Consider the following 56,249-nt stretch of genomic DNA (forward strand, 5'->3'; position numbering starts at 1 on the left):
TCTCGGACCAGGAGGACGTGCACGAGGTCTACCGCCGCTGGCGCACCCTGGCCGAGAAGTATGAGCCGCACCGGCTGCTGGTGGGCGAGGTCAACCTGGAACCGGCCCGCGCCGCCCGCTACACCCGCGCCGACGAGATGCAGCAGGCCTTCGCGTTCGCGTTCGTGAAGCTCGGCTGGGACGCATACGCGTGGGCAACCGTTGGGACCGAGCTCGAGGCCGCCCGGCAGTTGCACGGTGCCGCCCCGACGTGGGCGCTGGAAACCACGACATTGTCCGCTCCACCCGGTTCGGCGGCGGCGAGCTCGGCAGCGTCCGGGCCCGCGCGGCCCTCGTGGCTCTGCTCGGGTTGCCCGGCGCGGCGTACCTCTACCAGGGCCAGGAGCTCGGGCTGCCCGAGGTCGACGTCCCGGTGGAGGCACGGGCGGATCCGATGTGGGCCCGCGGCGGCGTCTGCCGCGACGGCGCCCGCGTGCCGCTGCCCTGGACCGCGGATGCGGCGATGAGCCATGGCTTCTCGCTCGCTGAACCCGCCGCGGATCCGTGGCTCCCGATCCCGGCTGGCTGGGGAACCCATGCCATCGAGCAACAGGAACAGGTTCCGGGCTCCTCCCTGAACATCACCAAGACGGCGCTGGAGCTGCGCCGGCAGTTGTGGAAAAACGAAGTCTTCACCGCGGACGACGGCGGCAGCTGGCGTGTCGAGGCCGGAAACCTCCTCATCTGCGAACGCAACGCGCACTTCCTCGTCGCCGTCGCGATGGGAACCGAACCGGTCAAACTCCCGGCCGGCACCGTGCTGCTCAGCGCCGCGCCCCTGGCGGAGGACGGCTGGCTGCAACCGAACAACGCTGCCTGGGTGCTGAAGGACTAAAGGTCCGGCGGCCTGAATCTGGGTTAGGACGGTCAGGTTCTGAGGAAGTCGATTAGGGCGCACAGTGTTACTGGAGTGGTGGCCAATTCGTATTCTCAGAGACGTAGCAGGCGCTGGGAACGTGAAAGCATAAGCCGGTGCACACGAACCAGTACGGACCAGAGAGCGCACCTCCTGTCTTGCTCCTGCACGGTGGTGGCGTCGCCGGTTGGATGTGGCAATCCCTGAGCCGTAGCCTGGAAGACCGGCACCGTGTGATCGTCCCCGACCTCCCGGGGCACGGAGAGAGCTCCAGCGAGGAGTACATCTCGCATTCCGCGACCGTAAATGCCCTGGCCGACTTGGTGTTGCAACGGGTTGGTTCGCCAGTAGCAGTGATCGGCTTCTCGCTCGGGGCCCAGCTATCCATCGGTCTGGCGGCTCAACATACGCCTCTGGTGAGCCGAGTTATGGTCGTCAGTGCCCAAGCGAAGCCGATGGCGTACGGTGGCCTCACCCTGGGCATTCTCGGTTTGAGCGCGCCACTTGCCCGGAGGAGATGGTTTGCCCGCCTGCAGGCCCGGCAGCTGTTCATACCCCCAGAGCTGATGGAGCAGTACATCGACACCAGTGCAGGCATAACGAAGGCGACCTTGACGGCCGCCGTCGGGGAGAACCTGCGCTTCGCATTGCCTGAGAATTGGTCCCGCTTCCCTGGGGAAGCCCTCGTGATGGTGGGTCAGCGTGAACGGAGGCTGATGCGTGACTCTGCCGCTGCGATCCATGCCGCCCTACCTGGAAGCGACTTGGAGGTTGTGGATGGGTGTGGCCACGGAATCCCCCTTCAACGCCCGGAGTGGTTCAACGCCACGGTATCGGCTTGGCTCTCTCAGGAGTAATGAGGAGGACCGACCGGACCGTCAGCAGCTGCCCGGAAGTTTGAAGAAGCCTGCAACGTCGGCTGCGCCCAGGAGATCGTGACGGAAGGCGATGGCGTCCACGGGCCGTGTCTCGACGAACAGGACCGCCACCGTCCGGGAGTGGACCACGGTGTACCGGGTCGGTCCGTCCAGCCAGGAGTGGATCCCTGTGTACTCATCGACCAACAATCCGTCGCCGAGCAGGCCCTGCTCCTCGAGCAGGTGATAGACAACATTCCAGGCGAGATCCATCAGTTCATGGATCGCCGCCTCCACTGTTGGAGCGGTCATGAGTCCATGGTCCTCCTGGGCACCGACAGCTTTGCGGAGACAGAGCGGCGTGTCTTCGAGGACACGTCTGCACCGCCAGCTCCGGATCGAACCCACGGCGCGGCGTCCTGGGGCAACGGGTTCGTTCCATAACCAAGGTGCGTCCGACCGGCGGTCGACGACGTTAGCAGCCGGCGTACAGTTCAGGCAGGTCCCCGGTGAAGGCTTCCCGTGGATCGACTCCTGCCGCCTCCAGGATGGCGCGGGCCAGAGCCCGGGCATCATCCGTCCGGTAGCTGACCGAGGCCGTCACGCCGTCGGCCTGATTGATCTGGACGCTCGGCTGATCGTCAAAACCACCGGTCGGAATTGCACGCCAGATGTCGAGGTGGTCTTCGGGGATTTCGGTGTCGTGGTGGCGGTGGACGAAGTAGTCTGCGGCGGCCATGGTGGTCCTCATCTCGAATCGGGCAAGAGAAGAGTGTAAGCACGCGAGGACAGTTCAGAAAAGTGCCCGGAAGCGAGTACCGGCCACTCGTATGCCGTGCACGGTCTTCGTCCTAATGTGGAGCGTACCGGCGGCATCCCCGGTGCTGGGGGTTTCGGATTGAAACGTGGTTTGGATACCGGGGCCGGCGGCGAGGGCGCTCACCTGTTTGTGCGCCCACTCCAGCCGTCGCCGGCCCCCTTTACGCCTGCCGGGCTACGCCTCCAGATGGAACTCCACCCGGTACTTCATGAACCGGATGTTCCGGGCGATGGACAGTGCACGGCGGATCCGCAGATCATCTTCCTGCGCGATGATGACGCCTTCAACGGACTGCCCAGGTTCGAGCAATGCTTCCTGGACGTAGCCCATGTAGCGCTGGATCTGGCCGACGACGGCGTCACTGGCGCGACCGCGCTTGAGTTCAATCACGAGCAGCCGGGTCCGGTCCTTGCTGATCGCGAGGATGTCCATGGGCCCGGTGTCGGTGAGGTACTGCTGGCCTTTGAGTTGGCCGTCCTCTTCGTAGATGTCATAGTCCTGGCCGAGCGTTGTGCTGCGCCAGTTGTGGACCAGGAAGTCTTCGAGCTGCTTCTCCATCTGGAACGCGAGCTGGTCCTCGACCTGGGAGGAGATCGCCTGGGCTATAGGCTGGGCGGCATCGGTGAGCTGAGTGAGCGCCGCCAGCTCTACGGTGTGGGCGGCCAGCTGGAACACCGTCATGATCGACCTGGCAGATGATGCCAAGGCGGGGCTCATGTCGTCCTTGCTGAACGAGCCCTTCCAGTCGACCCGGCGCCGGTGTGGCAGATCCGTGCCCGGGTGGTATTCGTACCCGCCGGTCACGACGCCGTACTGGTAGGTGCGGTCAGGTTTGGGTGCCAGCACGAGGTTGCCTTCGACGATCCCTTCGCAGGCCCACCACAGATTGCCGGCGGCGAGACCGGCCGCGACCTTGCCCTTGTCCGGTTCCTGCCCCAGGAACACCTGGACCACGGCGGAGCGGAAAGAGTCCGGCCCTTCGCCCAGATGCGGGGTGAGGTCATAGTCGCCGACAAAGTCGACTCCCATGTATCCGGCCTCGATCATGTCTTCGGCGAACAGGCCACCTCTGCCCTGCCGGACCATCCATGCTGTCGTCATTGTTCTCCATGTCCTGATGCCCCCTGGACGGGGCCGCGTGCGGTTCCACCTGAACTTATCGCATGCGGCGGCCTCTGGCCTGAGGCTTCCCCTCGTCTGTAAGCAGCGGTTGGAGCAGTTGCCCACAGCGGAGCGGAGTTTTCAGGGGACCAAGGCCCAGGAGCAGGCTCACCGTCGCTCCGCTGGCCGAAGACGGCTGGCTGCAGCCGAACAACGCGGTCTGGGTGCTGCGCGACTGAGGCCATTCTGTTCGTGACCGCCCACGTTTCCACGGGGAACACCCGTTGCGCTATCACTTGTAGCTGCTAAACAGCTGGTCTCAGCTATCAGAACGACCGTAGGTGATAGCGCATCGGGGCATCCGGCCTACGCGCGCTGGGAGATGTTGATGATGTTGCCCTCGCTGTCCAGGAACCAGGCTGCCTTCCCCCAGTCAGCGGTGGCAATGCCGTTCTCCGTCTTCAGGCCGGGAAAATCGTAATCTTCAAAGACGACGCCGCGGCCTCGCAGTTCCTCCATCTCGCGTTCGAGATTGTCCGTTTCCCAGCCCATCTGGGTGTTCTTGGCTGACCCGGCATTGTCTGTCTGGTAAACGAGGAAGCGCGTTCCTTGGCCGCAGCTGTACATGACGCTGCCTTCCTCCATGGATTCGGAGGGTTCCATTCCCAGCTTGTCCCGGTAGTACTCCTTCGCCCTGTTGATGTCCTTCGCGGGGAGGACAGCGATGATGTTTGAATCCTTGAGCATGATGATTCCCTTCAGTGCGTCGATGACCGCAGTGATGGCGATGCTCCCCCCGGTTTCGGTCCCCGGAATCCTTGTCCGGAGCCCGTGACCGCCCCTTGCGCCGAGCCGGGGCAGCCACTTGGGACTCTTCAACGCCGCGCCACCTATCACCAGCGTGAGGGGTTCCCGAAGTTATGTGGACATTATGGACCGATTTGGGTCTGCTGAAACAGGGTGCACGGCATCCGGTTGAAAGGTCATATGCCGGCCCCCAACGAGGTCCTCGCGCTCAGCCCGGAGTGGCGTCTCGCTGATGCCGGCACTTGCACTTGCTAACCTGTGGCCGGTTCCCGCGAACAGTGTGGCTGCTCCTTGGAGATGCGGGAGCACGCTGCCCGTCGAATTGATCATCAGTGAAAGGGCATCGACGTTAGCCTGTTCCGTGATGTCCATCGCGGTTTCGAAGCAGTGCCGCCCATAAGATGAGGCAAAGACTTTGGGGCCCGCCCTGGACGATTTTTGGGTGTGGAGTGCACCGAGAGAACCTTGGAAATGAGATTCCTGAAATGTCCGGTCAGGAACCGGCATACGGCAAAGAAAGCTGGCCGCGGGTAAAACGGGCGAAGCCGGCGTGAACGTCACGGACAATGACGGATCCGGTGCCGAGGAGCTGTGCCTTCTCTCGAAGTTGCGCCACGAGGTCCTCGCTTGGGCGGCCGAAGATTTCGATCGACTTCATCTTGATAAGCGGCGCAACTGGCGGGAACTTAGGCCCCGCCACTTTCATGTGGAACTCCAACGAGGCCAGATCAGGATGGAAATGGAGGACACTCATGGTGGAGCCGTCCTCTGAGAAACAGACGCTGTAGGAGATGATCCGAGGCTCATTCTGTTCAACGAACGCGGCGAGTTCTGCCATGGCTGTCTTGAGTTCCTCAAGTTTGCCGGAGYGGACCTCCGAAGTATCAAGGTAAGCGACGAAATCATCCATGTCAGCTCTCCCGTTGAAGGCCCTGGCTGAACGCCTGGACCTGGTTCACTACGCACAATTGTCCTCCCGATCCTCTATGGAAGCGCGGCGGATTTATGGCTCCAGGATCACGGCCAGCAGTATGCCCTGAGAATTCGCCACCGGGCCCATGGCCGCGATGACCTCACCGGGCTTGGAGCCCGAGGGCAACTGCATCACCCGACGGGTCCCCGCACCTTGCCGCCCCTTAACCCCGGCGGTAGCCTGAAAAGCAGATGACGGGCCGCGCCGCCCACCACCGGTTCCGCGAGTGCCGGGCCGGGCAGCGCCCACCGGCTCAGACCCGCCACCGGGAACGTGGAGGCGCGATGTCTACACTCGCACACGGCCGGGAGGCCTATGCCGAACGGCGCTGGCCGGACGCCGTAGGGCAGTACACCGCTGCCGACCACGACGCCGAACTGCCGGCCAGCGATCTGGAACAGCTGGCCACCTCCGTCATCCTCACCGGCCGGGGCTCCGAGGGAGTGGACATCCTGGCCCGGGCGCACCTGAAGTACCTCGCCGAAGGCGACTACGACGCCGCCGCCCGCTGCGCCGCCTGGTCCGGGTTGAACCTCATGCTGCTGGGCGAGGCGGCCCGCAGCGCCGGCTGGCTCGCCCGTGCCCACCGGATCGTCGAGGACCTGCCCGAGCCCTGCCCCTTCGAGGGCATGCTGTTCGTCCCTGCCGGGCTGGGCGCCCTCTACCGAGGCGACGGCGCCGCCGCCGCGGAGGCCTTCACCCGGGCCGCTGACCTCGGACGGGAACGTGGCGACGCTGACGCGGCGGCCCTCGGTTTGCTGGGTCTCGGGCAGGCAAGGATCATGCTGGGCCGGCTCGAGGACGGCCTGGCCCTGCTCGACGAAGCCATGGTCGCCGTCACCGTGGGGGAGATCTCGCCGGTCCCGGCCGGGATCATCTACTGCGCAGTGATCGGAACCTGCCTTCTGGCCTTCGACCTGCGCCGTGCCCACGAGTGGACACGGGCGCTGGACCGGTGGTGCGACGCGCAGCAGAACCTGGTGGCCTTCAGCGGCCAATGCCAGATGCACCGGGCCGAGCTGTACCGGCTGCACGGCGCCTGGACCGAGGCGATCGACGCGGCCCAGATGGCGCAGGACCTCGCCTTCCGCGGCGACCTGCTGGCCACCTACGGCGGCTTCTACGAACAGGGCGAAATCCAACGGCTCCGGGGCGACTTCGACGCCGCCGAGGCCTCCTACCTGCACGCTCAGGAGACCGGTTTCCCCCCGCAGCCCGGGCTGGCGCTCCTGCGTCTGGCCCAGGGCAAGCCGGACCAGGCCCAGTCCCTGCTCCGGCAGGCTATGGACGGCGCCGACCCCACGTACCGGCGCCAGATGCTCGCCGCCCGGGTGGAAATCGAACTGGCAGCACGCGACGCACGGGCAGCACGGGCTGCCGCGGAGGAACTGGCTTCGCTCTGCGCCTCGATCGACATGCCCCTGCTGCACGCCCTCGCCGAGCAGTCCGAGGCCTCTGTCCTGTTCCACGAAGGCGACCTTCAGGCTGCCCTGGTCCCGCTTCGCCGCGCGTGGTCCCGCTGGCTCAGCCTCGACGCACCGTTCGAAGCGGCCCGCTGCCGCGCCCTCCTGGCCAGGCTGTGCGCCGCGCTCGGCGATGAGGAATCCGCCCGGCTGGAACTTGAGGCGGCCCGGGCAGTATTTTCCGAGCTGCGCGCCGCGCCGGCGCTCTCGGAGCTTGAGCAATCGGTGCCCGTCGCGCCGGACGCCCGGACAGCCCCGGCGCCAACCACCGGGAACGACGTTCATCACGCCGCCGCCGCCGGGCCGCTCACCGCACGCGAAACCGAAGTGGTCCAGCTCGTCTCCACCGGTCTGAGCAACCGAAACATTGCTTCCGAGCTGTTCATCAGCGAAAAAACGGTGGCCCGGCACCTGAGCAATATCTTCACCAAGTTGGGCCTGACCTCCCGAGCCGCGGTCACGGCCTACGCCTACCAGCACGGACTCGCCCTGACCTCCCGCCCTGCATAAAACTACCCATTCCCCGCCCGCCGGATTTCTCCCCGGGAAATGGGTGATTCGCCCGATTCGCCGCGATGCGGCGAAAAATAGCGTTAATGGCATGAACGTTTCAGTGCTCGCAGGAATGGTTTCCACCGGCCTCTTCGCGGTGAGCTACTTGCCCATGCTGCTCAAGGCACTACGCACGAGGGATCTTGACTCCTACAGCCTCGGCTACCTCGCGCTGAGCAACGTCGCCAACGCAGTGCACTCCGTGTACGTCTTCAGCCTCCCTCCGGGGCCGATCTGGCTATTGCACTCCTTCTACGTCGTCGCCTCCGCGCTGCTGCTCATCTGGTACCTGAGCTTCCGGTCCGGACCCGCCGGCCACCCGGCGCCACAGCAGTCACAACGTTCATAACCACCCCACTGCACATGCAACACCAAGAAGGGACCACCATGAACACCACCCCAGCAACTGACACCCGCGGCGCCGTCGGCACTGGCATAGTCGGCATTGGCGCCGTCGACACCGTCATCATCGGTGCCGGACAGTCCGGCCTGGCGCTGGGCTACTACCTGGCGCAGCAGCACCGGAACTTTGTCATTCTCGACGCCGGCACACGGGTTGGCGACGCGTGGCGGAGCCGCTGGGACTCGCTGCGCCTGTTCACCCCCGCCAAGTACAACGGTCTGCCCGGCCGGCCCTTCCCCGGCGACCGCCTCGCCTTCCCCACCAAGGACGAGCAGGCGGACTATCTGGAGGACTACGCCGCCCGGTTCCACCTGCCGGTCCGGCCCAACACGGCCGTCACCCGGCTGAGCCACGACGGGCAGCGGTTCCACGTCATGGCCGGCGCGCAGCGCTGGACGGCGGCGAACGTCGTCCTCGCCACCGGCGCCTGCCAGCTGCCCAAGACGCCGGGCTTTGCGGCTGAACTGCCGTCCGACGTCGTGCAGATCCACTCCCACAGCTACAAGAACCCGGCCCAGCTCAAGCCCGGTCCCGTCCTGGTAGTGGGGGTGGGCAACTCCGGAGCGGAGATCGCCCTGGAGACCAGCCGCACCCATGAAACCTGGCTGGCCGGCAAGCCGAGTGCCGAGATCCCGTTCCGGCACGGCCGGACCGCGGCCCGCTTCTTCATCCCGGTGGTCCGCTTCGCCGGGATGCACGTGCTGAACACCAACACACCGGTCGGGCGCAAGGTGCTGCCCAAGATGGCTGCCATGGCTACACCGCTGATCCGCACCAAGCTCGCGGACCTCAGCGCCGCCGGCGTCCACCTGGTGCCGCGGGTCACCGGAGTCCAGGACGGCGAAGTAATACTCGACGACGGCCAGAGCCTTCCAGTGGCGAACGTCATCTGGTGCACCGGCTTCACCGAGGCCTACCCATGGCTGGACATCCCGGCCCTGCCCGCGAACTGGCGGGAGCAGCAGCACCGCGGGATCGTGGATGCCCTGCCGGGCCTGTACCTCCTGGGGAAAGACCTCATCTTCGCCGCAGCATCTGAAACCCTCCCCGGCGTGTGCCGGGACGCCAAATACCTGGCGAAGCGGCTGGCCGCCACCCGGGCTCCGCAGCACGCAGCGGAGGTACCGAGCGGGCTGGCGGCATAACGCAGTTGTCGGGAAGTCGTTGTCGAATTCAAGGTCGGGGACAATCTCGCCGTTGTCAGGTGGTGAGCGGCGGCCCGATGATCTCGATGTTGTGGCGTGCAGCGATCGCGGTTAGTGCCTCGCCGTCGATGGGTGCAGGTTCCGGCAGTTCCCTGCGGCCTGCCGGCGCTCCTGCCTCGGCGGCGAAAGTTTCAAAGCCGGCCGGCACGGTGATCACGAGGCTGCGGAAGGCCTCTTCCGGCCCGGCAAGAAATGTGTGGGTGGAACCTTGGGGAAGAAAGACGAAATCGCCCTTTTGCACGGTGAAGCGCTGCCCGTCGCTCTCGAACAGAGCCGTGCCCGAAATAACGTAGAAGGATTCATCCTCAACCAGATGCCGGTGCATCGGTGGCGCGTAGCCAGCCGGATGCAGAATCTCCGTAATGGTCAGCCGCTGCTTCGTCTCCGGGCCGCCTGCCTTGACCAAGACCAATGCATTCGTGAACCACAGGGCGGTCCCCTCGTCGGCTGCAAGTTTGTACGCCCTGCCCTGTACGCCGGTGGCCGGCGCGTTCGTATCATCGGACCTGTCCATGACGCTCCTCAGCTTGAAAGTGCCTGCAATGCTACTCAGGATCCGGATCCGATCAATGCCGTGCAGCTTACTGGCGTCCGCACCTACGCCAGGACGGAACGGCATAACAGCGCCGGGACCCAGCCTTACGATGGGTCCCGATCTCTCGGCAGGGCTGCCAGCCCTGCCCTCCGCGGTCGGCGGGCGTTCACGCTGTTCTTAGCGTTGTTTGCCGGTTTCGGTGCCCGTGACGTTGAACGAGGCGTCCAATTTCACTGTCGCTGATGTCCCGTCGGCCTTCCGGATATGGGCCTCGTAGGCAGCCCCCTCCGCATYGGTTTCGACACGGACGACGGTCGCCCCGGGGTTGGCGTCCGTCACTGCCGCTTCCACACGTGCGGCAGTGTCACCTGTTAGCAGCTGCTCGGTGATGCCGTTGGATTGATGGCTGCCCTTGTGCTGGGAAGCGGACGGTGTGGTGGAGGTCGCCGCGCCGTCCGGAGCGGCCATTGCGAGATACATGCCGCCGCCGGCGAGAACGGCCGTTAATGCTGCGCCCGCTGCGACGTTTCGAACTGTTTTCATCGCGTGCTCCTGATTTCTGCGATCAGGCCCATCGGTGTTTGACTGACCGCTTTCTCGTCCTGGGCATCGTGTCCCCGCAACGCCCAGCGCGGGTGAATCCGAGTAGGGACATTGTGGATTCTACGCATGTGTGAGGGTGACGACTAGGAGCATTTAGGACCATGGCTTTCCCGGCGCACAAGACCTTTTCCGGGTCCTTGACTACCCGGAAGCGACGCAGTTCCACGACCTGCCGGGCAGAGGTCGGTTTCACTGGCACCCTGTGAGGACGCCCGCCGTCACAGGTCACCCGATCACTCCTCGACGAACTCCAGCAGGTCACCCGGCTGGCACTTCAGGACCCGGCACATTGCTTCCAGGGTGCTGAAGCGGACAGCCTTTGCCCGGCCGTTTTTCAGCACCGCCACGTTCGCCGGGGTGAGTCCCACGCGTTCGGCGAACTCCCCCACGCTCATCTTTTGTTTGGCCAGTTCGACGTCGATGCGCACCACGATGGGCATCAGATCACCGCTTCCATGTCGGTGCGGAGGTCCGTGGCCTGCCGGAGCAGCGCGCGCAGCACTACCACCACAAGGCCCAGCGCGGCGCCGGCCACCAGCAGCAGGAACAGCAGGAGCGGCAGGCCAGGGTCATCCGCGTTAAGGACCACGGAGGCGGACAGTGCCGCCAGCATGGTCCATCCGGCGGCGATGGCCCAGACGATCGCGTCCACCCACCGCAGTGCCTCGTTACTGGAGATGCTGCCGACCTTGACCATGGTCAGCAACTTCCAGGTGCTCACGATCATCACCTGGACGCAAGCAACTTCCAGGATCGAGAAGATGGTGAGCGGCCATTGCAGGGAAGCGCGCTCTGGATTCTCCTGCGCCATGTGGGCGAACTGCCCGGGGAGGGACATGACTTGGAACAGGACCAACAGGAGGAACGCCACAACCAGGACGATCCGAAGGGCGATGACTGCCAAGCGAGTAAATTGCATGCATCGAGTTTCGGTCATTAACTATCGAAAGTCAATCGACAAATATTTGTTCTGCGTACGCTCCCGACGTGACAGCCCGCTGCCAGCCCAATCCGCTTCCGCCACCGTCCGCAGGATGCCAGAGTTGAACAATGAACGAGTCATCGGGGAATGAGGCAATCGGGAATGAGCAAACTGGCGGGCTGGTCCTGAACCTGGAGTGCACGCTCGCCGCTCCCCCGGAAGAAGTCTTCAGGATGCTGACGGAACCGGCCGAACTGGTGAAGTGGTGGGGCCCGCGCGGCTTCACCATTCCCGAGGCGGAACTCAACCTCGCCGAAGGCGGCCGCTACCGATTCGCCATGAAGCCGCCCGACGGCGAGCCCTTCCACCTCTCAGGCGAGTTCCTGGAAATCGACCCGCCTTGGCATCTGGTGTACACATTCCGCTGGGAGGAACCGACGCCAGACGACCGGGAAACCGTCGTCGATCTCTCGCTCGGGAGTACCGGCAAAGGCACGCGCCTGGTGCTCTCGCAGGGACCGTTCCTGACGGACGAACGCCTTGAACTGCACCGCGGCGGCTGGACTGAGTCGTTTGAGAAGCTGCGCTTGGTTACTGACGCCCTCGCCTAGAAAATGAGGGCCGGATGGCGCACCTGGCTCGCACGCAGGCCGCCACACAGTCCGCCACGTGGTCAGTGGCCGGGTGGCGGCGGCGGGACCTGATCGCCCTTGCCGATGTTCTGCATGCCGACCGGCTCGCCCGCCCTGGTGTTGGTCCTCTTGTTGATCAGCCAGGTGATGAACCACAGCACGACGCCGATCGCCATCAGTCCCCCGGCGATCTGGTACTGGATAACGGGCCGGCCCACCCATGGTCCGGCGAGGAAGGCGCACAGCAGGGCCGCGACGATCGGCATCGGCCCCGGCGAGGTGAAGAACACCTCGCGGTTGGGGTCCCTCTTGCCGCGGAGGACAACGCAGGCCACGTTCACCAGGGTGAACACGCACAGCAGCAGGAACGCCGTAGTGCCGGAGAGGTTCGCCACGACATTGCTCTCCGGGTCGCTGGTGACGTACCAGATCAGCCCCAGCGCAAGGACGGTGGAAAACAGGATCCCGGCCCATGGCGTCCGGCGTCCGGGGAGCACCCGTCCCAGCGGCCGCGGCAGGACGTCCTGGCGGGCCATGCCGTAGATCAGACGGCTGGCCATCAGCATGTTGATCAAGGCGGTGTTGGCCACGGCGAAGACCGCGAGGAACGGGAACACCTTGTCGATGGGGAAGTCCGGTGACCCCTTGTGCACCACCTCAAGGAGCGCGGCGCCTTCGGCCTCCCTGATCCCTTCGAGTTCAGTGGGCGTGAGCACGCTGACCACGGAAACGGCCACGAGCATGTAGAGGATCACGGCGATGCCGAGACCGGTCAGCATGGTCCGCGGGAAGATCCGCTCGGGGTTCTGCGTTTCCTCGACCATGTTCACGGAGTCCTCAAAGCCGACCATCGCAAAGAACGCGATGGACGTGGCCGCCGTGACTGCCAGGAACAGGCCCTTGTCCTGGTGGTCGGTGAAGACGGTGATCTCTGCGGGATTCCCTGTTCCCTGGGCCATCACGTAGAAGCCGACCCCGATCACGATGCACAGGGCGATCACCTCGACCAGGGTGAGCACAACGTTGAACTTCACGCTCTCGCCCACGCCGCGCAGGTTGATAGCCGCCAGCAGCAGCATAAAGCCCAACGCAACCGCGGTGATCACCTCCCTACCGGGCATGTCCATCCAGCCGTTGATCGCCAGGCCTCCAAAGAAGTTCTGGGCAAGGACGTTCGCAGACGTGGAGGCGCTGGTGATGCCGGAGCAGACGACGGCGAACGCGACCAGGAAGGTGACGAAGTGGATCCCGAACGCCTTGTGAGTGTAGAGCGCCGCGCCGGCTGCCTGGGGGTATTGGGTGACCAGCTCCAGGTAGGAGAATGCGGTCAGGGTCGCGACGACGAAAGCGAGCAGGAACGGCAGCCAGACGATGCCGCCCACCGTGCCGGCCATGGTTCCGGTGACGGCGTAGACGCCGGCGCCGAGGATGTCACCGACGATGAACAGGAGCAGGAGCTTGGGTCCAAGGACCCGTTTAAGCGTGGGTTCGTCACCCTCGGGAGTGGCATCGAAGACTTTGTCGGACGTGGTGCTCATGGTTGACCTCCACCGCGGATACACGGCCCTGAGAGCCGCGGCCGGCCCCCCGGCCTCGATGTGACGTACTTCACTGTGATCTTCTCGGATCTGTTTGGCAACACCAAGGTGCGGGCCCACCCGTGCATCTCTCGCATCATTGTGTGTTCACCCGCGGTCCAGCTCCCCGCACACCACAGTCCATCTCACCTCCCTACGGTGGTCGGGTCGCCGGCACAACGCCGGTAACCGTCACCCAGGAGGAAACCATCACCATGCGCACACCCCTGATTGCAGCGGCCGCCGCCGCGCTCATCGCCTCGTTGGCGAGCCCCGCCGTCGCCGCTTCCAACCCCGAAGCCGGCCCGCCGTCGTCGAACTCTGCCGAAACCGTTGCCGCAGAGGCAACAGCCGGTATCAAGACCAACGAGAGCGACGGCTCCTTTGACCTGCAGTCCCACCGCGGGGGCCGCGGCGAGTGGACCGAGGAATCCCTGGCCGCATTCGCCAACTCGCTGAAGCTCGGCGTGACCACGCTGGAACTGGACACCCACCTGACTTCCGACGGCAAGGTCATCGTCTGGCATGACGACACCATCCAGGCGGACAAGTGCCGCGACACCGCGCCGGCGGCTCCCGGCGACGCGGCTTTCCCGTATGTCGGCGACCGGGTAGCCGAACTGTCGCTCGCCCAGATCAAGACCCTGGACTGCGGGTTCACCCAGCTAAAGGGGTACCCGGAGCAGGACGTCATCGAGGGCAACCGGATCGCAGAGCTCAAAGACGTCTTCCAGCTGGTCCACGACGTCGACGCCAAGAAGGTCCGCTTCAACATCGAGACCAAGGTGGAGGACGGCCGGTCCGGCGGCGAGGGCATGGTGGCCCTGACCAAGGCCGTGGTCACGGAGATCTACACCGCCGGCATGGCCGAGCGCAGCACCGTGCAGTCGTTCGACTGGTCCTCGCTGAACCTGACCAAGAAGATCGCCCCGCAGCTGCCGCTCGTCGCGTTGTCCAGCGGCGACGCCTGGCTCGAGGTCGGCCAGCCCGGCGCCAGCCCCAACCTCGGCGGCATCGACATCGACACCTACGGCGGTTCGCTCGCCAAGGCAACGGCAGCCCAGGGGTACGACGTCGTCTCCCCCACCTTCCGCTCCGTCACCCCCGAGATGATCGCCGAAGCCCACGAGCTGGGCCTGCCCGTCATCCCCTGGACCGTCAACACCACGGCGGACATGACACGGCTGATGGACCTCGGCGTGGACGGCATCATCACCGACTACCCCACCCGCCTGCGCACCGTCGTGGAAGAGCGCGGCCTGAAGCTCCCGAAGGCATACTCGACCGCGAGCTAAACGACGACGGCTGGCTGCCGCCGAACAACGCCGGGGGCGCTGCGCGATTAATTCTCCGCAGACCAACTCCGCGGACGGAGGGCTGTCCTCGTTTCCATGAAACGTGGGCAGCCCTGTTTTCTGTGCCCGCCGGCGGTCTTTCCGGCCGCGAGCGCGCGTCGGCCCTGCGTGCGTAGGCCCTGTTCAGGCAACGGCCACGGCGCCAATCTGCCGCATGAGGCTCAGGTTGTCCGTGGTGCCCCAGTGCTCGGCCACCTTGCCTTCCTCGACACGGATGATGTCCGTGCAATCGAATTCGACGCTCTTGCCCGTTGCCGGGATGCCGGCCAGTTCGCCACGATGCGTTCCTGTGAGAATCACATGGCACGCCTCCAGGTTTCCGGCAGCCACCTTGGGCTCGATCTCCTTAACCTTGATGTCCGGGAAAGCCGTCCGCATTGTGTTCACGAAGTACTTGACGCCGTCCTTGCCGGGCGGCTGCCCGGGGAGGCCCTCTTCGTGATCCACATAGCTGTCCGCAGCCAGCTCATCAATGAGGGCGAGGTTTCCGCTCTCAATGACGTCCTTGTAAAACCGCTCAATCAATCCAACACCTTCAGACATTTCCGACTCCTTGTAGGCGAGAGACCGAATCCAGATCCCCCCAGACCATTCCCCAGGAGGCTCTCCTTTTCTGGCGCCTCGGCAGGCAGAAACTGCCCGCGCGGAGCGTCGAGAATTGCTGTGGAGATTCCAGTAGAGATTGGGCGAAACGCCTCGTTAAGGCAGAAGATATTCCGGGGTTTCGAGGGTGTCAAGATGCCCTGAGTACCGCCGGTCCCGGCCCAGCCGCGACACGACAAACACCATGACGGCTAGGGGCCCTTCCGCGCGGAAGGGCCCCTAGCTGCCGCTTAGTTCGGTGCTGCCTACTCCGGTACGGCGCCGATCTGCTGCATGAGGGTCATGGTGTCCGTGGCTCCCCAGTGCTCGACGACTTTGCCGCCTTCAATGCGGATGATGTCAACGCCGCTGAATTCGACGCTGCGACCGCTGGGCGCGACGCCCATCAGGTCTCCCTGATGTGTTCCGGTCAGGACCACGTATTGCGCCTCCAGATTGCCATCGACCAGCACAGGCTCGGTGGTCTTGGCCCTGAGATCCGGGAAGGCCGCCCGCATCGTATTGACGAAGAACGCGACCCCGTCCTTGGCGGGCGATTGTCCTGGCATGGGATCGTGATCGACAAAGTCATCACTCACCAGTTCATCGATGAGGGACAGGTTTCCGTCCCCAATCACCTCTGTATAAAACCGTTTGATCAATCCAGTCCCGTCAGCCATTTCCGACTCCTTAAAAGTGGATGAGACCGCAGCCCAAGTTTCCCACTCCGGCCAGGGCACATCAACGGCTCGCGCATCCGCGGCCAGCTCCGCCGCCGGCTGCCCGCAGGACCTCAGGCCCGCCGCTCCCGCCACGCCAGCGACACCATGAACACCACCGCTCCCAGCCCCAGCATCACGAATACCATCAGACCCCAGTTCGCCTGGGTCACCCCGCTGCCGTAGAAGATGCCGATCAGCACGGTGGCCGTGATGGCGCCCAAGTAGCGGCAGGTCTGGAAGATCCCGGCGGCCACCCCGCGCTCCTCCGGCCGGGTGGACACGTACATGCCCTGGCTTGAGGAAATGGCGACCACGCAATACGGCACACCCAGCAATGCGGTCAGCGCCAGCACCAGCGGAACGGCGAGGGACACCGTCAGCAGCCACATCGCCGCCGACGCGACGAGGAGGAGCACGACGCCGGCGATCAGCACCCGCCGCACGCCGAACCTGTCGATCGCGCGGACCGCGAACGGCGTCCCGACCACGGAAATCGCGGCGAGCGGCAGCATGAGGATGCCCACGACGCCGGGATCGTATCCGCCGGCGGTCTGCAGCAGCTGGGGCAGGCCGAAGAAGGCGAAGTAGTAGACGCCGTTGAACAGCGCGAAGCCCAGGTAGACCAGCAGCAGCGGCCGGTTGCGGCCCAGCAGCCGCAGGTCCAGGAAGGGCGGGCTGAACCGCAGCTCCCGCCACGCGAACAGCGCCGCGAGGACCAGCCCTCCGCCAAGCAGCCACCACCGGTAGGCGGGCAGGACATTCAGCAGCGCCATCATCACCAGCACCAGGGCCCCGATGAAGGCCCCGATGCCGGGCAGGTCCGAGTCCCGCACCAGTTCCGACACCCGGCCGCGCTCCCGGGCACTGTCCGCCGGGGCAAAGCGCCGGACAACGAGGATTGCCAGCAGCGAGAGCGGGACGTTGACCAGGAACAGCGCCTGCCATCCCACCAGGGAGACCAGCAAGCCGCCCACCACGGGCCCGACGGCAGCCGCCGAGGTATTCGCCATCTGGATCCGGCCCAGCGGCCGCGTGGACTTCACGTTCGCCTCCCGGGCCAGCGCCGCGACCATGACGACGGCGCTAGGGTAGGCGGTCGCGGTGCCGAGGGCCATAAAAGCCCGCGCCACGCACAGCAGCGCGAAGTTCGGGGCAAAGGGAGCGAGCGCGCAGGTCACGGCCACCAGTGCCATGCCCAGCAGGAACAGCCGCCGCGGGCCGAAGCGGTCCGCCAGCCGGCCCATGAGCGGCTGGCCAGCCGCGGAGGTGAGGTAGAACGCGGTGATCACCCAGGTGACCGTGGCGACGTCGAGCCCGAAGTCCTCGCGCAGCACCACGAGGGCGACGGCGATCATCGAGGAATTCAGCGGGTTCAGCGACGTGCCGAGACTGAGTCCGGCGACGGCGAGGCCCGTCCGGGGAGAGTTGCTCACGGCAACAGTCTGTCCTACGGCGTACCACAGCCGCCAACTGCACGACGCTGGTGGCGGGACGGCGATGGGCGCCGTGACGTCTCTCTAAGATCGTCAGGCCGGCGGTTGCGGGCCATCGAAGCTACGCGAAATAGAGAAGCCAATTACCTGCTCCAAGTACTGCCTCCACGGCCATATGAGTACTCGGCGCAGGTGTGCCCACGTAGTTCCTCGGATTGCCTTACCTGAATTTGGGTACTGCCTACTCGTGTTGGGGAGTGATCCCGTTCATAGGCTCGCAGTTGTCAGGTTATTGGAGTTATCGCGGGGAATAACGGGTCCCGCGGTGCATTGGGGATGATCGGTCTCATTTCTCGATGACGTTCAGCTTCGTTGTCATAAGGGTTTCACTTCACGCGGCACAAGAAATAGTTCAACCGCGTCCAGGGAAACTCCTGCCGATATCAATGAAGCTCACCAATTCGAACCGTTAGCGGTAAGGAACTAACATGCGAGTTATCGTCACTGGGGGTGCCGGTTTCCTAGGGTCCCATTTGTGTGAAGCGCTGCTGAAATCTGGAACCACGGTTGTTTGCGTCGATGATCTTTCAACCGGAAGACTCAGTAACGTTGACCAGTTCCAGGACAATCCCCTGTTCACCTTTATCAATGCGGACGTCAGCACGGGAATAGAGATTGACGGTCCCGTGGACGCCATCGCCCACCTGGCCAGCCCGGCCTCACCGCCCGATTACCACCGGCTACCGCTGGAGACACTCGCAGTGGGAAGCCGTGGAACGGAACATGCCTTGCGGCTGGCCCTGAAAAAGGACGCGCGCTTTGTGCTGGCGTCAACTTCCGAAGTGTACGGCGATCCGGCCGTGCACCCGCAAACGGAAGATTACTGGGGGAACGTCAATTCCATCGGCCCGCGCAGCGTATACGACGAAGCAAAACGCTTCGCTGAGGCCATCTCCATGGCATATGCGCGCAGCTGCGGCGTAAACGTTGGCATTGTTCGGATCTTCAACACCTTCGGACCGCGCATGCGCCCCGGCGACGGCCGGGTGGTGTCCAGCTTCATCACACAGGCGCTCAACGGTGCACCATTGACTATCTACGGAGACGGCACCCAAACGCGCAGTTTCTGCTATGTGGATGATCTGGTCCGCGGAATCGTGGCCATGCTCCAGAGCGACGAACCCGGACCCATTAATCTTGGAAATCCCGCGGAGCACACTGTTCTGGAACTGGCGGAAATAATCCTGGAGATTACCGGATCCAAGTCCTTCATCGAATTCCACAGGCTGCCCATTGACGATCCCACCCGCCGTCAGCCGGACATCAGCCGCGCGGGAACCCGGCTTGGCTGGACGCCGCAGGTGCCCACAAGCGTCGGCTTGCGCCGCACGGTCTCTTTCTTCCAATCGCAGCCGCTCGAGGTGCGTGCCGCCGCCGAGACAGTGGCCGGCGCCCAGTTTGAAGGCGCCCGATCCACATCCGTCATCCATTCCGAGGCGCTGGCCAAAACAGCCTGAGCTAACCGTTCGCGGGCCTCTCAATTCTCTTCACTAGCTGAGTACCCCCTGCCTGAAGGAGCTTCACTATGCGCATTACCGTCATTGGAACGGGATACCTGGGTGCGGTACACGCCGCCGGAATGGCTTCGTTCGGTCACGATGTGATGGGCGTGGACGTTGACGCCGCCAAGATCGACCAACTCTCCCGCGGCCTCACGCCCTTCTTTGAACCGGGTCTGCAGGACTTGCTGCGGGAGAACATCGCCGCGGGAAGACTGAAGTTTTCGACGTCCCTGGAGGAGGCCGCCGGCTTTGGCGACGTTCACTTCATCTGCGTCGGAACCCCGCAGTCCCTCAACTCCACAGCCGCGGACATGAGGTTCGTCGACGCCGTCGTGCAGGGGCTTGCTCCCCATCTGAAAAAGCCGTGTCTGCTCGTCGGAAAGTCCACGGTGCCGGTGGGAACGGCCGCCAGATTGTCCGAGATGGCCGCTCGGTTGGCGCCCTCAGGGACTCACGTAAACGTTGCCTGGAACCCGGAGTTCCTCCGGGAGGGGTTCGCCGTCGAAGACACCTTGCACCCGGATCGGCTGGTCATCGGTGTGACCTCCGCCGACGACGAATCAATCCTTCGCGACGTGTACGCACCGGTGCTGGCGGCGGGGACGCCCTTCATCAGCACGGATCTGGCCACTGCTGAACTGGTCAAGGTCTCGGCCAACGCCTTCCTCGCAACCAAGATCTCCTTCATCAACGCCATTGCAGACATCTGTGAGGCCGCCGGCGCTGACATCATGCCCCTGGCGGCGGCCTTGGGTCACGATTCCCGGATCGGCAGCCGGTTCCTCGCCCCGGGAGTCGGCTTCGGCGGCGGTTGCCTGCCCAAGGACATCCGTGCCTTCATGGCCCGCGCAGAGGAGTTGGGCGTGGGCGAGAGCCTCGATTTCCTCAAGAGCGTAGATCGGATCAACGTCAGCCGTCCGGCGAGCGCCGTCGATCTGGCCCGGGACATGCTCGGCGGATCGCTCATGAACAGGCGCGTCGCGGTACTGGGTGCCGCCTTCAAACCCAACAGCGACGACGTCCGTGATTCCCAGGCGCTGAAGGTCGCCAAAGCCCTGCAAGCCCAAGGGGCCCACGTCCGCGTTCACGACCCGGAAGCGGTGGACAACGCCCGTGCCGTCTATCCGACGCTGAACTACACCCACGAAGCTGACAAAGCCTTCGAAGGAGCCGAACTCACGGTCCACCTCACTGAGTGGTCCCAGTATCGGCAGCTGGACCCAGCCCGCCTCTTGGGCCTGGTCACCTCACCCCGCATCCTCGACGCCAGAAACACCCTGGACATCGACCATTGGCGTTCGGCCGGATGGACAGTCCGGGCCATGGGCCGGCCGTCCCGCTGACGCGCACCGGACGCCCCCACGACAATCCCCACTTCACCGAACAAGGAGAATCATCATGCGAATACTCGTAACAGGCGGAGCCGGTTTCATCGGCTCGCACGTTGTGGAACTGCTCGTCTCGCAGGGACACGAAGTGGTCGTGTTCGACAAACTCGTCAAGCAAGTGCACGGAGACAAGGGGCCGCAGTTCGTTCCGGCGAACGTCCGGTTCATTCAGGCGGATATGTCTGACCGCCCGCGCCTCATCGAGGCGCTTCAAGGCGTGGATCAGATCGTGCACCTGGCGGCGGAAGTCGGCGTCGGGCAGTCCATGTACGAAATTTCGCGCTACGTGCAGGCAAATACCGGCGGTACAGCTGTCCTGCTGGACGTCCTGGCCAACGAACCCCATCAGGTTTCGAAAATTGTTGTCGCTTCCTCGATGTCTATCTACGGCGAGGGATCGTACATGTGCAGCGAACATGGTCTGCAGGCCCCGCGGTTGCGGACCGAAGAGCAGTTGCGCGCCCACGACTGGGAGCTCAGGTGCACCGGCTGCAACCGTGAACTGACGCCCGTCCCGACCGCCGAAACCAAGCCCCTGTTTCCAACGTCGGTCTACGCAATTTCCAAAATGGACCAGGAGTTGCTGTGCCTGGCGGTCGGCCCGGCGTACGGCATCGATGTCACGGCCGTACGGTATTTCAACGCCTACGGCCCCAGGCAGGCACTCTCGAACCCCTACACCGGCGTAGCCGCCATCTTCAGTGGCCGCCTCCTCAACGGGCAACGGCCGCTGGTAAATGAAGACGGCCTGCAGCTGAGGGATTTCATCCATGTGGCCGACGTCGCCCGGGCAACCGTCGCGGCGTTGACCGCCCCACGTGCCAGCGGCAAGGCCATCAATATCGGTATCGGTGATCCGATCAGCATCCTGGAAGTGGCTGAGCTTCTGGCCGAGGCTCTGGGAGTCGACATAAAACCCGAGCTGACCGGACAGTTCCGTTCCGGCGACATCCGGCACTGCTGGGCCGATCCGTCGGCGGCCAGGGAACTGCTGGATTTTGAGCCCCTGTACCGTTTCCGCACCCAGGGCGTGAAGGAACTCGTCGACTGGGTGCGGGACCAGACGGCGGTCGACAAGCAGGATGAAGCAGTCGCTGAACTGCGACGTCGCGGATTGAGCGTCTGATGCACGGGGTGATGCTCACGATTTTCGCCGTCGTGCAGGTTCTCTTCCTGTTCAGCCTGCTGGTCACGCTCTGGTTCCTTGCCCAGAAGGTCAACCTGATTCCGCCGCGCCGCAAGGCTGGCGGGACGGGATCAAAACCGCCCATCATCATGTTCTACCCCGTGCTGAACGAGCTCGAAGAGACGATGCGGACCACCTTCTCCGGGATGTCCCGCGCGCCGTATCCGCGGAATCTGTTGAGAGTGGTTGCCATTCCCAATCACGACGACGCCGCCACCATTGCGTCGCTGCGGCGGCTCCAAAAGGAATTCCCTTTCCTGGAGATCCAGGCTGTCCCGCCGACCAGCGACCACAGTTGGCGGGCGGTCTTCTCCTCCTGGGACAACAACCCGAAGGCCTACTGGTGGCATGCCGGCAAGCGGACCGGGGACACCGCCCTACCGCCCAAGAAAACCAGGCAGCTGATTTGGGCCATGTACAACGTTGCCGGAAACCACCCGGACGCACTGCTGTCCTATATCGACGCCGACAGCATCGTTCCCGCTGACTACTTCGAGACCGCGGCGCAGGGAATCAAAGCCTACGACGTCATCCAGTTTACGAACATCACCGGCAACCTGACGAGTTCCTGGGCTTCAGCGTTCTTCGCCATGGACCACATCGCCTGGGATTCAACGCTGTACAAGCACATGACAGCCGATGGACACCATCCCTACTACGTGCTCGGCAAGGGGCTGTTCTTCCGGGTTGCAGATCTGCTGGAAGTGGGTGGCTTCCATCCGTGGCTGACCATCGAGGACCCCGAGATTGGGATGCGGATGTGGACGAACGGCTACCGCCTGGGCGTTGTCGAATCCCCGCTGGTCGAAGAAGTCCCGGCCACGTTCCGGCAAGGCATCACTCAGAGGAAACGGTGGATGGCCGGGTTCTTCCAGTCCCTCGGAGGACCGCTGGTCCAGATGGGCATGCCCCTCAGCAAGCGGATCCGGGCCCGGCTGAACTTCGTCCCCTGCCTTTCGCTGGCGCTGAACCCCATTGGCTTGGTGATCGGAGTTTGGGCAATCGTCGGCGCGTTCACGTCGGCAAATCCCTTCATCGACGGGCCACTGATGGTTCTGTCCCTGACGAACATTGTTTTGGCGGTCTTGGTAATCAGCTACGGACAATTCCGCGCCTGGAAGATGACTAGGCCCGTCCTGCCGGAGAAGCGGGACCGCCTGCGATACCTGCTGCGGGTGAACCCCCTGTTCCTGATGGTGTTCTGGCTGTGGTGGTCCATTCCCCTCGCAATCGGGTTCTCCATGTTCCTCCGCGACACCGGATTGGTTTGGGAGCGCACCGAGAAGACTGACGCCAACCGCGGACTACTCCGAGGTGGCGGCAGCAGCCCTCAGGAGTCCGCGGCCCTGAACGCTGTCGGGTCGGTACCGTCGATGAGCTCCGCCGGGGTGAGGGGGCCGGCGAAGTAGCTGAGCCCCCAGCTCCGCAAGTCGGTATTCCCGGGCGGCACCGATTGGGTGCCGCCCAGGACCACGTTGTCCTCATAGGTGGACACCGCGTCAGTGCTGGAGGGAGTGTTCAACGGGCAGATAACGTTGCCCACGAACCGGACGGAGCCGTCCACCGTTCCATTCATCTCGGCACCTCCTGAAATGGCAGGGCTCCTGGTGCGCATGTTTCCGACGGCCGTGTTCCTCACGACCTCCGTGTTGACGGTTCCGAACGCGTGCACAGCCCTCCCGCCGCAGCCAGTGATGATGTTGTTTTCGACGAGAATCGGTTTTCGGTATCCATAGGTTTTTTCGATCAGATCCAGGGAAATACCGTTGCCGTCGGTGACATAGTCAAAGCCACCACGCCGGAATTCGACCAGGCATTCAACGTCAAAAATGTAGTTTCCGACCACGCGATAGCCGTATCCGCCAGGCAGCAGCTCCCCTTGGGTGAGGTCCTGGGCGGCGTAGATGCTGATCCCGGACGTGTTCTCCGGACTGTGCCGTGACGTTCCGTGAATCTTGTTGTAGCTGATATCGACCAGATCGTGGGAGCCGCCGGCGTCGAAGCAATTGATTCCGCCCCCGGGAAAGTCGTGAACGTGGTTGTTCCACAGGACAACATGGTGGCTTCCCCCGTGAACGGAGATCCCGGAACAGTTGGTATTCGCGTTGTTTTGGTCACCAGCGACCTCGAAGCCATAAAGCCCAACGTAGGAAGAGCCGGTGATGTTGAGGAAGTTGTCCGTAGGCGGAGGGACGGAGATGACAGCGCGCGCCTGATCATCGCGGGCCATGATGCCTAGCCAGGCGTCTGGCGAGCCATGGAACCCAGATACTTCCGTGTAACCATATACGCCGGAGCCAACCAGGATCAGGTCACCAGGGCTGGCATGGTGCACGGCGGTGTTGATCTCCCGGAACGGGGCCCGCTCCGTTCCGGAGTTGCCGTCAGATCCCTGCCCCGACACATGGAGAGTACGTGTGCCGCAGCGGACGAGCTCGAGGAATTTCTCCGCCGTGGCCATCCCAGGTCCGTGCGCGGCACCGACTCGTCCGGCCAACGAGTGCAGACGCGATTGCCGCGACAGCCCATCCAACTGGTTCTTCACCACGATGCCTCCGACGGAAGCCGCGACGGCCCCACCCGCTACGGAAAAGAACGTCCGTCGCGTCACCATGCAGCCTGCCGGGCGGATAGGACAGGGCCCTTGGATGATCGGTACCACGTCATGATCGCCCCATTTCCCAGGAATGCACCGGCCACGGCAGCGCCAACTTTGGATTCTTCGAAGTATAGCTTTCGGCTCACGCCGGGTTCACGCTGTCACTCGCCGGCGGTCGCCGGCGTCAGAGCACCTTGGACAGGAATGCCTTGGTCCGGTCGTGCTGCGGATCGCTCAGGATCTGGCGGGGAGCTCCGGCCTCCACCACCACTCCTTCATCCATGAACACCAAGGTGTCCGCCACTTCGCGGGCGAACCCCATCTCGTGCGTCACCACGATCATGGTCATGCCGCTCTTGGCCAGTTCCTTCATGACGTCCAGCACTTCCCCCACCAGCTCCGGATCCAATGCACTTGTCGGCTCGTCGAAGAGCATCAGCTTCGGGTCCATGGCCAAGGCACGGGCAATGGCCACCCGCTGCTGCTGGCCGCCCGAAAGGTGGGCCGGATAGGCATCACCCTTATCTCCCAGCCCCACACGCTCTAGGAGTTCCTTGGCCCGGGCAGTGGCTTTGGTCTTAGAAAGACCTTTCACCCGCATGGGAGCAAGGGTGATGTTCTCCACCGCGGTCAGGTGCGGAAACAGGTTGAATCGTTGGAAGACCATCCCGATTTCCTGGCGTTGGAAAGCCGCTTCCTTGAGCTTGAGTTCGTAGAGCTTTTCGCCTTTTTGACGGTAGCCGACGAGCTGTCCGTCGACCGAAAGCCGGCCGCCATCAACGCGTTCCAGGTGGTTGATACACCGCAGGAACGTCGACTTACCCGAACCGCTGGGCCCCACAATGCAAAGAACCTCCCCGGGGTCGACCTCCAGGCTGATCCCGCGCAAGACCCTGTTGGTGCCGAAATTCTTGGAAACCTTCTCCGCAAGCACCATTGGCACGTCCGTCATCCTTTTCCTCCAAAGTCTGTGCCGAGCGGTGCACCCGGGGCGCCGGGCCCCGCAGTGGGTGGTGCCTCCGGTGCCGCCGGTTCCTTGCCCGTCTTGACCCGCCCGGTTCCCCGGGAGAACCGCTTTTCAATGAAGTGCTGTCCCACCATCAGGACGGAGGTGAAGAGCAGGTACCAAAGGGAAGCCACAATCAGCAGCGGCACAGGAGTGAACGTCACCGCGGAAATACCGCGGGACACGCCGTAAAGGTCAACGCTCAACGGAATCGCGGCCACCAGGGAGGTGGTCTTGAGCATCGAAATCACTTCGTTGCCGGTAGGCGGAATGATGATCTTCATGGCCTGCGGCACCACGACGTACCGCATGGTCTGCCCCCAGGACATGGCCAGCGCCGTCGACGCTTCCTCCTGGCCCTCGTCCACTGACAGCAGGCCTGCACGCACGATTTCAGACATGTAGGCGGCTTCATTCAGGGCCAGCCCGATCACGGCGGTGATAAACAGGTTTGTGAAGATCTCGTTCGGGACGGTGACCCACGGCGTCGTGAATGGAATACCCAGCGTAAACACCGGATAGATCAGGGACACGATGCCCCAGAACACGAGCTGCACATAAACTGGAGTTCCCCGGAAAATCCAGATGTACAGCCAGGCGATGCTCTTCAGCACCGGGTTCGGCGAGAGGCGCATGATGGCCAGCAGCAGGCCGATGACGATAGCGCCGATCATCGAGTAGATGGTCAGCCACAACGTCACCCACGCAGCCTGGCTGATCCGGCGGTCGAAGATGTACTTGCCGACGTCGGGCCAACCGTAGTCTGCACGTTGCGCGGCGTCCAACACAAAGACCGCCAGCCCAAGCAGCAGCACCACGGCAATCAGAATCCGCCACGGGTGCCGCAGCGGGATCGCCACGATCGCTTCCGGCGGCGCGTTGTCCGCGTCCCGTCCCCTGCCGGCCCGCGGCGTCCTGCCCGGTTCCGCCTCAATCATCCGGTCGGATTCCGGCTCGCTCATGTGCTATCACCCTTTGGCTGCCACGTTGAGGTCCGCCGTCTTGACTCCGCCGGCTTCCACGCCCCACTTGGACAGGATCTTGTTGTAGGTACCATCGTCGATCAGCGCCTGGAGGGCCTTCTGGAGGACCGGCGTAAATTCACTGCCCTTGGCCACGGGGATCCCGTACGGCGCCACTTCGAAGGCGTCGCCGGCGGTCTGCAGCTTGTCGTTAGTCTTGGAGATGGCATAGAGAGTCACGGGCGAATCGGCGCTCATGGCGTCGACCTGTCCGACCACAAGGGCGTTGGTCGCCTGGTCCTGCGCGTCGTACTTGAAGATGGTGATGGCCGGTTTGCCGGCGTCGGTGCAGGCCTTCGATTTTGCGGGCACTTCGTGAGTGTCCTCATAGGTGGTTGCCTGGACAGCGACTTTGAGCCCGCACGCGTTATTGGGGTCCACGGTCTTGCCCTTCGGCGAAGCCCACTGGATGCCGGCGGAGTAGTAGTTCACGAAATCCACCTGCTTTTCGCGTTCCAGGGTGTCCGTGAAGGAGGACATGCCCATGTCATCCTTTCCGGCCTTCACCGCCGGAAGAATGTTGTCGAAGGTGCCGATATCGAAATTGACCTTCAAGCCCATAACCTGACCCAAGGCGTTGGTAAGGTCCACTGACCAGCCTGCCGGCGCACCGTTATCGTCCTTGAACTCGTTGGGCGGGTAGTTGTTAGCCATGCCGACATTGAGCACGCCGGCACTCTTGATTTTCTCCGGAAGCGACGCCGCAATCGAGTCATTCTTTTTCACGTCGATGGCGTCGGCGGTTCCGGACGCCCCGCCAGTGGCGGCCGGTTCGCTGTTGTTGACGCAGCCGGAAAGCGAGAGCGCCGTGGCTATGGTGAGGACGGGGAGTAGGTATCGGGTGCGCATGGTTTCCTTAGCTGTTCAGGGATCCTCTAGGCTCCCGCAACGCTGCGGGAGGGCACTGCATGGCTGCTTGTTCAGAACTCATCAAATCGTGTTGCCCGACGCTGTATTTTCAAGGATTTCTCCAGAGCGACGGATGTCCCGCAGAATTTCCCCGCCTCGTGCTTTCAACTCGGAAATGCTGGAAACGCCTACCAACGTCATCGTACGCCGCAGTTCGTCCCCGAAGATCTCAATGATGCGCCCGACGCCCGGCGATCCGGCCGCCACCAACCCGTACAGGTAGGCCCTGCCGATCGAGCAGGCGTCGGCACCCAACGCCAACGCTTTGAGGATGTCGCTGCCCCGGCGGATGCCGGAGTCCACGTAGATCTCGATCGAGTCGCCCACCCGCTGCCGCGATTCCTGGAGGACATCCATGGGGCTCAGCATGTGGTCGAGTTGGCGTCCGCCATGGTTGCTCAGCTGGACGGCGTCCAAGCCAATACGGGAGGCCTTTGCCACGTCGGCAGGGTTGACGCAGCCCTTGAGCACGATCTTGCCGTGCCAAGCCTGACGCAAGGCTTCCAGTTCCTTCCATCCGCTCGTCGCATCCGAGTGGCCAAGAATGTGCTGCCACATGGACGGGGTGACCACGGAGGTGGCTGCGGCACTGCGCGGATCCAGATTGGGAAAACTGATTCCGTCCGACTTCAGGAAATTGATCCACCACGAGGGACGGCGGGCGATGTCCGCGATGGTTGAAAGCGTTAGAGCGGGGGGCGCGGTGAAGCCGTTGTGGAGGTCCCTCTCCCTCGAACCCAGAGCTCGTGTATCGACTCCGATAATCAGGGTGGTGAATCCGGCGGCCTCGCAACGGGCAAGTTTGTCCTTCAGCGCCTGGGCGTCGGAGGTGAGCCCAAAGTTGAACCAGCGGTCAAGGGTCGGGTGGTGCTCTGCGATCGTTTCCATGGCCACGGTGCTCAGTCCGGCCAGCCCGTAGGGGATGCGGGCCCGGTCGGCGGCAGCCGCGACGGCGAGCTCGCCCTCAGGGTGGAACAGCCGGGTGGCCCCGGTGGGGGTCAACGTGAGCGGCAGCGCGCTTTCTTTTCCGAGCAGGGTGGTCGTCGTGTCGGGTCCGGACACCGGGCCCCAGCTGGGCATGAGGGCCCACGCGTCGAAGACGGCTCGATTGCGGCGGAGCGTCACTTCGTCTTCAGATCCGCCGTCGAGGTAGTCGAAAATCCCTGCCGGCAGGACCTTGCGCGCCGATTGCCGGTATTCCTCGACATTGAAAGCGTTGGCCAGCACCCGGCGTCGGCGGGATATCACCGGGGCTTTGACCTGGATGAGCTGCTTGGCTTCGCTGATTTTCAATGACGGCCTTCCGTTTTGCTGTCCTACGTTATGGTTCAGCGTAGGAAATGAAACTCCGCACCACTATGGAGTTATCGACAAATTGAGGGGGCCGTCATTAGTAGCGAATGCCAAACAGATGCGGTGTCCCCGTGACGACGCCGGCGGTGGAAAGGCACGCGCTGCCTACGCTGGCCGACGTCGCCCGCTCGGCGGGTTCGGAAATTGTCAGCCTCGTGGAAATGCCGTCCGATGACCGGCAAATCGTTGCCGGCTCTGTTCTCTATGACTCGACGGCCCGGCCTACCAAGTTTCCGGGTGCGGTTGCCCTGGCCATCGGGTTGTCCCTTACCGGGAAACGTCTCGGCGCGAAAGTTCGGGAGCTAAGCGACGCCGGCTACGTGGCGATCGTTTACAAATCCAACGGCACCTCGGACGAAGTGTTGCGGGCAGCGGCCCGGGACAACGGGATGGCACTTTTCCGGGCCTCCGACTCGGTGCCGTGGAACCAGCTCGCGGAGATCATGGATGCCGCCGTCATCCCACACCGGCAATCTGGACGGACCCTGGTGGACATCCGCCCCGGGGACCTGTTCGACCTCGCCAACACGGTGGCGGCCCAAGCCGGCGGTGCCATCGCGATCGCCGATCCCGAGCAGACGATCCTGGCGTATTCGACCCTCCCCGACCAGCCCATTGACGAGACGCGCAGGAGTTCCATCCTGAGTCTGCAGGTACCGCATTCCGTGGAAACGGATAACGACTACCGTCGGGTCCATGCCGCCACAGACGCCCTGGACGTGGTGACGCAGGATCCCCTGCTCCGGCGCACGGCCATCGCGATCCGGGCCGGCGGCTCCGTTCTGGGCTCGCTCTGGCTCCTTGAACTGGCGAACCACCACAACGAGGACGCCGACCGGATCCTGCGGGAGGCCGCCAACGTGGCCGCGCTCCACATCCTGCACAAACGGACCACCTACGTCTCGAACCTCACGCGCCAGATAGACCTGGTCCAGCCGCTGCTGTTCGATCCGAAACGCGCCGAGCTGGCGGCCATCAGGCTCGGGATCTCGGCGCCGTCGATCCGTGTTGCGGCCCTGGGCGTCTGGCCGTCCGATGCCATCGCGGCCGAAACGCTGCAGTCCCGCCTCCGGCTCTTCGATACCATCCGGACCGCCTGCGCCATCCGGCTGCCCTCGGCTATCTGCGGGCTCTCGGACAACATCGTTTACATCGTCCTGCCGCAAACCACCGAATCTTCGCGACAATTCCAACGCAACGCGATACTGAAAATCGTGCAGAATGCGCGCCGGCTTCTCTCGCGCCCGGTCCTGGCGGCGCTGGGCGGCTCAGCGACGATCGACCGTTTGGAGGAGTCCAGGGTCAACGCGGAACTGGTCCTGTCCGAGCTTGTACGCAACGTCGCGGAAGGGCGCATAGCCGCCGATTCCGATGACATCGTGGCCGACGACGACTCCCTCGGCTCGCGTCTGCAGCTGCGCCAGGTCGTCTCGTCGCTGACGGCCGCCGGCCAGCTGCCCGGGGCGCATGCCCTCAGTATCGCGGCGTACGACGAACAGCATAAGAAATCGTTCGAGGAAACCATCTACGCCTACCTGAGCTGCGGCGGAAACGCGATCGACGCCGCCAAGTCGCTGGACGTGCACGTCAACACGGTCCGCTACCGCTTGTCCCGGGTGGAGCCGCTCTTCGGCATAGACCTCGACGACGCCGAAACGCGCCTGCTCGTGTGGCTGCAGTTATGGGCAAGACACAACTAGTGGCTGGCTCACACGGTTCAGGCTAGATCTGCCCCGGAAACCGCGGATCCCCATCTTGCCGGGGCCTCAAAGTCTGCCTTCCGTGACGTCCGCCCGCCGGCAGCTCACGCCCGGCCGCTCACGCCTTCCGGGCGATCACATCGAATATATGCCAGTGCTTGGGCCCGCGGAACGATTGACCGTCGTCGTCGAACACCTCAAACTTCAGGATCTTCAGTCCGGCAAAGAGCCCCCGGGCGTCGGCCTCGGTGTGGAAGTTCCACTCGGGATTGACGGCCCAGGAGTCCCGGTCCCCAAACAGGTTCACAGCAATGACGCCGTCTGGCAGAAGCGCCCCCAGCAGCATCCGCCAGACATGGCCGAAGTTCGCCGGGTGGACGAACGGCAGCGAATAGCTGGCCAGGACGAGCCCCGCCTCCGGGAGCCGCGGAAGGTCCTCGAACGGGCTGAGCTCAATCTCCAATTGTTCGGCGAGCGCGGCGGGAACGGTCGCGAGCAGCCGGTCCCGGGTGTCCGGCAGCGAATCGACGGCGAGGACCCGCCAGCCGCCGTCGAGCAGCGCCAAGGTTTCTTTGCCCGCGCCGCAGCCCAGATCAATGGCCCGGCGGCCGTTGCCCGGACCGGCGAAGGCCATCGCGTCAAGGCACAACTGGCGCACGGAACGCGTCGACTGGGCGGCGTTGTAGTCCGTCCACACCTTGCTGTCCGCGGGGCTGTCCAACACGGTCACTCGCCTGGGGAGGCTCTGTCACTCGCCGGCGGACGCCGGCGCGGACGGCGCAGTCGGGTGCCGCCCCCATGCCAACTCACGGAGCCGGACCAGGTCCAGGGAGGGCTGGGCCGGCGGAACGCCTGGACGGTTCCGCGGAACCAGTACCCGCAGCGCGCGGGGTTCGATGCTGCATCGCACCGGCGTGCTCATCAGCAGGGCCTCCCCGTCCACACCGACGGGGATCTCGGGCACGTCGGCGTCGACCACCACCTCCGCCGCCGCGACTTGGATCAGGCCGCGCTTCGTGGCACGGCGCAGCAGGCCCACCGCTTCGCGAGTGCTGGCGGCGGAGAGCGCCACCGCGCCGAGAACGCCGCGGTCCAGCCGGGTTCGGCGGCCCAGGCCGGCGAGGTCGTTGCTGCCGTACGGACCGTTGCTCACCAGCACCGCCTGCGGGCCGTCCACGGTTGCGCCGTCCATCTGGGCTCGAAGTCGCGCACCCTTAGCGCCCCTGATCAGGTCCGGAAGCATCTCCAGCACGGTACCGGCCTTGTCGTCGCGGTACTCCGGGCTCTGCACCACCTCGGCGTACACGCCGAAAGATGAGTTGTTGACGAAGGTGCGGCCGTTGATCTTGCCGAGGTCAACGTGAAGCTCCACGCCGTCCCGGAGGGCGTCCAGGCAGCCCGTCGGGTCCTCCCGGTCCAGCCCGAGGTCCAGGGCGAAATGGTTGCGGGTGCCTGCGCTGATCACCAGGAACGGAAGGTTGTGCTCGGCCGCAATGCCGGCCACCAGCGCCTGGGTCCCGTCCCCACCGGCGACGCCGAGCAGATCGGCCCCGCGCTCCACCGCCTGCCGGGCCAGCGCATCGACATCCACCTGTCCCGGACCTTCAAGAAGTGCCACCTCCGCACCGAGTTCCTCGGCCTTGCGCTGGAGATCGAACTTCACGACCTTGCCCCCGCCTGAACGCGGATTCATCACCAGGAAGGCATGCCGCCAGGTGGGAGCGGGGTACTCAGCCATGGCCTTGCCTTCGCCCCTTTCCCGGAGGGCGGCGCGGGCACAGACCACCGCAACAGCCGCCAGTCCAACCGAGAGCACCATCTCCCACAGCAGGCCCGCCCGGATGTGTAGGACCACGAGCACCAGCGGGGCCAGTACCGCGAGCGCCAACGCACACCAGCGCAGGAAACCGCGGCTGATGAGGAACCAGTAGATCGCAGCCACAGTCACCAACACGGCGCCGGCATCGATCATGACCAGCGCAATGGTGCCTGCCAAACCCGCAGCCACCAACGGGACAGCCACCGCGAGGAGGACCGCGACGTAAGCCGCCCTCGCCCACCAGCGCCGGGTTTCCGGGACCTCCTCGATGGACGGTATGACGGTCATGTCGCGCCCCCGATCTGCGTTACCACGACGGCGGTCATCGTCCCGGCCCCTGCCGTGCGCTCCCTTTCATGCAAGGGCGCAGATGTCTGATCTCTCTGGCATCCCTGGAATTCACTTTCGGCCTCTCCTTCGTCTCGAATGGCTGCAGGCCACCCGGATTGGGCGGGCGGTTCAGGTCCTGATCTTGGYCACCGTCATCAAGATCGCAGAGTCTTCCTCGGCTTCCAGGCTGTGCAGCCCCTCCGGCACAATCAGCAGATCGCCGGTTTTGCCCTGCCAGGATTCGTTGCCGGCCCGCAGGCGCACACAGCCGCGGAGCACAAACACCGTCGCCTCCCCGGGGTTCTGGTGCTCGCTCAGCTGCGTCCCGGCCCTGAACGCCATGACGGTCTGGCGCAGAACTTTCTCGTGCCCGCCGAACACGGTGTCGGCGGCCCGTCCGCTCCCTGCAGCGAGGGCAGCCGCGACCTGCTGCCTGGCCAGGGCATCGATCGATATTTTCTGCATGGGCACACCGTACTCGCCTCACGCCGCGCTGCCGAGGGTCCTTCGCCCCGGGCTCGGATTACCGTTCCCGGGTCAGGGGAGCTCGGGCCGGCGGAGTGCAGCTGCAGCCCAGCACATCTGGAGCCCTAGTACGCCACGTCGAATCCGCCGAACTCTCCCGTCGCCGCCGAGAGCGATTCTTCGACGTCCTCCACCCGGCCGGGCGCCTCGGGCGAGCGCAGCCAGCGACGCAGCTCCAGCACCACGGACTGCGGCCCCTCGGCCACAATGCCCACGGAGCCGTCGTAGTTGTTCCGGACCGTGCCGCTGAGCCCAAGCTCCTCGGCCTTCCGGACCGTCCAGTACCGGAACCCGACGGCCTGCACCACACCGGACACCCGCGCGTTCAGCCGCACGGGCTCGCCGGAATCGGCCGGAAACTGCACAGGGTGTTTGTCAGTCATGCTCCCAATGTAGCGCCCGCCACCGCCCCTGGTTTGGGTCATGCGGGGTTTGGTCCCGCAGGCTAAGTCTCTTCGCCCAGACACCAAGGGACCTTTGCCCCTTTCCGGGCGGCCGACGTTCGCGAAAGGCTGTTCCAGCACTGCAACAGCTTGTCGAAGACCCGGCAACAGCACACCGAAGTGCCTTACCCTCCCGGCAGCCACCGCTGCCCGAAAGGACAAGACAATGGCTGGACAATTCGAAATCTTCACGGACGGGGAATCCAACGTCCGGTTCCGTCTCATAGCCGCCGACGGGACCGTGTTGGCCGTTTCCACAGCATTCRACGACAAACGCCAGGCGGCGAACGCGATCATGGCCGTGCGCGAGTGCGCCGGCACCGGGCTGATCCGGGAGGTCCGCAGCACCCCGTGGGCCGGGCAGCGCGGCACCAGGAACACGTCGCCGGCACCGACAGCCCGCCGCCACCGGCACCTGCCCGCCGTCTAGCGACGCTGGCAGCGCGCCGTGCTCGCACCGCAGCCGGCCGCCAAGAAGTGTCCGGCCGCACCTAATTCGCCGGTTCCGTGCCCGTCCCCTCGGCGGCGGGACGGAGCGAGGTGATCATCTTCCGGACGTCCTGGTACTCCGCCGTGGTGGCGTAGAGCTTCGCCTTCTCCAGATACGGCAGCCCGGGGTTCCCCGGGGTCGTGTTCTTCGCCGGGTCGTAGGCCTGGCCGAACAGCGCACCGCTGGGCGGCCAGAGGAAAAGCTGGAACATCGGACACGCCAGGGGTCCGGTCTCCTCCGGCATCATGGTGATGCCGTACGACGCGTAGGTGGGCGGCGAAGCTTCCGGTGCCGCGGCATCACCGCGGCCCTCGAAGACGTAACGCGGCCCATTCTGGTCCGCCGCGCCGGGTTCGGCGAGGGCCTGCATCGGCTCCGAATCGATGAGCAGGTACGGCTGCTGCTCGCTGCATTCGGCGCCCGTGACCACATTCGTGCGCAGCGCGGCCATCTGCTTCCCGGCGGCGTTCACCACGTCTACGAACTCTCCGCCCAGCGGCGCCTCCCCTGCCGGGTCCCGGATCACCCATGTGGCCGGGTAGTCGAAACTCAGCGTCCCATCCGACGTCGTGAACGTCTTCCACCCGGACGACGACGGCGGACCCACCGCCGCCGGTGAGGTTGCCGGCGTCGTGGTCCCCGGAGCCGTTCCCGGTGTTGTTTCTGGCGGCGTGGTTCCCTGCGTTCCCTGCGGGGAATTTCCCGACCCCGCGTTTCCCGACTCCGTGTTTCCCGACTGAGCGTCTCCCGCAGGCGGGCCGCCGGACGTTGCATCCGGCGCCGGCGCAGCGCCGGATGTCGCGGGCGGCACCACCGGCGAGCCGCAGCCGGCCAGCAGCAGGGCTGCGAGGACCAGCGCCGGGCGAAACGGAGCCGGAAACACTGTGCGTCGCCGCTGCCTCACCATCAGTCCGGGCCGGCCCTACTGCCCCGCCGGGCGCAGCGAGGTGATCATCTTCCTGATGTCCTTGTATTCGGAGGTCTCCAGGTACGCCTCCGGGGTGTCGACAAAAGGCTCGTTGCCCGGGCTGGTGTCGAAGGGGTTGTAGACGCCTCCGAACGACGCTCCGCTGGGCGGCCAGGTGAAGAAATGGAAGATCGGACAGGCATCTGGCCCGGACGGCTTCGGTGCCGAGCTGATGCCGTAGGCCATGACATTGGCCTTCATGGGGTCCTTCTCTGCCGGATACAGGCGCAACTCAAAGATGAAGTGCGGCTCAACCCCTTGCTGGACCAAAGCCGGAACGGGCACCAGATCGAGCACGGAGTAGGGGATCCGCTGCGTGCATTCCGAGCCCGTGACCACGTTGGTCCGCAGCGTGGCCAGCGACTTGCCGTCCGCGGTGAGGACCTCCAGGAACACCCCGCCGGGCGCGGCCTCGGCGCCGCGGTCCTTGACAGTCCACTCGGCCGGGTGGTCGAACTCCAGCTGCCCGTCGGATGTCTTGACGGTTTTCCAGTCCTCTGCCGTCGGCGCGGGCGTGGCCGGCGTCGACGGCGCCTCCGTCGGCGGAACATCAGTTGCGCCGGGCGCGGACGTCAGCGGGGGCACAGAGGGCATCGACGGCGACGTCGGGCCCGGGCCCGCGGGGCCGCCGCAGGCGCCGAGCAGTGCCGCAACCAAGAAACCGGCCGATGCTGCCGTGCCGAACGCCGAGAGTCGACGCATGTCACCCTCCCCCTGGGATTCAAGTGGTTCGACCATTGTGGAGCGTCTGGACGCCAAAGCAAGGGCCAAAAGTCCCGAGTTGGCGGCCGGAGGGTGCCATAACCCGCCGCTGCATGCCATGCCCGCCACCTTCTGTAGCGGCGTTCTGTAGCGGCGTGACCGGACCCACGTTGACATCCCTCCGATTTCAATTGCCCGTGGAAGCTTGCTAGAGCTTAACTAATGCAAGAGTTCCTGACACAAGCAATGCCGTTCCTGGCCATGGCCCTCGCCGTGGTTGCCGGGCTCGTCCTGTCCTGGCTGGTTCGCAAGATTGTGCTCCGGCTCAACCGCAGCAAGCCCGAACTGCGCGAGACGTCCCGCGTGGCCCGGCTGCCGTTGCGCTTGTCGCTGTGCCTGATCGCCGTCAGGATCGCGCTGGCGACAAGCACCGGGGACCTCGAATGGCGCCACGGCCTGGACCATCTGCTGCTGATTGCGCTCATCGCGTCCCTGGCCTGGCTGGCCGTCGCCATGCTGCTCATCATCGAGGCGATGGTCCTGACCCGGTACCGGGTGGATGTCGCGGACAACCGCCGCGCCCGGCGGCTGCGCACCCAGGTGATCCTGGCCCGGCGGATCGGCGTCGCACTGATCGTGGTGGTGGCCCTGGGCAGCATGATGCTGACGTTCCCCGCGATCCAGGCACTCGGCGCAGGGCTCCTTGCCTCCGCGGGCGTGATCTCGATTGTGGCCGGCCTCGCCGCGCAGACCTCGCTGGTAAACGTCTTCGCCGGCATCCAGCTCGCCTTCACGGACGCGATCCGGGTGGACGATGTGGTGGTGGTCCAGAAGGAATGGGGCCGGATCGAGGAGATAACCCTGACCTACGTGGTGGTCCACATCTGGGACGACCGCCGGCTGATCCTGCCCTCGACGTATTTCACCACCACCCCGTTCGAGAACTGGACCCGGCGGCAGTCCGAGGTCATGGGCACCGTGGAGTTCGACCTCGACTGGCGCGCTCCTGTCGAGGCGATGCGCGGCGAGCTGAAGAAGGTCCTGGCCGAGACCCCGTTGTGGGACAAGCGGGTGGGGATCCTGCAGATCACGGACGCCACCGCCGGCTTTGTCCGGGTGCGCATTTTGGTCAGCGCCGCGGACAGCGCCTCCCTGTTCGACCTCCGCTGCCTGATCCGTGAGGAACTGGTGCTGTTCCTGCAGCAGGACCACCCGACGGCGCTCCCCCACGTGCGCCTGGAATCGCTGCCGTCGGCGGTGGGATCCGCCGCGTTCGACGCCGGGACGGAATCCAGGCGACCGGGCAAGGATGCTGCCACTGGCGAGCACCCCCGGCACGCAGACCCCCAGGACTCCCAGCTGTTCACCGGGTCCATCGAGGCGATCCAGCGCTCCAAAGCCTTCTCCGGTCCCGGCGAGGACGTCTTCGAGGACCGCGATAACGCCATCGCCTCGCAGAACTAGCCAAGTCCGGACAACCCGGCCGGACGGCTTCGGCCGGACAGCAGGACCGGGCAGGTCTTCCCACCCCTCTCCAACTGGTCAATAATCAGACGTTGGCGGGTCAGCAACGCGCTGTCCCGATAGCCTGCAGGACCAGCTGAGGAGTCCCCCATGACGGTCGAACAAGCCCCCGCGGAAACACCCAAGGCGACTGCCCGCGACTGGTTCCAACGCGCCGTCGTCTATCAGATATATCCGCGCAGCTTTGCCGATTCGAACGGCGATGGCATCGGCGACCTCCGCGGCATCATCAGCAAGCTGGACTACCTGCAGCGGCTGGGGGTCGACGTCGTGTGGCTCTCCCCGATCTACACCTCGCCGCAGGACGACAACGGCTATGACATCAGCGACTACCGCAATGTCGATCCGCTCTTCGGCACTCTCGAGGAGCTCCGGGAACTGACCGACGGGCTGCACGCGCGCGGCATGAAGCTGGTGATGGACCTGGTGGTCAACCACACATCGGATGAACACCCCTGGTTCGTGGAGTCCCGGTCCTCGAAGGAGAACCCGAAGCGCGACTGGTACTGGTGGCGGCCACCCCGGGAGGTGGACGCCCGGGCCTCCCAACGACGCGCGGCCGCCGCCGCGGAGCCGAACAACTGGGGCTCGGCGTTCTCCGGGCCCGCGTGGGAGTTCGATCAGGCCACCGGGGAGTACTACCTGCACATTTTCTCGAAGAAGCAGCCGGACCTGAATTGGGAGAATCCCGAGGTCCGCGCGGCGGTTTACGAGATGATGAACTGGTGGCTGGACCGGGGCGTGGACGGCTTCCGGATGGATGTCATCAACTTCATCTCCAAGGACATTTCGCTCCCGGACGGGCCCGTCGCGGACGGCAAGCTCTTTGGCGACGGCAGCCCGTTCTACATCGACGGCCCGCGCATGCACGAGTTCCTGCAGGAGATGCACCGGGAAGTCTTCGCCAGCCGAACGGGCGGGCTGCTCACCGTCGGCGAAATGCCCGGCGTGACCGTGGAGGACGCCGTCCTGTACACCGACCCCGCCCGGGCCGAGGTGGACATGGTGTTCCAGTTCGAGCACGTGGCGCTGGACCAGGAAGAGGGCGACAAATGGCGGCCCAAGAAGCTCCTGCTCACCGAGCTGAAGCAGACCCTGGGACGCTGGCAGGAAGGCCTGGCCGAGACCGGCTGGAACAGCCTGTACTGGGGCAACCACGACCAGGCCCGCGCCGTGTCCCGCTTCGGCGAAGACGGGAAGTACCGCGAGCACTCAGCCAAGATGCTGGCCGGCATCCTGCACCTGCACCGGGGCACGCCCTACGTCTACCAGGGCGAGGAACTGGGCATGACCAACATGACGTTCGGCGCGATCAGCGATTACCGCGACATCGAGGTCCTCAACCACCACCGCGAAGCCACCACCCATCTGGGCCACACCGACGCCGAGGTCCTCGCCGCGCTCGCGCCGCTGAACCGGGACAACGCGCGGACCCCGGTCCAGTGGGACGCCTCCCGGCACGCCGGGTTTACCACCGGCGCTCCCTGGATCGCGGTGAACCCGAATGCCAACCACATCAACGCCGCCGCCCAGGTGGATGATCCGGACTCGGTCTACAGCTTCTACCGCAAGGTGATAGCGCTGCGGCATGCGGAGCCGGTGGTCTCGCACGGGGACTTCACCATGCTCCTGCCCGATGACCCGCACGTCTACGCCTTCACCCGGGCCCTGGCTGGTTCCGGTTCAGGCGGTTCCCCCGGCAGCCCCGCAGACGGCACGCAGATTCTGGTTCTGGGCAACTTCTCCGGCGAAGAGCGCGACGCCGAGCTCGGGGACCAGACCTGGCATGACGCGGAGCTGGTCTTGGGCAACTACCCGTCCGACGCCGGCGCTGCCGCGCGCGACGGCGGTTCAGCCGCGAGTGCCGTGCACGGCAGCTCTGCCACGGGCGGGATGCGCCTGAGGCCCTGGGAACTGCTGGTCTTGCGCCGGCGCAGCGGCGCCTGATTGCCGTATCCGGAACGCCAGCTAAGAAAGGAAGCCAGACATGACTATTCCCCCGACACCCGAACCCGATCCGTTTCCGCCGGAACCGGGCCCCACGACGCCGCCGCCGGAACCCGGGGACCCGTTCCCGCCGGAACCTGGCCCGGTCACGCCACCACCGGTTCCGGGGCCTGAGCCGGTTCCCGGGCCCGCGCCCACACCGTCACCGGCACCGGGTCCGTTCCCGACGCCCAATCCCCTCCCGATTCCGGATCCCGGCCCGGTGCCGCCGCGGCCGGACCCGACCCGGTTCTAAGCAGCCGTCAACCAGCGGTAACCCGTGGCCGGCACGCTGGTAGCGGATTCGCAGGCCCGCAAGCTCGACGGTGGCCATGAGGCAATGCTAGGTCCGTCCGGGGCCCCTGGCCTGGCTCAGGATGCGCGATTCCGCCCGCGACGCGCAAATGACCCTGCGTCACCCGAATTCGGGTGTCGCAGGGTCATTTGCGCGTCGGCAGGATGATTGCGCGTCGGCAGGATGATTGGCGGTCGGTGCCTATCGCAGGACGATGTCCCGGGTGCGGTGATCGTACTGAATGACCAGGAGGCCGCCGCCGTGGTGGACTTCGTGGTTGGGACCGTCGAAGACGCCAAACGCACCGTAGTTCTCGTCCCAGGAGCGGTTCAGGGCGATCTTGAAGGTGTAGAAGCCGGCCGGAATGTCCGCGGCGATCTTCCAGAGCTGATCCACCTGGTCCAGTTCCATCTGGGCTTCGTCATACTGCGGCGCCCAGTTGGCGGGTGCGCCGATCAGGACGTTGAAGTCACCGGCAACCGCGACGGCGTCCGGCTGGTCGATGGTTTCGACGCTGACGGCCGGGGCTGCCGCTGCCGCGGTTTCTGCCGTAGCTTCTGCTGACTGTGCGGCCTTCGCAGCGGGCTTGCGCTTCCGCACCGCCTTGGCCACCGGCGCCACAACTTCCTCGACGATCTTGGCGGCCTTGCCGGCAACCTTGCCGGCTTTCGACGGCGCTTCCTCGGCCTTGGCGGCCGGCGTTGCTGCTGTCTTTGCTGCCTTCGCCGGCTTCGCCGGCTTCGCCACGGGAGCAGACGGCAGCGGGGTGCCCGCCGGAACCGGAGTGCCGGCGTCGAGCGCTGAAGCGAAGGCGGCAGGCTCGGCGAAAGCGACCGTGGCGCGCTGGCCGTCGTCGGTGATGGACCAGCCGGAGCGGCCCTTGACCAGCCAGCCGGCCTTGACCAGCTTGGCCGTGGCGGTGGTCAGCGTCTTGTGGCCGCGGGGAATGCCGCCGCTGAGAAGTTCGGACTCCTGGTCGTTGAGGGGTACCCGTGCGATTGCCTCGCCCAGTACGGCTCCGGCGTTCGGCTTCGCGCCAGTCCACGCCTCCTCTGACAGGACATCCAGCACGGCCTTGAGCCGAAGGTTGGTGTTTTCCGCGGTGTTCGCGCCCATGGGTCTCCTTTAGAAGCAATTGATCCACCTGCATTTTGCCAAGGAAATGATGGTTTTTGCGAGCGGATCCGGTTAACTCTGTGTGTCGTGACCCACTATGACAGGGCCGAGCGGAGCGCGCGAGTTACCAACTCACCGCTACCCGCGAGTAGCCTGGCGCCGGAGTACTCTTGGCCGCCATGCCCGTTTCGGCAGTGCTGGATTCGGCAGATCTGGATTCGGGGCGCCCGCGAGCGGACAATGAGCCGTATTCGTCCCTGTTCCTCAGGAGCCGTCATGCCTCGTTTCAAGGTCTGGCTGCAGCGCCACCGCCTCCCGGCGTTCTTTGTCCTGGCCTTCGCGATTTCGTGGTGCTCCTGGCCGCTCTATGCGGCAGGCCTAATGCCGCAGTTCGAGTTCCTGCCGGTCGGTCCACTCGTGGCGGCACTGATCATCATTGGGCTCGCCGAGGGCAGAGCTGGCTTCCGGGTGTGGGCCCGGCGGCTGATCAGGTGGCGGGTGGGCTGGGCCTGGTACGCCGTGGCGCTCCTCCTCCCGGCAATGCTGGCGCTGCTCACCGGATTCGCGAACATGGCCCTCGGCGCCGCGGCTCCCGGGCTGGCAGAGGTGACGTGGTCGGGGCTCCTGGCTGTTTTTGCCGTACGCCTGGTCAATCCGATGGACGGCCCCCTAGGAGAGGAACCGGGGTTCCGCGGCTATGCCGTGCCCCTGCTCCAGGCCAGGTGGACTCCGCTGCGGTCCGCGGCACTCCTCGGCGTTGTGGTGTCTCTCTGGCACCTTCCGCTGGTCCTGTTCGGGCAGCTCAGCCTGATCGGGCTGCCCACCACCTTCGCCATCACTTTCCTCTACGTGTGGCTGTTCAACCGCACCGGCGGCAGCGTGCTGCTCACATTCCTCTTCCACAACAGCCAGGGCACCTTCACCGTGGGTTCCTTCGGTTTCTCCGGTGCCGAGGCTGACCGGGCGGAACTGATCTACTTCGCCGTGGTGGTCCTTGCAGTCCTCACCACCGTTCTCCTGGACCGGGGTGCCTGGCGCGCGGCGCCTGCCTCCGCCATCGACTCAGTGCTGCTCCGTTCCGGATCAGATCCAATCCACCGCTAAGGAGGGACCATGTCCTCACCCCTGCCGTCCCATGCCGGGCCCATTGCCCTGGCAGCCGGCCTGGCCTTCGCCGCCGAGGACGTCTGGCGCCTGCTCGCGGCCGACCACAGCCTCGAGCGAATAGAAATGATGCGCCAGACTCCGTTCCAGCTGTCCAACGCGTTCTACTTTGTGGTCTTCATCGGGCTGATGCTCGCCTTGGTGTCCGTCTACATGAGGTACGCGGACAGCGCCGGTGCCCTCGGCGCCGTCGGATTCTGCGGAGCCCTCATCGGCACCATGGATATGGCGGGCAACATGTGGTTCGACGGGTTTGCCGGTCCGTGGATTGCCGAAACTGCGCCCGGCGCCATCCTCGCCGGCGGGTCCGGCATGCTGGTCATCGGCGCACTCTCCAGTTACGTGCTGTTTGCGCTCGGCTGGATTATCTTCGGCCTAGTGGGCTGGCGGACGCACATGTTCCCGGCGTGGGCCGGCGCGGCGTTCGTCGTCGCCGGGGCCCTGGGATTCAACGTGGGCCTGCCACCGTACGGGATTCCCATCGGACTGGCGATGGCCGCGCTGGGCTGGTGGATCACCCGCAGCGCCCGCGTGCCGACCGAGCAGCGCCAGGACGCCCGCTCCTAGGCACCCGTTACTACGTCAGGACCGTGGTGCCCAGATGGTTCTCAGTCCTCGGCGCTCCACTGAGCCCCGGTCTTGGCCATGTAGGCAGCTACCGCTGCTTCGGTGGTGGGATAGAAATGCTCCGGCTCGATTTCGCGGGTCAGTCCGTAGCGTTCGATCTTGTCCCGGGTCCGGTGCTTGAGCTCGGCGAACACCAGGGAGATACCCTGAGCGTTCAGCTCGACATCCAGATCGAGCAAGACGTCTGCGGCGGTGGTATCCACGTCCGTGATCGGTTCGGCCGCGATGATGATCCACTGCAGTTTGGGTTCTGTCCGTGCCAAGTGCCGGATGTTGTCGCGGAACGGCCTGACGTTGGCGAAGAACAACGGAGCGTCCCACCGGTAGATCACCAGGCCGGGCAGGTGCTTCGCGTCCGGGTGGACGTTGACGTCATGAAACCCCTCATAGCCGGGCACCCGCCCGATCACGGTCTCGTATGGCCACCACGCCCGCCGGAAGATGTTCAGGATGGACAGCCCCACCGCAATGCCGATGCCGGGCAGAACGCCCAGCAACGCCACTCCGAGGAAGGCGGCCAGGGACAGGTAGAACTCGGTTCGTCTCTGGTGCAAGAGACGCAACGTTCCAGGAATATCGGCGAGGGAAACAGCCGCCGTCATCACCACGGCCGCCAGAGCCGGCTGTGGCAGGTTCCGGAACAGCCCCGGCAGCAGCACGAGCATGAGCAGGATCAGCACGGCACCCGTCACCCCCGTGAGCTGGGTCTTCGAGCCAGAACGTTCGGCGACGGCGGTCCGGGAGCCGCTGGTGCTGACCGGGAAGCCTTGGAAGAGACCAGCGGCCAGGTTGGCGGCACCGATCCCGATCATCTCGTGGTTGCCACGGATTTCCTGGCCGGAGCGCGCGGCGAACGATGTCGCCGTCGAGATGGTGTCCGTCAAGGACACCAACGCAATACCCAGGGCCCCGGCGAACATCAGTCCGAGGTCCGCGAAGTCCACCTGCGGGATGGTGAACGGCGGGAAGCCCTGCGGGAGTTCCCCGACCAGCGAGACGCCCTTGGCTGCGAGGTCGAACACCGCCGCCGCCGCGATGGCGAGGACCACCATGACCAGCACCGCAGGGACCTTGGGCAGCCACCGTTGCAGAGCCAGTATCAGCACGATTCCACTAATACCGACTGCCGCGGCGGCGATCACCGTCTCGCCGTTGGCCACGCCCTGGACGAAGCCGACGAGGTCACCTAGGAAACTTTCACTGTCCACCTTGAAGCCGAAGAGCTTGGGCAACTGGCCCACCAGGATGGTGATGGCGAGGCCGTTCATGTAGCCGATCATGGTCGGTTTGGAGATGAGGTCGGCAATGAAGCCGAGCTTGGCCACGGACGCGAGGACCATGATGGCGCCGACCATGAGGGCCAGCATTGACGCGAGCGCGATCGCCTTCTGCGGGTCGCCGTCGGACGCGACGAGCGGTAGGACCGTCGCGGCGATCATGGGCCCGAGCGCAGAATCCGGTCCCAACACGAGAATGCGGGACGGACCGAACACCGCATAGGCGAGCAGGCAGAGGATGCTCGTGTACAGCCCGGTGATCGGGGGCAACCCTGCCAGCTCGGCGTAGGCCATTCCCTGGGGAACCAGCAACGTCGTCAGGACGATCCCGGAGATGATGTCCTTGCCAAACCAGTCCTTCTGATACGTCGCGGCGACATCGAGTCCGGGCATAGAGCGGCGCAGCCAGCCCTTGCGCGGCTCCCGAGTCTTCGTCATATCTGCACTTTGCCGCGCGGTCGCCGTCCGGCGCATCCTCCTGCAAGGGTGAGCCGGGCTTCCGTTGTGTCCCCGGACGGATAGGCCTAGAGTGGCCATCGGCCAACTGCGTCCCGCCCCGGTGCACGAGGCGGCGGAGGCCGCTCCCACCTTTCTGATCGAGGAGATACCTATGGAAACCCGCACGCTCGGTTCGCTCACCGTCTCCGCCCTGGGTTTGGGCTGCATGGGCATGAGCGAGTTCTACGGCCACGGCGAGGAAACCGAATCCATCGCCACCATCCAAGCCTTTCTCGACGCCGGCGGAAGCCTGCTCGACACGGCTGACATGTACGGCCCGTTCACCAACGAGACGCTTGTGGGCCGGGCCATCGCGGGCCGGCGCGACGACGTCGTCCTGGCCACCAAATTCGGCAACGAACGCCGGCCCGACGGATCCTGGGTGGGCATCAACGGCTCCCCCGACTACGTGCACGCCGCCTGTGATGCAAGCCTGCAGCGGCTGGGCGTGGACCACATCGACCTGTACTACCAGCACCGGGTGGACAAGACCGTCCCGATCGAGGAAACCGTCGGAGCCATGGCTGAACTGGTACAGGCCGGGAAAGTCCGGCACCTTGGCCTGTCCGAGGCCAGCGCCGACACCGTGCGCCGGGCCCACGCGGTGCACCCCATCACGGCCCTGCAGACCGAATACTCGCTGTGGGAGCGCGAGCCGGAGACCAAAGTCTTCCCGGTCCTCGCGGAACTGGGCATCGGCTTTGTCCCCTACAGTCCGCTGGGCCGCGGCTTCCTGACCGGCCAGTTCCGCAGCCCGGAAGACTTCCCGGCGGACGATTTCCGCCGGCACTCCCCGCGCTTCCAGGGCGAGAACTTTGCCCGCAACCTGCAGCTCGTGGGTCGGGTCACGGAGTTGGCGGATGCGAAGGGCTGCACCCCGGCGCAACTGGCACTGGCGTGGCTGCTGGCCCAGGGCGAGCACATCGTTCCCATCCCTGGCACCAAGAAGCGCGACCGCCTGCGGGAGAACCTGGGCGCTGCCGACGTCGAACTCTCCGCCGAGGACCTCAACCGTCTGGACGAACTCGCTCCGGCCGGGGCGGCAGCCGGAGCGCGGTACCCGCACATGGACTCGATCGACGTCTAAGCCGCCCACCGGGGGTCACCCAGACCCCCAACGCTGCGCTRTTGCCCTATCAGTTATGGTTCCCAACCGCCCGTTTTAGCGACCATAAGTGATAGGGCAACGGTGATTTTAGTGCCCGGACGCGGCGAGTTCGGCCAGGAGTTCGGCCTTGCGTTCCTCGCTCGCGAAGGACGAACGGATCGAGTTCGCGGCCATCCGGACACAGTCGAACTCGGACAGGCCAATCACCGATTGCAGCTGCGCGAAGTTGTCGTCCACATACCCGCCGAAATACGCGGGATCATCCGAGTTCACGCACACGTTCAGCCCCGCCGCGAGCATCGCCGGCAGCGGGTGCTCAGCCAGGGTGTCCACCGCCCGGAGCCGGACGTTGGACAGCGGGCACACGGTCAGCGGCATGAGCTCGTCCACCAGCCGTTCCACGAGTTCCGGGTCTTCCATGCACCGGATGCCGTGGTCAATCCGCTCCACTTCGAGGATGTCCAGCGCGTTAATGATGTACGACGGCGGGCCCTCCTCGCCGGCGTGCGCGATCCGGTGCAGCCCGGCGTCCTTGGCCCTGGCGAAGAGCCGCTCAAACTTGGCCGGCGGGTTGCCCACCTCGGCGGAATCGAGCCCGATTCCGGCGATCGGAGCGTCCATGGCAAGCAGCTGCTCCAGCACCTCAAGGGCGGATTCCTCGGTGAGGTCGCGCAGGAAGGCCGCGATCAGGAGGGTGGAGATGCCGAACTCTTCCCGTGAGCCGGCCAGTACCGAGGCCACGCCGTTGACGCACGTCTCCAGGGATACCCCGCGGGACAGATGGGCCTGCGGGTCCAGCATGATCTCGGCATGCCTGACCCCGGCGAGCGCCGCCCGGGCCAGGTAGGCCCGGGTCATGTCGGCGAAGTCCTGCTCCGTCTGCAGCACGGCCATATTGGCGTAGTACAGGTCCAGGAAGGACTGCAGGTCCGTGAACTCGTAGCGCGAGCGCAGCTCCTCCAGGTCCTTATAGGGCAGTTCAATCCCGTTGCGTTCCGCCAGCGCGAAGATCAGCTCCGGTTCCAGGGTTCCTTCAATATGCAGGTGCAGTTCGGCAACCGGGAGCGGGAGGGGTTCGCCGGCTTCCGGTTCTTCCGATTCTTCCGGTTCTTCCGCTGTCAACTCGGCCCCGCCGTCGTACGTTTCCATCCGGTAAGGATATGCCTGCCCGCTGGCATCACCGATAGAGTCGAACCAATGCAAAGTAAACAGCATGCTTCCGATTTGCCGCGGCCGACCGACCGGGATGTAGTTCACGATCTGGCTCCCGGCAATCCGACGGACGGTTTTGTCCGGGTGCGCGGTGCCCGTGAGAACAACCTGCGCAACGTGGATGTGGACGTGCCCCGCGATGCGATCGTCGCCTTCACCGGCGTTTCCGGCTCCGGCAAGTCCTCCCTCGCCTTCGGCACCATCTATGCCGAGGCGCAGCGCCGCTACTTCGAATCCGTAGCCCCCTACGCCCGCCGGCTCATCCAGCAGGGGCACAACCCCAAGGTGGAAATGATCACCGGACTGCCGCCCGCCGTCGCACTCCAGCAGCGCCGCGGGACGCCGAGTTCGCGGTCCACGGTGGGCACGCTCACCACGCTGTCCAACTCGCTGCGCATGCTTTTCTCCCGCGCCGGCAGCTATCCCGACGGCGCCGGCCCGCTGGACTCGGACGCGTTTTCCCCGAACACGGCCGCCGGCGCCTGCCCGGAGTGCCACGGCCTGGGGATCGCGCACACCGTCACCGAGTCCTCCCTGGTGCCGGACACCTCGCTAAGCATCCGCGACGGCGCCATCGCCGCCTGGCCCGGGGCGTGGCAGGGCAAAAACCTGCGCGACATCCTGACCCACCTGGGCCACGAGGTCGACACCCCCTGGCGGAAGCTGCCGAGAAAAGACCGCGACTGGATCCTGTTCACCGAGGAACAGCCCGTGGTGGAAGTGACGCCCCAGCGCGACCGCGTCGCCAAGCCCTACAAGGGCCGGTTCTGGAGCGCCAAGAGTTACGTGCTGCATACGCTCGCCGACTCCAAGAGCACCACCATGCGCGACCGCGTGCTGCGCTTTATGGAGACCGGACCCTGCCCGGTGTGCGGCGGCAGCGGCCTGACCCCGGCCGCCCTCGCCGTCACCTTCGCCGGGCGCACCATCGCGGACCTCTATGCCGTCCCCCTGACGGAACTGGCCGAGATCATCCGCCCCACCACCGAGCTCACGGAGGCCGGGACCGCCTCCCGCAAGCAGTCCTCCGGCGAGGGCAACGAGGTGGCCGTCGCCATCACCCGGGACCTCCTGCAGCGCGTCACCGTGCTGCTGGATCTAGGCCTGGGCTACCTCGCGCTGGGCCGGTCCACCCCCACACTCTCCCCCGGCGAAATGCAGCGGCTCCGGATCGCCACCCAGCTCCGCTCCGGCCTGTTTGGCGTGATCTACGTGCTGGACGAGCCCTCCGCCGGCCTGCACCCCGCCGACGCCGAGCCGCTCCTTGCGGTCCTGGACCAGCTCAAGTCCTCCGGCAATTCGGTGTTCGTGGTGGAGCACAACATGGACATCGTCCGCCGCGCGGACTGGCTGGTGGATGTGGGTCCCCGCGCCGGTGAAGGCGGCGGCGAAGTGCTCTACAGCGGGCCCGTGGCCGGCCTCGCCGAGGTGGACGCGTCCGTCACCCGGCCGTTCCTGTTCCCGAACGGTTCAGCCGGCCCTGCCGGAAAGTCTGCCGTCATGACGGACGACGGCGGCGGTTCTGCCGCCAGCGGCCCCCGCCGGGATGCTGCCGGCTGGTTGGAGCTGCGCGACATCAGCCGGCACAACCTGCGCGAACTCGACGCCGACTTCCCGCTGGGCGTGCTGACCGCAGTCACCGGCGTCTCCGGCTCCGGCAAGTCCACGCTGGTCAGCCAGGTCCTGGCCGAGGTGGTCGGTGCCCGGCTGCACCCGGAATCCGGCGCCGAGGCGAGCCCGCCTGTTGAGGACCTGGAGTCCCAGGCCGGCGAGTCCACGGGCCCGCTCAGTGTGGGACCCGTGTCCGGGCTGGACCAGCTGGACCGGCTCGTCAAGGTGGACCAGAAGCCGATCGGCCGAACCCCTCGCTCCAACCTCGCCACGTACACCGGACTCTTCGATGCGGTCCGCAAGGAATTCGCGGCCACGGACCAGGCCAAGGCGCGGGGCTTCGGCGCAGGGCGCTTTTCCTTCAACGTTTCCGGCGGCCGCTGCGAGACCTGCCAGGGTGAGGGCTTCGTCGCCGTCGAACTGCTGTTCCTGCCCGGCAGCTACGGCCCCTGCCCGGAGTGCCAGGGCTCGCGCTACAACCCGGAAACCCTGGAGGTGACGTACAAGGGCAAGAACGTGGCAGAAGTTCTCGGCCTGACGGTCAATGCCGCCGCAGAGTTCCTCGGAGGAGTGCCGGCAGCGGCGCGCAGCCTGCAAACGCTGCGCGAAGTGGGCCTGGGCTATCTTCGCCTCGGCCAGCCGGCCACCGAGCTCTCGGGCGGCGAGGCCCAGCGCATCAAACTCGCCACCGAACTGCAGCGTGCCCAGCGGGCCCACTCCCTCTATCTGCTGGACGAGCCCACCACCGGGCTGCATCCGGCCGACGTCCAGCTCCTCATGGCCCAGCTGCACCGGCTCGTTGACGCAGGCAACACCGTCATTGTGGTGGAACACGACATGGATGTGGTGGCCGCAGCGGACTGGGTGATCGACCTCGGCCCCGCAGGTGGCGACGCCGGAGGGGAGATCGTCGCGATCGGGACCCCCGCCGCCGTCGCGAGGTCCAAGAACAGCAGGAGCGCTCCGTACTTGGCCGCGATGCTCGGCGGCTGATCTACGCCATTGTGTCCGCAAGCATCCGCGAGAAGGCGGACTGTAGCGAGATGATAACGGTAGAAGCTTCCAAAATAACGTCTTGATAACGGAAGGGGGCTGGCTTAGCCTAGTGTGCATGCCCGGCAACCGGGTATTGCATGCCCGGTGCTACCACCACCAGATACTGCCCGACCGGTAGACACCGCAAATGACCTCTATTGTCAGGGGCGGGCAGTGGCGCGACAACGTCCGGGGACGGACCGAGCGCTGGTGGCCCTCAGGAGCATCTGAAATCATGAAGAAATCAACCTATGGCACTGCCGCGCGCCGCGGCATCACCCTGGCGGCTGTTTCCATCGCAGGCGTCGCGCTGTCCGCTTCCGCCGCTAACGCGGCCGTCCTGGCCACAGCCCCCGCCTCCACCTGGGACTCGCTGGCCCAATGCGAAAGTGGCGGGAACTGGGCCACCAACACGGGAAACGGCTACTCGGGCGGGCTGCAATTCAGCGCCAGCACGTGGGCGGCCCATGGCGGCACGGGGTCCGCGGCGAACGCCAGCCGTGAACAGCAGATCGCCGTCGCCCAGAGAGTGCAGGCCAGCCAGGGTTGGGGCGCGTGGCCAGCCTGCGCCGCGAAACTGGGCCTGCGCGGCGGCGCCGCGGCTCCACAGAGCGCACCCACATCACGACAGCCCGCCGCGGTTCCCGCCCCGGCCAAGATGGCTGCCCGGCAAGCGGCCCCCAGGGCAACCGTCCCGGCACCCCGCCACGTTGCACCGGTATCGGTCAGTGGCCAGACCTACACCATCAGGAGTGGCGAAACCCTGAGCACAATCGCCGAGAAGCTCAACATCGCCGGAGGCTGGCACTCGCTGGCCGACGCGAACACGGCGACCATCAGCAACCCCAACCTGGTGTTCCCGGGCCAGGTGCTGCAGCTTCCCGGATAGGGCTACACCGTTAAACAACGACGCCGGAGCGCTCCCTCGAGGGGTCGCTCCGGCGTCGTGCTGTAATCGGGTCGCGCTGTAATCGGTGAGCCCTGCGGCCTTAGACGTGCGGCTCAGGCAGCCTGCGGGAGTTCGCGGACGATCTGCAGTTTCCACGCGGCGTCGTCGCTCGTGTCCAGCACGGCCACCGTGCCCATGGCCAAGTGCAGGGCTACCCGCTTCGCGGCGAGGAGCTCAAGGTAGAGGCTTTCATTCATCCGGGCAGGGGCGTCAATGACGTACTTCACGGCGTCGCGGACCTTGCGGTAATTGTCGCTCCGCTCCCGGTGCAGATGCAGTTCCAGCATGCGGCGCTGCCGGATCCGCGGCTCCTGACGGTTCAGCCAGGACACCGCGGCGTGGACTGCAACCACCAGGGTCAGTGAGACCGCGTAAATCCACCAGCCCGTGTTGAGCAGAAAGAGGGGCAGGTTGGCGATCGCCACAACGGCGATGCAGAGGCGCAGCGCCAGTATCCGCCGCATGGTCAGTGCAAACGATGCCATTGCGGCGCGGAACCCGTGCTGTTCCTTGAGGGCTGCCACCGGGTCAAGAATAACTTCCTCGAGCACCAGAATGCCGTTCGCTTCCGGGCCGAGCAGTTGTCCGTATTTCGRCACAAACGGCACAACAGGGGCTGGATTCATGGCGTGTCCTCCGGGCGACATTGATGGGGTCCTGCTATATTACGCCCCTCCGTAATGAGATGTCTGCTTCATTCCAAAATGTGAACATGCGCACGCACGGTCCTGTGCAATTGGTGGTTTCGTCGTGTGGCCTCAAACTGGAGAGATGCAGACTTTCCTCCCCTTCCCCGATTTCCAGCAGAGCGCCGCGGTTTTGGACCGCGAGCGGCTCGGCAAGCAGCGTGTTGAGGCGCTGCAGATCCTGCGTGCGCTGGTGATCCCGGAGTACGGCTGGCAGTCGCACCCGGCTGTCCGGATGTGGATGGGGTACGTTCCCGCGCTGACAATGTACGGGCTGGCCATGGTGGATGAATGGACGGCCCGCGGCGGCGAGGACACCACGCGCGAGAAGATCATGGAGTTCGCCCCGCAGGCTGCGCACCCCGACTACGCCGCCAAGATCCCGATGCCGCCATGGCTGGGCAATCCGGATTTCCACCTTAGCCACCGGTCCCGGCTGATCGCCAAAGATCCGCGGTTCTACACACAGGTATTCCCGGGCACGGACCCGGACCTGGAGTACGTCTGGCCCGAACCGAAGCACGAGCTCGTGCCCGAGGATCCTGCCGGGGACCGCATGTGGGTCCTGCGCCTGCCGCTCGGCGACACCGAGCCCGAGCAGCTGAAGACTGTCAGCCTGCCGCCCGTCGGACGGGCCAAGGCCCCCGCGGACGACGACTACCAGTTCGTCTACGCCGAATCAGGCTCCCGCCGCCCGGGCAAGGTGCGCAAGCTGCCCCCGAAGCAGCTCGTCAAGAAGCCCACCCGCAAGCGCCAGCAGCAGGAAGAGGCGTTCACCACCCTTCCCGGCAACTCCGTGGTGGCCATCCCGGTCAACGGCGGCACGTCCTTCGCCATCGGCAAGGTCCTGGGCCGTCCGATCACCGTTGACGGCCACTTCGCCCGGAACTTCCAGGTGGACGAGATCGTGGATCGCTCCGCCTTCGATTACCCGGCTCTGATGCAGGACCCGCGGGCCTTCTTCCCGGTTCCGGCGCGGTAGACGGACGACGCCGGATCCGGCGAGGTAGCTGGCCGGCGCCGAACGCGTCCGGCACTGATGGCGCTTTCTGCCTGAGCGGCTGGACTTGTAGCTTCAACTCTGGCAGTCCAGCTTCAAACCACGACCGGCTAAAACTTCAACATTTGCTCAAGAAAACCGTGTTAGCCTGAGTCCAACTGTTGCTCCTGTGGCTTGCGTCACAGCCTGTGGCGTGTGGGGTGACTGTGACACACGGGTCTCTTGGTCTTGGAAGCTGGAGTCATGTTGGAATCACCGGGGCAGCTCCGCGCTGTGGTTGTAGATGATGACGGTGATGTTCGGCTCCTCATCCGCCGGACACTGGAAATGCAGGGCTTCGCCGTTTTTGAGGCTAGTTCCGGGGCCGAAGCCATGCTGAACATCCAGGAACATCGGCCGGACCTTGTGACGCTGGAACTGAACCTCCCCGATTTGGACGGCGTGGAAGTGTGCCGCCGGATGCGCAAATTCTCCGACGCCTATGTCGTCATGATCACGGCCCGGGCGGACGAGGTTGACGAGTTGATAGGACTGGAGATCGGTGCGGATGATTTCATCCGCAAGCCGTTCAGCCCGCGCTCCGTCCAGGCCCGTGTGACCGCGGTGATGCGGCGCCACCGGCCAACCCCTCAACGTCCCACGCCGCGACGCCGCGCCACGGATTTCATGGTGGCCGCGCCCGGCTCAGCGCCTGAGACACACCACCTGCCCGGTGCCCTGCGACGCCGGGCGGACGACGCCTCGCCCGGCATGTCCATCCATCCGTCGCTCGAGTGCACCTCAGCGGCAGGTACCGACGTCCGGCATGCCGATGCCAACGGCGTCGTCCGTCACGGGCCGCTAGTTGTCGAGGTCCAAGGCCGTGCGGCGTCCCTTGACGGCGTCGAATTGGAATTGACGCGCACCGAATTTGACCTGCTGGAGACCCTGGCCCGAGCGCCTCGGCGGGTGTGGACCCGGAAGGCACTTTTGACCCATGTGTGGGGCACCGAATGGCCCAGGGACGAGCACCTCGTGGAAGTGCACATCGGCAACCTGCGCAAGAAGCTTGGTGACAAAGGCCGCGAACCGCGGTTCATCCGCACGGTACGGGGCGTTGGCTACCGGATGGCACCGGTCGAAGGGTGAGCAAACCTGTCGGCCTGCCCGACGGACGGCGGGCCCGGAATTTCAGCGGCGGGCCCGGAATTTCAGCGGCGCCAGGATCCAAGAATTCCTCACGCCTGTCCGTAGGGCTTCCCGAAGGCTGGCAGACTGGCCCTATGACTGTACTGCTGGCCGGTTGCGGCGATCTGGGCACCGAGGCCGGGCTGCGTTTCGCGGCTGCAGGCCACCGCGTGGTGGGGTGGCGCCGGTCGCCGGAGAAACTTCCGGCCGCCATCGAAGGGGTCGCCGCTGACCTGAGCTCCGGTGAGCTGCCGCCCATCCCGGCGGACACCACCGCCGTCGTCGTCGCGATTGCCGCGGATGCCCCGACTGAGGATGCCTACCGGGCTGCCTACGTGGACGGTCTGTCGAACGTGCTGGACGCGGTCCTGGCGTCCGGGGCAAGTGTCCGCCGGATCCTGTTTGTTTCTTCGACGGCCGTTTACGGCGACGCCGGCGGCGGCTGGATTGATGAACGCACGACGCCGGAACCCGGCGGGTTCTCGGGCCGCATCATCCGCGAGGCAGAGGAACTCCTCAACAGCCGTCTGCGCGGCACCGGCATCACCCCCGTGGTACTGCGGCTCGGCGGGATCTACGGCCCCGGCCGGACGCGACTGATCGACCAGGTGCGCGGCGGAAGCGCGGTAATTCCCGCCGCGTCGCGCTTCACCAACCGTATCCACCGCGACGACGCCGCCGCGGCAATCGTCCATCTGTGCACTATGGACACGGTTCCCGCGCCCGTGTATCTGGGCGTGGACAACGAACCGGCCGAGCTCGGCGAGGTGCTGGGCTTCCTGGCCGCGGAGCTGGGACTCCCCCGGCCGGCGTCGGACTCTGCTGGCGCGGCGGACGGCGCTTCGGCGGGCGGGGTCTCGGCGTCGGGCGGCACTTCGGCGGGGGGCACTTCGGCGGGCAGGCCTCCGGCGTCGGGCGGCGAACCGTCGCGGGGCGGAAACAAGCGAGCTAGCAACGGACGGCTCCGCAGCACCGGTTTCGAGTTGCAGTACCCAAGTTTCCGAGAAGGCTACCGGGCCGTTCTGGCCGGCAAAGGCGTCCGGCACCCGTAAGTCCTGATTTGAAATTCACCACCCACTTCTCTGAGGGGAACCATGGATCTTCAGCACATTATCGAGACGGCCGGCCGCTTCATGGACTTCGCCGGGGTGGCCGTTATGGTAATCGGCGCCCTCGTGTCCATCCCCATGGCGCTGCGGGGATTCCAGCCGGAACGCCTGCCGGCCGGCTCCGCGCGACTCTCCGTCTACCGCTCCTACCGGCAACTGCTGGGCCGCTCCATCCTCCTCGGGCTCGAACTGCTCGTCGCGGCCGACATCATCCGTTCAGTCGCCGTCACACCAACCTTCGAGGGCGTCGGCGTGCTGGCCATTATTGTGCTCATTCGGACCTTCCTGAGCTTCTCGCTCGAGCTTGAAATCACCGGGCGCTGGCCCTGGCAGACTAAGCGCGAGCATTCCTCCGACTCTTCCGCGGCTGGCTGAAACCCTTCCGGGTGGCACGGCGCCCGGCTAGGCTCGCGCCATGACTGACTACGCGCGTTCCCGTGCCTCCAAAGCCACCGAGCTGCTCCGTCTCCACCAAGCCCCGGAGATCCTCCAAGTCATCAATGTCTGGGACGCGATCACCGCGAAAGTGGTCGGCGACGTTCCTGGTACCAAGGCGTTGGCCACGGCCAGCCACTCCATCGCAGCGTCCCGCGGCTACGAAGACGGCGAGAAGATCCCGGTGGACGAGATGATCGCCGCCGTCGGGCTGATTGCCGCCGCTACGTCGCTGCCCGTCAGCGCTGACCTCGAAGCGGGCTACGGGAACCCCGGGGAAACGGTGCGCAAGGCGATCGGGGCCGGCGCTGTCGGAGCCAACATCGAAGACCAGATGCGCCCGCTCGCCGATGCCGTTGCGCAGATGCGTGCTGCGGTGCGTGCAGCCGAGGCTGAGGGGATCGAGTTCGTCCTCAACGCCCGCACCGACGCCTTTTTGAAGGGCAAAGATCGGGACCCTGCCGCGGTACTGGCCGATGCCATTGAGCGCGGCCGTGCCTTCCTCGAAGTGGGTGCGACCACGGTGTTCGTGCCGGGCCTGCTGGACGAGGCTACCGTCACCGCGCTGGTGGAAGGGATTGGCTGGAACAAGGTGTCGGTCATCAATGTGCCCGGTTCACTGGCTCCGGCCAAACTGCAGGAACTTGGCGTTGCCCGCATTTCCTACGGCCCGTGGACCCAGCGCGTGGCGCTGACGGCGTTGGCCGACGCGACGGCGGCGCTGCTAGCAGGCGGGTCTCTTCCTGAAGGCACCCGGGCACTGAACTGACCGGCGTGTTTTCCTGACGTTCTCACTGTGGCGACTCACCATGGCGACTCACCCTGCCGACTCACCCTGCCAACCGAAGGGAGCTGATCCGATTGGACGTAGATCCTTGGCCGGAGTCACCCGAGCTTCCGGCGCCGATCATTATGGACCAGCGATGGATGGACGCCGTCTTCCTGCACTGGCGCATCCCTGAGGCAGTGGCGGCGGCGTACATGCCACCGGGCGTCGCGCCGGACAGCTTCGACGGATCGGCCTGGGTGGGGCTGATCGGCTTCCGCATGCAGCGTGCCGGGCTTGGCCGCGGTCCTGGCATCCCCTATTTCGGAAGCTTCAACGAGATCAACGTGCGCCTCTACTCCCGGGAGCCGGACGGTGCTCGGGGTGTGGTTTTCCGCAGTCTGGATGCTTCACGCTTGGCAGTGGTGCTGGCAGCGCGGGCGGCCGGGATTCCCTATGTGTGGTCGCGGACGAGCTTCCTTCATTCTCCGGATTCCGCATTGGATTCCGAGGGGCGCACCGCTTTCGCTGCCGCTGGGTCGGCCGGAGCCGGAGGGACCGCTGGGTATTCCGTGCGCCGATTCCGGGGCGGCGCCCGGAGCGACTTCGCCGTCGTCCCGAAGCCCGACGACGAAGCGACCGACGCGCTGTCCATCCACCTCACGGCACGGTTCGGCCTGCATTCTCGATTCAAGAACCGGACCCTGTACATCCCCAATACGCACAGTGCATGGCCGTTGTACCGGGCGCAATTGACCCTACTTCAGGACGACCTCGTCGGCGCGGCCGGCATCCATGTCGCTGGACCACCGGAGTCCGTGCTGTATTCGCCGGGAGTCCGCACCCAGTTTGGCTGGCCACGAGTCCTGAATCCCGTCTCCTGAGTACTGCCCGGTGGCAGGAAATCGGCGGGCCTCCGGTCCTACCCATGAGCGGGCTAAAAATGTCACACCCCTTTGGGAGACTCTGGTTATGGAAGCCGTCAGGGATTTCATTGCTTGCCAGGAAGAAGGGCAGGACACGGACCGGGGCCCAGCCCCGGTCCAGCAACCCAGTGTGGACGGGATTGACGGCTTGGACGGCGCGCTGACCGCGTTGCAGGCGTTGACTGCGACGGCGGAACAGGACGCGGGGTCGTGGGGATTCCGAGCCGCGTCGGACTTCGCCGGACGGGTGGAGGAGTTCTCGCGCACGGTGGAGTTTCTGCAGCTGGTGGCGGCTTCGGCTGTGGACCGGACCCGGAAGC

General features: G+C 65.4%; 55 protein-coding genes and 1 pseudogene. 27 read left to right on the forward strand and 29 right to left on the reverse strand.

Annotated features, from left to right (window positions below; all coding sequences use genetic code 11):
• The coding region (locus AC1DR1_RS18015) for a hypothetical protein (RefSeq protein WP_476993023.1) at positions 1–236 on the reverse strand (236 nt) is incomplete at its 3' end.
• A gap of 14 nt (positions 237–250) precedes the next feature.
• Here AC1DR1_RS18015 and AC1DR1_RS18020 point away from each other — a divergent pair.
• On the forward strand, positions 251–874 hold the full coding sequence (locus AC1DR1_RS18020; protein ID WP_229993909.1) for an alpha-amylase family glycosyl hydrolase: 624 nt from the start codon (positions 251–253) through the stop codon (positions 872–874).
• Positions 875–1,011: 137 nt separating this feature from the next.
• On the forward strand, positions 1,012–1,752 hold the full coding sequence (locus tag AC1DR1_RS18025; protein WP_229993908.1) for an alpha/beta fold hydrolase: 741 nt from the start codon (positions 1,012–1,014) through the stop codon (positions 1,750–1,752).
• 21 nt (positions 1,753–1,773) lie between these two features.
• On the opposite strand, the gene AC1DR1_RS18030 is transcribed toward AC1DR1_RS18025, so the two are convergent.
• The 5 genes from AC1DR1_RS18030 to AC1DR1_RS18050 form a co-directional block, all read right to left on the reverse strand.
• Positions 1,774–2,064 (reverse strand): hypothetical protein, encoded by a 291-nt coding sequence (locus AC1DR1_RS18030; protein ID WP_229993907.1) that lies wholly within the window; start codon positions 2,062–2,064, stop codon positions 1,774–1,776.
• Between the two features lie 163 nt (positions 2,065–2,227).
• Positions 2,228–2,491, reverse strand: a complete 264-nt coding sequence (locus AC1DR1_RS18035) for a hypothetical protein (protein WP_229993906.1) — start codon at positions 2,489–2,491, stop codon at positions 2,228–2,230.
• Between the two features lie 255 nt (positions 2,492–2,746).
• A complete protein-coding gene (locus AC1DR1_RS18040) occupies positions 2,747–3,673 on the reverse strand; it encodes an endonuclease NucS domain-containing protein (RefSeq protein ID WP_229993905.1) in 927 nt (308 codons plus the stop codon).
• Positions 3,674–4,039: 366 nt separating this feature from the next.
• Positions 4,040–4,420 (reverse strand): VOC family protein, encoded by a 381-nt coding sequence (locus AC1DR1_RS18045; RefSeq protein ID WP_229993916.1) that lies wholly within the window; start codon positions 4,418–4,420, stop codon positions 4,040–4,042.
• Between the two features lie 553 nt (positions 4,421–4,973).
• Positions 4,974–5,390 carry a hypothetical protein gene (locus AC1DR1_RS18050; protein ID WP_476993024.1) on the reverse strand — a complete coding sequence of 139 codons (417 nt, stop codon included), beginning with the start codon at positions 5,388–5,390 and terminating at the stop codon, positions 4,974–4,976.
• 347 nt (positions 5,391–5,737) lie between these two features.
• Here AC1DR1_RS18050 and AC1DR1_RS18055 point away from each other — a divergent pair, with 347 nt between their 5' ends.
• The 3 genes from AC1DR1_RS18055 to AC1DR1_RS18065 all read left to right on the forward strand — a co-directional run bounded on the left by AC1DR1_RS18055 (position 5,738) and on the right by AC1DR1_RS18065 (position 9,016).
• Complete coding sequence (locus AC1DR1_RS18055) at positions 5,738–7,426, forward strand: helix-turn-helix transcriptional regulator (protein ID WP_476993025.1); 1,689 nt, start codon at positions 5,738–5,740, stop codon at positions 7,424–7,426.
• Between the two features lie 91 nt (positions 7,427–7,517).
• Entirely contained in the window at positions 7,518–7,817 is a 300-nt protein-coding gene (locus tag AC1DR1_RS18060) for a hypothetical protein (RefSeq protein ID WP_229993902.1), read from the forward strand.
• A 38-nt stretch (positions 7,818–7,855) separates the two neighbouring features.
• The gene (locus AC1DR1_RS18065) at positions 7,856–9,016 is read left to right on the forward strand and encodes a flavin-containing monooxygenase (RefSeq protein ID WP_476967122.1); all 1,161 of its coding nucleotides are present in this window, start codon (positions 7,856–7,858) and stop codon (positions 9,014–9,016) included.
• 55 nt (positions 9,017–9,071) lie between these two features.
• Here AC1DR1_RS18065 and AC1DR1_RS18070 read toward each other — a convergent pair whose 3' ends face one another.
• The 4 genes from AC1DR1_RS18070 to AC1DR1_RS18085 all read right to left on the reverse strand — a co-directional run bounded on the left by AC1DR1_RS18070 (position 9,072) and on the right by AC1DR1_RS18085 (position 11,133).
• A complete protein-coding gene (locus tag AC1DR1_RS18070; protein ID WP_476993026.1) occupies positions 9,072–9,482 on the reverse strand; it encodes a cupin domain-containing protein in 411 nt (136 codons plus the stop codon).
• Between the two features lie 306 nt (positions 9,483–9,788).
• The gene (locus AC1DR1_RS18075; RefSeq protein ID WP_476993027.1) at positions 9,789–10,154 is read right to left on the reverse strand and encodes a hypothetical protein; all 366 of its coding nucleotides are present in this window, start codon (positions 10,152–10,154) and stop codon (positions 9,789–9,791) included.
• Positions 10,155–10,447: 293 nt separating this feature from the next.
• Complete coding sequence (locus tag AC1DR1_RS18080) at positions 10,448–10,654, reverse strand: helix-turn-helix domain-containing protein (protein ID WP_090955828.1); 207 nt, start codon at positions 10,652–10,654, stop codon at positions 10,448–10,450.
• Positions 10,654–11,133, reverse strand: a complete 480-nt coding sequence (locus tag AC1DR1_RS18085; RefSeq protein ID WP_476967125.1) for a DUF2975 domain-containing protein — start codon at positions 11,131–11,133, stop codon at positions 10,654–10,656. The genes AC1DR1_RS18080 and AC1DR1_RS18085 overlap by 1 nt, the downstream gene beginning before the upstream one ends.
• A 131-nt stretch (positions 11,134–11,264) precedes the next feature.
• Between AC1DR1_RS18085 and AC1DR1_RS18090 the strand changes: the two genes are divergently transcribed.
• Positions 11,265–11,747: an SRPBCC family protein gene (locus AC1DR1_RS18090; protein ID WP_476967126.1), complete on the forward strand. Its 483-nt coding sequence runs from the start codon at positions 11,265–11,267 to the stop codon at positions 11,745–11,747.
• Positions 11,748–11,809: 62 nt separating this feature from the next.
• Here AC1DR1_RS18090 and AC1DR1_RS18095 read toward each other — a convergent pair whose 3' ends face one another.
• On the reverse strand, positions 11,810–13,306 hold the full coding sequence (locus AC1DR1_RS18095) for an APC family permease (protein ID WP_476967127.1): 1,497 nt from the start codon (positions 13,304–13,306) through the stop codon (positions 11,810–11,812).
• A gap of 254 nt (positions 13,307–13,560) precedes the next feature.
• Here AC1DR1_RS18095 and AC1DR1_RS18100 point away from each other — a divergent pair, with 254 nt between their 5' ends.
• Positions 13,561–14,640 (forward strand): glycerophosphodiester phosphodiesterase family protein, encoded by a 1,080-nt coding sequence (locus AC1DR1_RS18100; RefSeq protein ID WP_476993028.1) that lies wholly within the window; start codon positions 13,561–13,563, stop codon positions 14,638–14,640.
• Positions 14,641–14,823: 183 nt separating this feature from the next.
• On the opposite strand, the gene AC1DR1_RS18105 is transcribed toward AC1DR1_RS18100, so the two are convergent.
• The 3 genes from AC1DR1_RS18105 to AC1DR1_RS18115 all read right to left on the reverse strand — a co-directional run bounded on the left by AC1DR1_RS18105 (position 14,824) and on the right by AC1DR1_RS18115 (position 17,437).
• On the reverse strand, positions 14,824–15,243 hold the full coding sequence (locus AC1DR1_RS18105; RefSeq protein WP_364747732.1) for an ester cyclase: 420 nt from the start codon (positions 15,241–15,243) through the stop codon (positions 14,824–14,826).
• 305 nt (positions 15,244–15,548) lie between these two features.
• Positions 15,549–15,962 carry an ester cyclase gene (locus tag AC1DR1_RS18110; protein ID WP_476967129.1) on the reverse strand — a complete coding sequence of 138 codons (414 nt, stop codon included), beginning with the start codon at positions 15,960–15,962 and terminating at the stop codon, positions 15,549–15,551.
• A gap of 113 nt (positions 15,963–16,075) precedes the next feature.
• Entirely contained in the window at positions 16,076–17,437 is a 1,362-nt protein-coding gene (locus AC1DR1_RS18115) for an MFS transporter (RefSeq protein WP_476967130.1), read from the reverse strand.
• A 488-nt stretch (positions 17,438–17,925) separates the two neighbouring features.
• Between AC1DR1_RS18115 and AC1DR1_RS18120 the strand changes: the two genes are divergently transcribed.
• The 4 genes from AC1DR1_RS18120 to AC1DR1_RS18135 all read left to right on the forward strand — a co-directional run bounded on the left by AC1DR1_RS18120 (position 17,926) and on the right by AC1DR1_RS18135 (position 22,982).
• Complete coding sequence (locus AC1DR1_RS18120) at positions 17,926–18,954, forward strand: UDP-glucuronic acid decarboxylase family protein (RefSeq protein WP_476967131.1); 1,029 nt, start codon at positions 17,926–17,928, stop codon at positions 18,952–18,954.
• A 68-nt stretch (positions 18,955–19,022) separates the two neighbouring features.
• Entirely contained in the window at positions 19,023–20,342 is a 1,320-nt protein-coding gene (locus tag AC1DR1_RS18125) for a UDP-glucose dehydrogenase family protein (RefSeq protein ID WP_476993029.1), read from the forward strand.
• 55 nt (positions 20,343–20,397) lie between these two features.
• Positions 20,398–21,513, forward strand: a complete 1,116-nt coding sequence (locus AC1DR1_RS18130; protein WP_476993030.1) for an NAD-dependent epimerase/dehydratase family protein — start codon at positions 20,398–20,400, stop codon at positions 21,511–21,513.
• Positions 21,513–22,982 carry a glycosyltransferase family 2 protein gene (locus AC1DR1_RS18135; protein WP_476993031.1) on the forward strand — a complete coding sequence of 490 codons (1,470 nt, stop codon included), beginning with the start codon at positions 21,513–21,515 and terminating at the stop codon, positions 22,980–22,982. The genes AC1DR1_RS18130 and AC1DR1_RS18135 overlap by 1 nt, the downstream gene beginning before the upstream one ends.
• On the opposite strand, the gene AC1DR1_RS18140 is transcribed toward AC1DR1_RS18135, so the two are convergent.
• The 5 genes from AC1DR1_RS18140 to AC1DR1_RS18160 form a co-directional block, all read right to left on the reverse strand.
• Positions 22,904–24,034, reverse strand: coding sequence for a right-handed parallel beta-helix repeat-containing protein (locus tag AC1DR1_RS18140; protein WP_476993032.1), 1,131 nt, complete (start codon positions 24,032–24,034; stop codon positions 22,904–22,906). The two genes, AC1DR1_RS18135 and AC1DR1_RS18140, sit on opposite strands and share 79 nt — an antisense overlap.
• Positions 24,035–24,356: 322 nt before the next feature.
• Entirely contained in the window at positions 24,357–25,124 is a 768-nt protein-coding gene (locus tag AC1DR1_RS18145) for an amino acid ABC transporter ATP-binding protein (RefSeq protein WP_364747721.1), read from the reverse strand.
• Positions 25,121–26,140, reverse strand: a complete 1,020-nt coding sequence (locus AC1DR1_RS18150) for an amino acid ABC transporter permease (RefSeq protein ID WP_364747719.1) — start codon at positions 26,138–26,140, stop codon at positions 25,121–25,123. Before AC1DR1_RS18150 ends, AC1DR1_RS18145 begins: the two co-directional genes overlap by 4 nt.
• A 6-nt stretch (positions 26,141–26,146) precedes the next feature.
• A complete protein-coding gene (locus AC1DR1_RS18155; protein WP_229993886.1) occupies positions 26,147–27,049 on the reverse strand; it encodes an ABC transporter substrate-binding protein in 903 nt (300 codons plus the stop codon).
• Positions 27,050–27,130: 81 nt separating this feature from the next.
• On the reverse strand, positions 27,131–28,402 hold the full coding sequence (locus tag AC1DR1_RS18160) for an alpha-hydroxy acid oxidase (protein ID WP_364747715.1): 1,272 nt from the start codon (positions 28,400–28,402) through the stop codon (positions 27,131–27,133).
• Positions 28,403–28,533: 131 nt separating this feature from the next.
• Between AC1DR1_RS18160 and AC1DR1_RS18165 the strand changes: the two genes are divergently transcribed.
• Positions 28,534–30,162 carry a PucR family transcriptional regulator gene (locus tag AC1DR1_RS18165; protein WP_229993884.1) on the forward strand — a complete coding sequence of 543 codons (1,629 nt, stop codon included), beginning with the start codon at positions 28,534–28,536 and terminating at the stop codon, positions 30,160–30,162.
• A gap of 118 nt (positions 30,163–30,280) precedes the next feature.
• Here the strand turns inward: AC1DR1_RS18165 and AC1DR1_RS18170 are convergent, their stop codons facing one another.
• The 4 genes from AC1DR1_RS18170 to AC1DR1_RS18185 all read right to left on the reverse strand — a co-directional run bounded on the left by AC1DR1_RS18170 (position 30,281) and on the right by AC1DR1_RS18185 (position 33,219).
• Positions 30,281–30,886 (reverse strand): class I SAM-dependent methyltransferase, encoded by a 606-nt coding sequence (locus tag AC1DR1_RS18170; RefSeq protein WP_476993033.1) that lies wholly within the window; start codon positions 30,884–30,886, stop codon positions 30,281–30,283.
• A 24-nt stretch (positions 30,887–30,910) separates the two neighbouring features.
• Positions 30,911–32,269 (reverse strand): diacylglycerol/lipid kinase family protein, encoded by a 1,359-nt coding sequence (locus tag AC1DR1_RS18175; RefSeq protein ID WP_476993034.1) that lies wholly within the window; start codon positions 32,267–32,269, stop codon positions 30,911–30,913.
• Positions 32,270–32,440: 171 nt separating this feature from the next.
• The gene (locus AC1DR1_RS18180) at positions 32,441–32,776 is read right to left on the reverse strand and encodes a cupin domain-containing protein (protein ID WP_476993035.1); all 336 of its coding nucleotides are present in this window, start codon (positions 32,774–32,776) and stop codon (positions 32,441–32,443) included.
• A 125-nt stretch (positions 32,777–32,901) separates the two neighbouring features.
• Positions 32,902–33,219: an acylphosphatase gene (locus AC1DR1_RS18185; protein WP_229993880.1), complete on the reverse strand. Its 318-nt coding sequence runs from the start codon at positions 33,217–33,219 to the stop codon at positions 32,902–32,904.
• A gap of 226 nt (positions 33,220–33,445) precedes the next feature.
• On the opposite strand from AC1DR1_RS18185, the gene AC1DR1_RS18190 reads away from it, so the two are divergent.
• The gene (locus tag AC1DR1_RS18190; RefSeq protein WP_476993036.1) at positions 33,446–33,709 is read left to right on the forward strand and encodes a YegP family protein; all 264 of its coding nucleotides are present in this window, start codon (positions 33,446–33,448) and stop codon (positions 33,707–33,709) included.
• A gap of 61 nt (positions 33,710–33,770) precedes the next feature.
• Here AC1DR1_RS18190 and AC1DR1_RS18195 read toward each other — a convergent pair whose 3' ends face one another.
• Both AC1DR1_RS18195 and AC1DR1_RS18200 read right to left on the reverse strand, forming a co-directional pair.
• Positions 33,771–34,652 carry a hypothetical protein gene (locus AC1DR1_RS18195; protein ID WP_476993037.1) on the reverse strand — a complete coding sequence of 294 codons (882 nt, stop codon included), beginning with the start codon at positions 34,650–34,652 and terminating at the stop codon, positions 33,771–33,773.
• Between the two features lie 39 nt (positions 34,653–34,691).
• The gene (locus tag AC1DR1_RS18200; RefSeq protein WP_476993038.1) at positions 34,692–35,474 is read right to left on the reverse strand and encodes a hypothetical protein; all 783 of its coding nucleotides are present in this window, start codon (positions 35,472–35,474) and stop codon (positions 34,692–34,694) included.
• A 186-nt stretch (positions 35,475–35,660) separates the two neighbouring features.
• Between AC1DR1_RS18200 and AC1DR1_RS18205 the strand changes: the two genes are divergently transcribed.
• Together AC1DR1_RS18205 and AC1DR1_RS18210 are read left to right on the forward strand one after the other, a co-directional pair.
• Positions 35,661–36,902, forward strand: coding sequence for a mechanosensitive ion channel family protein (locus tag AC1DR1_RS18205; protein WP_476993039.1), 1,242 nt, complete (start codon positions 35,661–35,663; stop codon positions 36,900–36,902).
• Between the two features lie 150 nt (positions 36,903–37,052).
• Positions 37,053–38,909: a glycoside hydrolase family 13 protein gene (locus tag AC1DR1_RS18210; protein WP_476993040.1), complete on the forward strand. Its 1,857-nt coding sequence runs from the start codon at positions 37,053–37,055 to the stop codon at positions 38,907–38,909.
• A 535-nt stretch (positions 38,910–39,444) separates the two neighbouring features.
• On the opposite strand, the gene AC1DR1_RS18215 is transcribed toward AC1DR1_RS18210, so the two are convergent.
• Entirely contained in the window at positions 39,445–40,359 is a 915-nt protein-coding gene (locus AC1DR1_RS18215; protein ID WP_476993041.1) for a pullulanase X25 domain-containing protein, read from the reverse strand.
• 276 nt (positions 40,360–40,635) lie between these two features.
• On the opposite strand from AC1DR1_RS18215, the gene AC1DR1_RS18220 reads away from it, so the two are divergent.
• Both AC1DR1_RS18220 and AC1DR1_RS18225 read left to right on the forward strand, forming a co-directional pair.
• On the forward strand, positions 40,636–41,463 hold the full coding sequence (locus tag AC1DR1_RS18220; RefSeq protein WP_364747696.1) for a CPBP family intramembrane glutamic endopeptidase: 828 nt from the start codon (positions 40,636–40,638) through the stop codon (positions 41,461–41,463).
• Positions 41,464–41,472: 9 nt separating this feature from the next.
• Positions 41,473–42,090, forward strand: a complete 618-nt coding sequence (locus AC1DR1_RS18225; RefSeq protein ID WP_476993042.1) for a hypothetical protein — start codon at positions 41,473–41,475, stop codon at positions 42,088–42,090.
• Between the two features lie 41 nt (positions 42,091–42,131).
• Here AC1DR1_RS18225 and AC1DR1_RS18230 read toward each other — a convergent pair whose 3' ends face one another.
• Positions 42,132–43,865 carry a SulP family inorganic anion transporter gene (locus AC1DR1_RS18230; protein WP_476993043.1) on the reverse strand — a complete coding sequence of 578 codons (1,734 nt, stop codon included), beginning with the start codon at positions 43,863–43,865 and terminating at the stop codon, positions 42,132–42,134.
• Between the two features lie 172 nt (positions 43,866–44,037).
• Here AC1DR1_RS18230 and AC1DR1_RS18235 point away from each other — a divergent pair, with 172 nt between their 5' ends.
• The gene (locus AC1DR1_RS18235; protein WP_364747692.1) at positions 44,038–45,012 is read left to right on the forward strand and encodes an aldo/keto reductase; all 975 of its coding nucleotides are present in this window, start codon (positions 44,038–44,040) and stop codon (positions 45,010–45,012) included.
• A 108-nt stretch (positions 45,013–45,120) separates the two neighbouring features.
• Here the strand turns inward: AC1DR1_RS18235 and AC1DR1_RS18240 are convergent, their stop codons facing one another.
• Complete coding sequence (locus tag AC1DR1_RS18240) at positions 45,121–46,182, reverse strand: adenosine deaminase (protein ID WP_364747690.1); 1,062 nt, start codon at positions 46,180–46,182, stop codon at positions 45,121–45,123.
• Positions 46,183–46,230: 48 nt separating this feature from the next.
• On the opposite strand from AC1DR1_RS18240, the gene AC1DR1_RS18245 reads away from it, so the two are divergent.
• Both AC1DR1_RS18245 and AC1DR1_RS18250 read left to right on the forward strand, forming a co-directional pair.
• Complete coding sequence (locus tag AC1DR1_RS18245; RefSeq protein WP_476993044.1) at positions 46,231–48,849, forward strand: excinuclease ABC subunit UvrA; 2,619 nt, start codon at positions 46,231–46,233, stop codon at positions 48,847–48,849.
• A gap of 277 nt (positions 48,850–49,126) precedes the next feature.
• The gene (locus tag AC1DR1_RS18250; RefSeq protein WP_476993047.1) at positions 49,127–49,780 is read left to right on the forward strand and encodes a transglycosylase family protein; all 654 of its coding nucleotides are present in this window, start codon (positions 49,127–49,129) and stop codon (positions 49,778–49,780) included.
• Positions 49,781–49,893: 113 nt separating this feature from the next.
• On the opposite strand, the gene AC1DR1_RS18255 is transcribed toward AC1DR1_RS18250, so the two are convergent.
• Positions 49,894–50,466, reverse strand: coding sequence for a hypothetical protein (locus AC1DR1_RS18255; protein ID WP_476993045.1), 573 nt, complete (start codon positions 50,464–50,466; stop codon positions 49,894–49,896).
• Positions 50,467–50,611: 145 nt separating this feature from the next.
• On the opposite strand from AC1DR1_RS18255, the gene AC1DR1_RS18260 reads away from it, so the two are divergent.
• The 7 genes and pseudogenes from AC1DR1_RS18260 to AC1DR1_RS18290 all read left to right on the forward strand — a co-directional run.
• The gene (locus tag AC1DR1_RS18260; protein WP_476967146.1) at positions 50,612–51,508 is read left to right on the forward strand and encodes an MSMEG_6728 family protein; all 897 of its coding nucleotides are present in this window, start codon (positions 50,612–50,614) and stop codon (positions 51,506–51,508) included.
• 261 nt (positions 51,509–51,769) lie between these two features.
• Complete coding sequence (locus AC1DR1_RS18265) at positions 51,770–52,654, forward strand: response regulator transcription factor (protein WP_476993046.1); 885 nt, start codon at positions 51,770–51,772, stop codon at positions 52,652–52,654.
• Positions 52,655–52,788: 134 nt separating this feature from the next.
• Positions 52,789–53,745, forward strand: a complete 957-nt coding sequence (locus AC1DR1_RS18270; RefSeq protein ID WP_476967148.1) for an NAD-dependent epimerase/dehydratase family protein — start codon at positions 52,789–52,791, stop codon at positions 53,743–53,745.
• Positions 53,746–53,787: 42 nt separating this feature from the next.
• Positions 53,788–54,177 (forward strand): DUF1622 domain-containing protein, encoded by a 390-nt coding sequence (locus tag AC1DR1_RS18275; protein ID WP_364747680.1) that lies wholly within the window; start codon positions 53,788–53,790, stop codon positions 54,175–54,177.
• 40 nt (positions 54,178–54,217) lie between these two features.
• On the forward strand, positions 54,218–55,006 hold the full coding sequence (locus AC1DR1_RS18280) for an isocitrate lyase/PEP mutase family protein (protein WP_229996209.1): 789 nt from the start codon (positions 54,218–54,220) through the stop codon (positions 55,004–55,006).
• A 143-nt stretch (positions 55,007–55,149) separates the two neighbouring features.
• Positions 55,150–55,887 (forward strand): YqjF family protein, encoded by a 738-nt coding sequence (locus AC1DR1_RS18285; RefSeq protein WP_364747915.1) that lies wholly within the window; start codon positions 55,150–55,152, stop codon positions 55,885–55,887.
• Between the two features lie 172 nt (positions 55,888–56,059).
• Positions 56,060–56,249 (forward strand): annotated as a pseudogene (locus tag AC1DR1_RS18290) (HNH endonuclease signature motif containing protein); the annotation flags it as partial.

It is taken from the genome of Arthrobacter sp. P4_F10 (genome assembly GCF_056401435.1).

Coding starts and splice junctions, on each gene's coding strand:
- AC1DR1_RS18030 (WP_229993907.1), bottom strand. CDS start 2,064: ATGACCGCTCCAACAGTGGAGGCGGCGATCCATGAACTGATGGATCTC.
- AC1DR1_RS18035 (WP_229993906.1), bottom strand. CDS start 2,491: ATGGCCGCCGCAGACTACTTCGTCCACCGCCACCACGACACCGAAATC.
- AC1DR1_RS18040 (WP_229993905.1), bottom strand. CDS start 3,673: ATGACGACAGCATGGATGGTCCGGCAGGGCAGAGGTGGCCTGTTCGCC.
- AC1DR1_RS18045 (WP_229993916.1), bottom strand. CDS start 4,420: ATGCTCAAGGATTCAAACATCATCGCTGTCCTCCCCGCGAAGGACATC.
- AC1DR1_RS18055 (WP_476993025.1), top strand. CDS start 5,738: ATGTCTACACTCGCACACGGCCGGGAGGCCTATGCCGAACGGCGCTGG.
- AC1DR1_RS18060 (WP_229993902.1), top strand. CDS start 7,518: ATGAACGTTTCAGTGCTCGCAGGAATGGTTTCCACCGGCCTCTTCGCG.
- AC1DR1_RS18065 (WP_476967122.1), top strand. CDS start 7,856: ATGAACACCACCCCAGCAACTGACACCCGCGGCGCCGTCGGCACTGGC.
- AC1DR1_RS18080 (WP_090955828.1), bottom strand. CDS start 10,654: ATGCCCATCGTGGTGCGCATCGACGTCGAACTGGCCAAACAAAAGATG.
- AC1DR1_RS18085 (WP_476967125.1), bottom strand. CDS start 11,133: ATGCAATTTACTCGCTTGGCAGTCATCGCCCTTCGGATCGTCCTGGTT.
- AC1DR1_RS18090 (WP_476967126.1), top strand. CDS start 11,265: ATGAACGAGTCATCGGGGAATGAGGCAATCGGGAATGAGCAAACTGGC.
- AC1DR1_RS18095 (WP_476967127.1), bottom strand. CDS start 13,306: ATGAGCACCACGTCCGACAAAGTCTTCGATGCCACTCCCGAGGGTGAC.
- AC1DR1_RS18100 (WP_476993028.1), top strand. CDS start 13,561: ATGCGCACACCCCTGATTGCAGCGGCCGCCGCCGCGCTCATCGCCTCG.
- AC1DR1_RS18105 (WP_364747732.1), bottom strand. CDS start 15,243: ATGTCTGAAGGTGTTGGATTGATTGAGCGGTTTTACAAGGACGTCATT.
- AC1DR1_RS18110 (WP_476967129.1), bottom strand. CDS start 15,962: ATGGCTGACGGGACTGGATTGATCAAACGGTTTTATACAGAGGTGATT.
- AC1DR1_RS18120 (WP_476967131.1), top strand. CDS start 17,926: ATGCGAGTTATCGTCACTGGGGGTGCCGGTTTCCTAGGGTCCCATTTG.
- AC1DR1_RS18125 (WP_476993029.1), top strand. CDS start 19,023: ATGCGCATTACCGTCATTGGAACGGGATACCTGGGTGCGGTACACGCC.
- AC1DR1_RS18130 (WP_476993030.1), top strand. CDS start 20,398: ATGCGAATACTCGTAACAGGCGGAGCCGGTTTCATCGGCTCGCACGTT.
- AC1DR1_RS18135 (WP_476993031.1), top strand. CDS start 21,513: ATGCACGGGGTGATGCTCACGATTTTCGCCGTCGTGCAGGTTCTCTTC.
- AC1DR1_RS18140 (WP_476993032.1), bottom strand. CDS start 24,034: ATGGCCACGGCGGAGAAATTCCTCGAGCTCGTCCGCTGCGGCACACGT.
- AC1DR1_RS18145 (WP_364747721.1), bottom strand. CDS start 25,124: ATGACGGACGTGCCAATGGTGCTTGCGGAGAAGGTTTCCAAGAATTTC.
- AC1DR1_RS18150 (WP_364747719.1), bottom strand. CDS start 26,140: ATGAGCGAGCCGGAATCCGACCGGATGATTGAGGCGGAACCGGGCAGG.
- AC1DR1_RS18155 (WP_229993886.1), bottom strand. CDS start 27,049: ATGCGCACCCGATACCTACTCCCCGTCCTCACCATAGCCACGGCGCTC.
- AC1DR1_RS18175 (WP_476993034.1), bottom strand. CDS start 32,269: ATGACCGTCATACCGTCCATCGAGGAGGTCCCGGAAACCCGGCGCTGG.
- AC1DR1_RS18185 (WP_229993880.1), bottom strand. CDS start 33,219: ATGACTGACAAACACCCTGTGCAGTTTCCGGCCGATTCCGGCGAGCCC.
- AC1DR1_RS18200 (WP_476993038.1), bottom strand. CDS start 35,474: ATGGTCGAACCACTTGAATCCCAGGGGGAGGGTGACATGCGTCGACTC.
- AC1DR1_RS18205 (WP_476993039.1), top strand. CDS start 35,661: ATGCAAGAGTTCCTGACACAAGCAATGCCGTTCCTGGCCATGGCCCTC.
- AC1DR1_RS18210 (WP_476993040.1), top strand. CDS start 37,053: ATGACGGTCGAACAAGCCCCCGCGGAAACACCCAAGGCGACTGCCCGC.
- AC1DR1_RS18215 (WP_476993041.1), bottom strand. CDS start 40,359: ATGGGCGCGAACACCGCGGAAAACACCAACCTTCGGCTCAAGGCCGTG.
- AC1DR1_RS18220 (WP_364747696.1), top strand. CDS start 40,636: ATGCCTCGTTTCAAGGTCTGGCTGCAGCGCCACCGCCTCCCGGCGTTC.
- AC1DR1_RS18225 (WP_476993042.1), top strand. CDS start 41,473: ATGTCCTCACCCCTGCCGTCCCATGCCGGGCCCATTGCCCTGGCAGCC.
- AC1DR1_RS18230 (WP_476993043.1), bottom strand. CDS start 43,865: ATGACGAAGACTCGGGAGCCGCGCAAGGGCTGGCTGCGCCGCTCTATG.
- AC1DR1_RS18235 (WP_364747692.1), top strand. CDS start 44,038: ATGGAAACCCGCACGCTCGGTTCGCTCACCGTCTCCGCCCTGGGTTTG.
- AC1DR1_RS18240 (WP_364747690.1), bottom strand. CDS start 46,182: ATGGAAACGTACGACGGCGGGGCCGAGTTGACAGCGGAAGAACCGGAA.
- AC1DR1_RS18245 (WP_476993044.1), top strand. CDS start 46,231: ATGCAAAGTAAACAGCATGCTTCCGATTTGCCGCGGCCGACCGACCGG.
- AC1DR1_RS18250 (WP_476993047.1), top strand. CDS start 49,127: ATGAAGAAATCAACCTATGGCACTGCCGCGCGCCGCGGCATCACCCTG.
- AC1DR1_RS18260 (WP_476967146.1), top strand. CDS start 50,612: ATGCAGACTTTCCTCCCCTTCCCCGATTTCCAGCAGAGCGCCGCGGTT.
- AC1DR1_RS18265 (WP_476993046.1), top strand. CDS start 51,770: ATGTTGGAATCACCGGGGCAGCTCCGCGCTGTGGTTGTAGATGATGAC.
- AC1DR1_RS18270 (WP_476967148.1), top strand. CDS start 52,789: ATGACTGTACTGCTGGCCGGTTGCGGCGATCTGGGCACCGAGGCCGGG.
- AC1DR1_RS18275 (WP_364747680.1), top strand. CDS start 53,788: ATGGATCTTCAGCACATTATCGAGACGGCCGGCCGCTTCATGGACTTC.
- AC1DR1_RS18280 (WP_229996209.1), top strand. CDS start 54,218: ATGACTGACTACGCGCGTTCCCGTGCCTCCAAAGCCACCGAGCTGCTC.
- AC1DR1_RS18285 (WP_364747915.1), top strand. CDS start 55,150: ATGGACCAGCGATGGATGGACGCCGTCTTCCTGCACTGGCGCATCCCT.